The sequence below is a fragment of the Brumicola blandensis genome, assembly GCF_031846165.1.
GTDB lineage: Bacteria > Pseudomonadota > Gammaproteobacteria > Enterobacterales > Alteromonadaceae > Glaciecola > Glaciecola blandensis.
Map to the genome: position 1 here is coordinate 1 of NZ_JAVRIE010000005.1, position 57,671 is coordinate 57,671.

General features: G+C 42.7%; 41 protein-coding genes and 2 pseudogenes (1 of these 43 running past the window's edge). 27 read left to right on the forward strand and 16 right to left on the reverse strand.

What is annotated here, in order from left to right; genetic code table 11:
• Positions 1-1,462, forward strand: a 1,462-nt coding sequence (locus RM544_RS12330; protein WP_311362107.1) for a S8 family serine peptidase, incomplete at its 5' end; no start/stop codon positions are given.
• A 49-nt stretch (positions 1,463-1,511) separates the two neighbouring features.
• On the opposite strand, the gene RM544_RS12335 is transcribed toward RM544_RS12330, so the two are convergent.
• The 4 genes from RM544_RS12335 to RM544_RS12350 form a co-directional block, all read right to left on the reverse strand.
• Positions 1,512-2,450 (reverse strand): hypothetical protein, encoded by a 939-nt coding sequence (locus tag RM544_RS12335; RefSeq protein ID WP_311362108.1) that lies wholly within the window; start codon positions 2,448-2,450, stop codon positions 1,512-1,514.
• A 226-nt stretch (positions 2,451-2,676) separates the two neighbouring features.
• On the reverse strand, positions 2,677-5,238 hold the full coding sequence (locus tag RM544_RS12340; RefSeq protein ID WP_311362109.1) for a DUF5666 domain-containing protein: 2,562 nt from the start codon (positions 5,236-5,238) through the stop codon (positions 2,677-2,679).
• A 236-nt stretch (positions 5,239-5,474) separates the two neighbouring features.
• Positions 5,475-6,308, reverse strand: coding sequence for a LytR/AlgR family response regulator transcription factor (locus tag RM544_RS12345; protein WP_311362110.1), 834 nt, complete (start codon positions 6,306-6,308; stop codon positions 5,475-5,477).
• A complete protein-coding gene (locus tag RM544_RS12350; protein ID WP_311362111.1) occupies positions 6,301-7,419 on the reverse strand; it encodes a sensor histidine kinase in 1,119 nt (372 codons plus the stop codon). Before RM544_RS12350 ends, RM544_RS12345 begins: the two co-directional genes overlap by 8 nt.
• A gap of 193 nt (positions 7,420-7,612) precedes the next feature.
• On the opposite strand from RM544_RS12350, the gene RM544_RS12355 reads away from it, so the two are divergent.
• Positions 7,613-8,794 (forward strand): serine hydrolase domain-containing protein, encoded by a 1,182-nt coding sequence (locus tag RM544_RS12355; protein ID WP_311362112.1) that lies wholly within the window; start codon positions 7,613-7,615, stop codon positions 8,792-8,794.
• Positions 8,795-8,863: 69 nt separating this feature from the next.
• Here RM544_RS12355 and RM544_RS12360 read toward each other — a convergent pair whose 3' ends face one another.
• Together RM544_RS12360 and RM544_RS12365 are read right to left on the reverse strand one after the other, a co-directional pair.
• The gene (locus RM544_RS12360) at positions 8,864-9,658 is read right to left on the reverse strand and encodes a M15 family peptidase (RefSeq protein ID WP_311362113.1); all 795 of its coding nucleotides are present in this window, start codon (positions 9,656-9,658) and stop codon (positions 8,864-8,866) included.
• Between the two features lie 312 nt (positions 9,659-9,970).
• Positions 9,971-12,934, reverse strand: coding sequence for a TonB-dependent receptor (locus tag RM544_RS12365; protein WP_311362114.1), 2,964 nt, complete (start codon positions 12,932-12,934; stop codon positions 9,971-9,973).
• A gap of 698 nt (positions 12,935-13,632) precedes the next feature.
• On the opposite strand from RM544_RS12365, the gene RM544_RS12370 reads away from it, so the two are divergent.
• The 3 genes from RM544_RS12370 (at position 13,633) to RM544_RS12380 (ending at position 18,030) form a co-directional block, all read left to right on the forward strand.
• Complete coding sequence (locus RM544_RS12370; RefSeq protein ID WP_311362357.1) at positions 13,633-15,507, forward strand: alkaline phosphatase PhoX; 1,875 nt, start codon at positions 13,633-13,635, stop codon at positions 15,505-15,507.
• 185 nt (positions 15,508-15,692) lie between these two features.
• Positions 15,693-17,303 (forward strand): hypothetical protein, encoded by a 1,611-nt coding sequence (locus RM544_RS12375; protein WP_311362358.1) that lies wholly within the window; start codon positions 15,693-15,695, stop codon positions 17,301-17,303.
• Position 17,304: 1 nt separating this feature from the next.
• A complete protein-coding gene (locus RM544_RS12380) occupies positions 17,305-18,030 on the forward strand; it encodes a hypothetical protein (RefSeq protein WP_311362115.1) in 726 nt (241 codons plus the stop codon).
• 13 nt (positions 18,031-18,043) lie between these two features.
• On the opposite strand, the gene RM544_RS12385 is transcribed toward RM544_RS12380, so the two are convergent.
• Complete coding sequence (locus RM544_RS12385; protein ID WP_311362116.1) at positions 18,044-18,895, reverse strand: sterol desaturase family protein; 852 nt, start codon at positions 18,893-18,895, stop codon at positions 18,044-18,046.
• Between the two features lie 176 nt (positions 18,896-19,071).
• Here RM544_RS12385 and RM544_RS12390 point away from each other — a divergent pair, with 176 nt between their 5' ends.
• Positions 19,072-19,836 carry an exodeoxyribonuclease III gene (locus tag RM544_RS12390; protein ID WP_311362117.1) on the forward strand — a complete coding sequence of 255 codons (765 nt, stop codon included), beginning with the start codon at positions 19,072-19,074 and terminating at the stop codon, positions 19,834-19,836.
• A gap of 4 nt (positions 19,837-19,840) precedes the next feature.
• Here the strand turns inward: RM544_RS12390 and RM544_RS12395 are convergent, their stop codons facing one another.
• Entirely contained in the window at positions 19,841-20,782 is a 942-nt protein-coding gene (locus RM544_RS12395; RefSeq protein ID WP_311362118.1) for a response regulator, read from the reverse strand.
• 306 nt (positions 20,783-21,088) lie between these two features.
• Between RM544_RS12395 and speA the strand changes: the two genes are divergently transcribed.
• Positions 21,089-23,014 (forward strand): biosynthetic arginine decarboxylase, encoded by a 1,926-nt coding sequence (gene speA, locus RM544_RS12400; protein WP_311362119.1) that lies wholly within the window; start codon positions 21,089-21,091, stop codon positions 23,012-23,014.
• A gap of 252 nt (positions 23,015-23,266) precedes the next feature.
• Here the strand turns inward: speA and RM544_RS12405 are convergent, their stop codons facing one another.
• On the reverse strand, positions 23,267-24,403 hold the full coding sequence (locus RM544_RS12405) for a serine hydrolase domain-containing protein (RefSeq protein ID WP_311362120.1): 1,137 nt from the start codon (positions 24,401-24,403) through the stop codon (positions 23,267-23,269).
• Between the two features lie 130 nt (positions 24,404-24,533).
• On the opposite strand from RM544_RS12405, the gene RM544_RS12410 reads away from it, so the two are divergent.
• The 3 genes from RM544_RS12410 to RM544_RS12420 are packed head-to-tail and all read left to right on the forward strand — an operon-like array spanning position 24,534 to position 27,420.
• Complete coding sequence (locus tag RM544_RS12410; RefSeq protein ID WP_311362121.1) at positions 24,534-26,036, forward strand: Ada metal-binding domain-containing protein; 1,503 nt, start codon at positions 24,534-24,536, stop codon at positions 26,034-26,036.
• 6 nt (positions 26,037-26,042) lie between these two features.
• A complete protein-coding gene (locus tag RM544_RS12415) occupies positions 26,043-26,561 on the forward strand; it encodes a methylated-DNA--[protein]-cysteine S-methyltransferase (RefSeq protein ID WP_311362122.1) in 519 nt (172 codons plus the stop codon).
• A complete protein-coding gene (locus RM544_RS12420; protein ID WP_311362123.1) occupies positions 26,539-27,420 on the forward strand; it encodes a DMT family transporter in 882 nt (293 codons plus the stop codon). Before RM544_RS12415 ends, RM544_RS12420 begins: the two co-directional genes overlap by 23 nt.
• Here the strand turns inward: RM544_RS12420 and RM544_RS12425 are convergent.
• On the reverse strand, positions 27,417-28,877 hold the full coding sequence (locus RM544_RS12425; protein WP_311362124.1) for a diguanylate cyclase: 1,461 nt from the start codon (positions 28,875-28,877) through the stop codon (positions 27,417-27,419). The two genes, RM544_RS12420 and RM544_RS12425, sit on opposite strands and share 4 nt — an antisense overlap.
• Positions 28,878-29,000: 123 nt before the next feature.
• Between RM544_RS12425 and glmU the strand changes: the two genes are divergently transcribed.
• From glmU to RM544_RS12505, 14 genes and pseudogenes are all read left to right on the forward strand, one after another.
• The gene (gene glmU, locus RM544_RS12430; protein WP_311362125.1) at positions 29,001-30,359 is read left to right on the forward strand and encodes a bifunctional UDP-N-acetylglucosamine diphosphorylase/glucosamine-1-phosphate N-acetyltransferase GlmU; all 1,359 of its coding nucleotides are present in this window, start codon (positions 29,001-29,003) and stop codon (positions 30,357-30,359) included.
• A gap of 124 nt (positions 30,360-30,483) precedes the next feature.
• The gene (locus tag RM544_RS12435) at positions 30,484-30,792 is read left to right on the forward strand and encodes an ArsR/SmtB family transcription factor (protein WP_311362126.1); all 309 of its coding nucleotides are present in this window, start codon (positions 30,484-30,486) and stop codon (positions 30,790-30,792) included.
• A gap of 48 nt (positions 30,793-30,840) precedes the next feature.
• Positions 30,841-31,356, forward strand: a complete 516-nt coding sequence (locus RM544_RS12440) for a rhodanese-like domain-containing protein (protein WP_311362127.1) — start codon at positions 30,841-30,843, stop codon at positions 31,354-31,356.
• Positions 31,357-31,472: 116 nt separating this feature from the next.
• A complete protein-coding gene (locus tag RM544_RS12445) occupies positions 31,473-32,246 on the forward strand; it encodes a DeoR/GlpR family DNA-binding transcription regulator (protein ID WP_311362128.1) in 774 nt (257 codons plus the stop codon).
• A 42-nt stretch (positions 32,247-32,288) separates the two neighbouring features.
• Complete coding sequence (gene glmS, locus RM544_RS12450) at positions 32,289-34,121, forward strand: glutamine--fructose-6-phosphate transaminase (isomerizing) (RefSeq protein ID WP_311362129.1); 1,833 nt, start codon at positions 32,289-32,291, stop codon at positions 34,119-34,121.
• Positions 34,122-34,262: 141 nt separating this feature from the next.
• On the forward strand, positions 34,263-35,087 hold the full coding sequence (locus RM544_RS12455; protein WP_311362130.1) for a TnsA endonuclease C-terminal domain-containing protein: 825 nt from the start codon (positions 34,263-34,265) through the stop codon (positions 35,085-35,087).
• Positions 35,074-37,149 (forward strand): TnsB C-terminal domain-containing protein, encoded by a 2,076-nt coding sequence (locus RM544_RS12460; protein WP_311362131.1) that lies wholly within the window; start codon positions 35,074-35,076, stop codon positions 37,147-37,149. The genes RM544_RS12455 and RM544_RS12460 overlap by 14 nt, the downstream gene beginning before the upstream one ends.
• Positions 37,149-38,807 (forward strand): AAA family ATPase, encoded by a 1,659-nt coding sequence (locus RM544_RS12465; protein ID WP_311362132.1) that lies wholly within the window; start codon positions 37,149-37,151, stop codon positions 38,805-38,807. The genes RM544_RS12460 and RM544_RS12465 overlap by 1 nt, the downstream gene beginning before the upstream one ends.
• On the forward strand, positions 38,807-40,321 hold the full coding sequence (locus RM544_RS12470) for a TnsD family Tn7-like transposition protein (protein ID WP_311362133.1): 1,515 nt from the start codon (positions 38,807-38,809) through the stop codon (positions 40,319-40,321). Before RM544_RS12465 ends, RM544_RS12470 begins: the two co-directional genes overlap by 1 nt.
• A complete protein-coding gene (locus tag RM544_RS12475) occupies positions 40,299-41,894 on the forward strand; it encodes a Tn7-like element transposition protein TnsE (RefSeq protein ID WP_311362134.1) in 1,596 nt (531 codons plus the stop codon). The genes RM544_RS12470 and RM544_RS12475 overlap by 23 nt, the downstream gene beginning before the upstream one ends.
• Positions 41,895-42,160: 266 nt before the next feature.
• Positions 42,161-43,678, forward strand: a pseudogene (locus tag RM544_RS17675) (transposase).
• A gap of 301 nt (positions 43,679-43,979) precedes the next feature.
• Positions 43,980-44,630, forward strand: coding sequence for a DUF3313 family protein (locus RM544_RS12495; protein WP_311362138.1), 651 nt, complete (start codon positions 43,980-43,982; stop codon positions 44,628-44,630).
• A 32-nt stretch (positions 44,631-44,662) separates the two neighbouring features.
• The gene (locus RM544_RS12500) at positions 44,663-45,676 is read left to right on the forward strand and encodes a phospholipase A (RefSeq protein WP_311362139.1); all 1,014 of its coding nucleotides are present in this window, start codon (positions 44,663-44,665) and stop codon (positions 45,674-45,676) included.
• Between the two features lie 170 nt (positions 45,677-45,846).
• A complete protein-coding gene (locus tag RM544_RS12505) occupies positions 45,847-46,299 on the forward strand; it encodes a nuclear transport factor 2 family protein (RefSeq protein ID WP_311362140.1) in 453 nt (150 codons plus the stop codon).
• Positions 46,300-46,435: 136 nt separating this feature from the next.
• Here RM544_RS12505 and RM544_RS12510 read toward each other — a convergent pair whose 3' ends face one another.
• Genes RM544_RS12510 through RM544_RS12530 form a run of 5 tightly spaced genes read right to left on the reverse strand, consistent with a single transcriptional unit; the run spans position 46,436 to position 53,638 of the window.
• Positions 46,436-47,845 (reverse strand): efflux transporter outer membrane subunit, encoded by a 1,410-nt coding sequence (locus RM544_RS12510; protein WP_311362141.1) that lies wholly within the window; start codon positions 47,843-47,845, stop codon positions 46,436-46,438.
• A gap of 2 nt (positions 47,846-47,847) precedes the next feature.
• Positions 47,848-50,898: an efflux RND transporter permease subunit gene (locus tag RM544_RS12515; protein ID WP_311362142.1), complete on the reverse strand. Its 3,051-nt coding sequence runs from the start codon at positions 50,896-50,898 to the stop codon at positions 47,848-47,850.
• A gap of 18 nt (positions 50,899-50,916) precedes the next feature.
• Positions 50,917-51,978: an efflux RND transporter periplasmic adaptor subunit gene (locus tag RM544_RS12520; RefSeq protein WP_311362143.1), complete on the reverse strand. Its 1,062-nt coding sequence runs from the start codon at positions 51,976-51,978 to the stop codon at positions 50,917-50,919.
• A gap of 33 nt (positions 51,979-52,011) precedes the next feature.
• Positions 52,012-53,211 (reverse strand): sodium/glutamate symporter, encoded by a 1,200-nt coding sequence (gltS, locus tag RM544_RS12525; RefSeq protein ID WP_311362144.1) that lies wholly within the window; start codon positions 53,209-53,211, stop codon positions 52,012-52,014.
• A 1-nt stretch (position 53,212) separates the two neighbouring features.
• The gene (locus RM544_RS12530) at positions 53,213-53,638 is read right to left on the reverse strand and encodes an ion channel (protein ID WP_311362145.1); all 426 of its coding nucleotides are present in this window, start codon (positions 53,636-53,638) and stop codon (positions 53,213-53,215) included.
• A gap of 230 nt (positions 53,639-53,868) precedes the next feature.
• Between RM544_RS12530 and RM544_RS12535 the strand changes: the two genes are divergently transcribed.
• Both RM544_RS12535 and RM544_RS12540 read left to right on the forward strand, forming a co-directional pair.
• Complete coding sequence (locus RM544_RS12535) at positions 53,869-54,450, forward strand: TetR/AcrR family transcriptional regulator (RefSeq protein WP_311362146.1); 582 nt, start codon at positions 53,869-53,871, stop codon at positions 54,448-54,450.
• Positions 54,447-55,664, forward strand: coding sequence for a patatin-like phospholipase family protein (locus RM544_RS12540; RefSeq protein ID WP_311362147.1), 1,218 nt, complete (start codon positions 54,447-54,449; stop codon positions 55,662-55,664). The genes RM544_RS12535 and RM544_RS12540 overlap by 4 nt, the downstream gene beginning before the upstream one ends.
• 112 nt (positions 55,665-55,776) lie before the next feature.
• Here RM544_RS12540 and RM544_RS12545 read toward each other — a convergent pair.
• Positions 55,777-56,532 (reverse strand): annotated as a pseudogene (locus tag RM544_RS12545) (AMP-binding protein); the annotation flags it as partial.
• A 694-nt stretch (positions 56,533-57,226) separates the two neighbouring features.
• Between RM544_RS12545 and RM544_RS12550 the strand changes: the two are divergent.
• Positions 57,227-57,671, forward strand: the 5' portion of a protein-coding gene (locus RM544_RS12550) for a recombinase family protein (protein ID WP_311362148.1). It continues 113 nt past the right edge of the window; 445 of the gene's 558 nt are visible here — the first part of the coding sequence; the start codon lies at positions 57,227-57,229; its stop codon lies beyond the right edge, outside the window.

The window sequence follows — 57,671 nt, forward strand, 5'->3', positions numbered from 1 at the left end:
AGAAGATGATGTTGAAGACGACGTAGAAGATGATGTTGAAGACGACGTGGAAGATGATGTTGAAGACGACGTAGAAGATGATGTTGAGGACGACGTAGAAGATGATGTTGAAGACGACGTGGAAGATGATGTTGAAGACGACGTTGAAGATGATGTTGAGGACGACGTTGAAGATGATGCTGAAGACGACGTAGAAGATGATGTTGAAGATGACACAGAAGACAATATCGAGGATGATGCAGAAGACGATATTGAGGATGATGTAGAAGATGATGTTCAGCTAGATAGTTTGCTTGAAAGACGTTTAGAGAATATTGATACCTTCGAGCAACATGCTAGTCGAGGGTTAGAAGTGGCTATCGACCAATTAACCGATATGAATAATCAAAAGATCTTCAGCGACGACTGGTTGATTTTGAGCGAACCTGATGAACAAGACTCCCTGATTGCTAAGGGCTATTCGGTTATTAGTACGCAGTATTTATCAAGCTTAAATAAAGATTTGATACGCGTAGAAGCGCCAATTACTTTTAAAAGCGATGTCGACAGCGAAAAATTACTATTGAGTCTAAATGACGCGCAAATAGCGGCAGATTTAAATCATATCTATCAGCTTTCGGCTCAAAGCACTCAAGCCTATAATAATGAGCTCTTACCGCAAAAATTGATGGCGATTCATTCTCCTGCCATCAGACAACGAGTCGGTATCATTGACACTCAGTTGCAACCGACCCATCCGTCATTGCAAGCGGTTAATATTGCAAGTAAAGACTTTTCAGAAAATACGCCCATATCAAGTAGTTCACATGGTAATTCCGTGGCGAGTATTCTCGTAGGAAATAGCACAGACTATGCTGGTTTATTGAAGAACGTTGATGTCTTTGCCGCGTCGGTGTTCTTTGATGACGGTGTTAATGGTCAGATCACAACAACAGAGAGTTTAATCAAAGCCTTAGACTGGCTTGTATCTGAAGATGTAAAAGTGATTAATATGAGTTTGGCTGGACCACCAAATAACATCCTGTCTGCTGCTATTGATAAGTTTTGCCAACAGGGGGTGATTATTGTAGCGGCTGTAGGAAATAATGGTCCTCACGCAAAACCTTTATTCCCAGCTTCTTACGATTGCGTTATTGGTGTTACGGCGATCTCTCAAAACAACCAAGTCTATCGTAGAGCTGGTAGAGGCGAGCAAGTTGATTTTGCTTCCTATGGTGTAAATGTGCGTGCAGCGGATTTCGATAACGGGTATTCGAATGTAACTGGAACCTCTTTTGCCACTCCGTTTGTCACTGCGCAGATAGTCAGTCTCTTGCCTGCGGAACCTCTTAATGCTGCCTCACAACAAACGTTAATAGAGCAATTGATTACCTTTACCGTTGATCTTGGTGAGCCAGGAAAAGATGATATTTATGGCTTTGGAGCACTTATACAAGCCAATGATGTTGCTCTGCAAAACTAAAGACAGTTAAGCGGGGATACCAGAGGCAACAGTTAAACTCTGCGCTTATTTAGAATTCGTATGAAATGCCGCTCATCACTTCTGCACCACTAAATTCGGCTGCAGACAAGTTTGAGTTATTCTTAACATAAGCCACTTCTGTATTCCAAAAAAGATTCTCGATGAGCTCTACCTCATTCAAAACCCTGAATGCCTGTCTTTTGTCCACACGCATAGCGCCTATAGTTGGGTTCAATACACTGTCAAATTCTCTGCTACGGTATCGAGCATCAAGTGTTAAACGAGAATCAAAGTCAATGAGCTGATATCGTCTTTTATAAGCCAGTCTGATTTGGTAACTGTTAAAATCAAATACAGTATTGAAAGCATCTTCTTTTCTCACTTTTACTGAGCTGATGAAATATTCACGCAATCCACTTTTAAAAAAATAGTAGTCAACGCTATATTCATTGCTCTGAGCATCACGAGCGGGATTGTTCACTAAATCCTTATCAATACTGGTATATGCTAGACGCATAAAATTCTGTTTATTTACAAAAAATGAAACGGCTGGCGATACTTGGGTCAGAACCATAAAGTCATTGCCGCCAAGCTTTGCATCTGCTTTTCTGTAGTCTAGGTTAAAGCTTAGCTTGTCATATTTGAATTTATATCCTAGCGTTGAAAGGGTAGTTTGTAGGTCGAAATTAGTCGCTTCGGAGTAGCTTTTATCACTATACGATATGGCCGCTGAGAGACTATGATTAGCATCAAATGTGTAGTCTAGATCAAACTTTGTTTTGAACGTGAAAAAGGAATCGTTGTTTGAAGTGCTTAAATCAATCTCTTCCACCACAACGCTGTTATCACCGCCCACGAGTGCTTCTAATTGCCCATCAAAAGAGAATCCATGCTTTTCCTCACTGGCAACAAGCTTTGTGCCGTCAATCAAAAATAATGTCATGCCAAGTAACAAGGTTAAAGATGATATAGAGATCTTTGGGGCCATACTATTTGCTCCTTTGCGAGATAAATGGCACTTCGGTTTCACTTAAGTAGTGCATCCCAAAAACTCTTACGGCAGCTAGAAAATGCATTGGGATCACTCATCATAAGGTTTCTTCGATAAGTACACAAGATTGAAGTTTTGGTCTGTGTTTTATCTTTTTTTAGTCCTGAAAATAGGAAAAACCCCAGTCGGTCAAAGTGTCGACTGGGGTTGTTTTCGTTACGAATTAATCATCAGAGAATTCGATTTTTTCAGCCATGAAAATATTGTTTTCATTGATGAAACCTTCTATCTCGACTTCAGCTCCAGCGACAATATCTTCAACAGTGCCATCTTCGAATATTGTGAATCTATCGTGGCGGACCGTGATGTTGCCAAGGGTAAATTGATTGTCACTTAATATTTGACCAATCGAGCCCTCTAAGTCGTCGCTTTCAGTCTCTCCAATCTCTATTTCATCGGCTATTAGTTTTTGCTCATCGTTAAAGCGTCCTTCGACCTCAACGTAAAGCCCAACTTCAAGACGATCGCTATTTCCATTTTCGAAAACGGTGTTATCGGTTATCACTATTGTCACGCCAGCAACAACCAACTCGCCATTATCTAATAACTCGGTAATAACGCCTTCGATATCAACGTCACTTTGCTGGTCGTTATCGTCAAATTCAATTTCAGTAGCAAAAAGCTGTCCATTTGCATTTATTGTTGCTTGAACTTCTACAAGAGCGCCTTGAAGTAAATTCGCAGCAGAACCATTTGAAAACAGGGTGCTTTCGTCAAACATAATTTCTTGGTCGTTGATAACTATCATACCGTTTGCAGCATCAGCGTCTAAGATGCCTTTAATTTCGATATCATAATCGTCATTGTCGTCCATATCTTCAATTTTGACTCGAGTTGCTAAAATGTCACCATTTTCCGCTTCTCTTCCATAAATTTCTACACGAACGCCATTTGCCAACATTGAATCAGCCATCGCTCTGAAAATTGTTCTCTCATTGGTGGTAACCAAGCGTCCATTTACGGTGAAAGATTCGATAGATATAAAGTCAGTGATAATACCTTCAAACTCTACATTCCCAGACTCATCATCGCCATTGTCACCATTTGAGCTACTTGTTTCTATTTCAGTTGCAAGCACGCTTCCATCTGCTTGCATGATGCCTTCGACTTCAATCCAATCACCAACCACAAGCTGAGCGAAGAATGTGTCAGAGGATACATCAGAATCACCTAATTCAAATTCGGTAAACTGACCTGTTGTAACGGTTACGCCTTGTAACTGCAGCGTAGTACCATCGATAGCGACAACGCTTCCTTTGAGTTTTACTTCTCCACTGTCATTGTCGCTTTCGCCAGCCGCTTCTTCTCGCTCTAGTTTTTTCACTACCAGCATATCTCCGCTAGGAAAAGCTTCAACTTCCAGTAAGTCCCCAACATTGAGTTGGTCCAATCTAAAGCGTCTTATGTCTAAGTCAGAATCATCTTTTAGCTGACTGTACTCATCTACAACAAACTCGGTGTCTAAAATTGTAATGGTGCTGGTGTCAAGATTGACAGCTTGCAACAATCCTTCAATCTCAATTTCGCCTTCTCTATCAAAGCGTATGCGGTCAGCTGAAATGCCGTTGTCTGTTCTAACACCTTTTACCTTTACTCTTGCTCCAATAGCAAGCTCAGCGCTTGTGCCTGCTACAAAGTTTGTACTTTGACTCCAATTGACAAGTCTTCCGCCAAGGCTGAAGCCGTTCTCGAATACATCAGTAATAACACCATCAAGCTCTATTAGCTCAGAATCACTATCATCGTTGCTATCGTCCATTTCGACTTTATCAGCGAGAAGAACACCATCAACGGTTCCTTGGTTTGATTCTACCTTTACAAAAAGGCCATTAGCGAGTTCAGATTCAACTTCTGCTTGAGAGTAGTCAACTACGACACTTCCTATCGCGAAGGTTTGTGCGGTTTGATCAAGGCTCGAGAGTTCACCTTTTAGTTTGAAGGAGTCTTGACCATTTTCCAATTCAACATAGGTTGCAAGCCAAGAATCGTCGCCATTTTGGATAGCATTAATTTCGACAACATCACCAACTTGCAAGCTAACTAAAGTAGTGTTCTCAAATCTAGTTTGAGAATTGAGCTGATATACCTGACCAAATACGGTAAGTTGATTGTCTGCCAGAGAAATAGCGTCCAACGGGCCTTCCACTTTGGAATAGTGGCTAATATTACTAGCGCTGCTAATAGAGCGATCGTACGTTTGGCGACCTTTCACAGAAATCAGCATTCCTACTTTAAGATCATCTTCGCTTGCATCGCTCGAATCATCCGTCTCTACTGAAACATCGTCAGTAGAATAGCGAACTCCGTTTACATAAACGCTACCAAAGTTAGAAATAACACCTTGGCTTGTTACATCGGTCATATATACAAGCTCTTGAACAGCAGTATTGTTAGCACTAACATTTAGTGTGAATGTTGCGGGCATGACATCGAACTCGATGTTGTCAATCAATACTGGGTTAGTGGTGACGGTATAAGACCCAGGTGTTAAATCCGATAAGAGGGTTGTTCCGTCAATACTGCTGGAAAAACCATTTGGCCCTGATATAGAGATTGTTGACGTAGTGCCATCTGGTAATCCGACGATATTAAGAGAAAGCTCACCGTTTGCCGGCGAAGGCTCAGAATCTGGAATTTCTTCAGTCGAACTACCAGAACCCCCACACGCATATAACAATGAGGAGGCAAACATTGCGCCGATCATGTATTTGTTTTGAATTTTCATCTTGTAATCCTTATAAACTTTTCATGTGAAAACAATAAGAATGCTCGTTACTACGTGGTGCAATTCTATTGAATAAGCATCATGTCTAAATTAGTCATAGTTGAGCACTTTTATAAGCGTCTACATCACTAACGTTCCATAATCTTATTTATTCCATTTTTTTTAATTTAATTTTTATAAGGAAGTGCAAAGTCCCCTCAAGTGCTTAAAGGGCTTAATATTTAGGTCGATTTACCTTAGCTCGAGCCTCGCTCATCGATAATGTTTTGAATGGCTGAATTATAATTGCGACTAACTTTCAGTTTAATATTGTCGCCAAGATCAACAATACTCTGGTTATTGCGCAAAGTTTCGATGCGCTTAATTCGATGAATATTAACTACTGTCGATTTGTGGATGCGCTGGAAAATTCGTTCATCGAGTTGGCTAGTTAATTTCTTCATCGTAATGCGCACTATGTAGTTTTCACTTGAGGTGTGCACACACATATAATCGCCCGCAGCATCTATCCAATTGATATCATGCATTGGCACAAATACGCGTTGGTTGTCAGAATTTTTGATCACTAGTTCTTGCTTTAAAGCGCTAGGCAATGGGCCGTCAGTGGCAAGCCACTCCTCTAACTCAGAAATGGGTAGGCCGGATGTTTTGCCTAATGCTCGCATGAGTTTGAACTTTTCTTCTTCACGTTCATGAGGTGAAAGACGCTCTTTAATGCGCTCGATGGTTTGTTGGAGTCTGCCGAGATTCGCGGGCTTGAGAATATAATCAATTGCATTCAGTTCAAATGCATCCACGGCATACTCGCTGTGAGCGCTGACAAACACCACAAGCGGCATAACATCCGCCTGAATAGCCTGAACCACTTCTAGGCCATTAATTCCTGGAAGTTGTAAGTCAATGAATAGCACATCAGGTTCTAATTCTTGGCACAGCGCAATGGCTGCGTCACCGTCTTGCGCTTCACCGATGACGTTTATTTCAGGAATTTTCTGCAGGCGCAGCTTCAAGCCCTCAATGGCGAGTGGTTCGTCATCTACAATGACTGCGCTTATCAAATTCTCACTCATTAGTATCACCAACGACAAATGGCATGCTTAAACTGACTTTGGTACCAGTATTGGCCATTTCATTAATGCTGACATTGCACTTCGTATTGAACATAGTATTTAGTCGCTCTTGCGTGTTTTTTAAACCTATACCGAATCCCTTTGATATATCTAATTTATTTTCTGGACCATCATCAACAACTTCAATTATCAATGTGCCTTTTTTTTTCTTGGCACTGACCACAATGTTGCCTGGTGACTTTCGACCCTCGACGCCAAACTTTATTGCGTTTTCAACAATGGGCTGTAGAAACAAGCCAGGTACTTTGGCTTTTCTGGTTTCAGCATCAATGTTGAAAATAACGTTTAAACGACTCTCAAAGCGCACTTTTTCTATTGATAAATAAAGCTCAAGTAACTCTAGTTCTTCTTGTAGAGTACTCTTCTGATCACTCTTTGAGATCAATGAGTAACGGAAAAAGGAACAAAGTTTGTCCAACATTTCGTTTGCTTTATCGTTTTCATTCTTATAGATCAAAGTTGAAAGGGCATTTAGCGTGTTGAACATAAAGTGAGGATTTAATTGATAGCGGAGCATTTCCAATTGGGCCTCTTTTGCCGAGGTTTGCGCTCGCAATAGCATTTCATGCTCGTTCTGTAGTCGGTTGTTGTACAACATAATGAAAAAGATAGCGGTAAACACATACATAGTCGCTACGGAAAATAATAACCAACCACCAAATTCAAGCATATCAAGCTGCTCGTACCATACTTGGTTGTGAATAATTGATTTGTAAGAAGCTAGCTTGATGACGTTGAATACGCAGCCCAGTATTGCAGCTAACGCAAAGCTAAAGAATAAAGTCAGTCGTAAAGGTAAATGGACTATTTTTCTGAGCATAAGCCACTGAACACTTGATAATGCAAAGCCGCTGACGGTTTCAATAGCTAAGTTGATAAGTTGCCCACTGAAGTTGAAATTTTCCTGTTCAAACTGAGGATGAATAATGGCTAAAAACACCACAGCACAATATCCTAACCAAGCACCAATCTGGAGTGTCCAGAACTGCTTGTTAGGCTGCGAGTAGTGCAGAGAATCGGCGGGTAGTGTACTGTGTTCTGCAATTTGCATGATATCGTCTATTTCCAATCTCAGAGTTGTTTTGACCTTGCTCGATAGGCTGTTAGATACTACGACATAAATTCTCGCTTTCCAAACGCTTGTCTTCGTTCATGGCTACTTAGGCTGGCAAGTCAGTTGACGCGCTATGCGACTAGAGGTGATACTTCTTAGTAGATTCGCATCATCAACATTGGAAAATATAATGAAAAAATGGATTGGCGGTATCTTTTTGATACTCGTGTTGGCGCTTGGCGGTGTTTGGCTTAGCCTTGATAAAGACACGAAAAACTTACTGATGAATCTACCCAGTGACCAAAACGTCATGTTTTGGAGCGTACCTCAGCGCGATGCAGGTTTCAGGGCTATCGATAAACTGCCGATTTTGGCATACAACACAATCGAAAAAGGTGAAGTGGTGAGTGAGCTAGCCGTCGGCGATCAGATGCCAATGAGCTCACAAAGTATAGATGCCTATATGCAGCAACAACGTACGGCTGGTATTGTGATTTTACACAAAGGCAAAATCAGATTGGAGCGTTATGGACTTGGCTTCAGTAAGGAAGGCAAGTGGACAAGTTTTTCTGTTGCAAAGTCATTTACCTCTACCTTGGTCGGGGCAGCCATTAAAGATGGATTCATCAACAGCATCAACGATAAGGTGACAGACTATATTCCTAGCATGCTTGGTAGTGCATATGATGATGTCACTGTGGAGCAATTGTTAACGATGACATCTGGCGTGCAATGGAATGAGGATTACAGCGATCCCAATTCTGATGTTTCTCGCTTTAACTTTCACGTACCGCCTGAGGGCGTTGATGTTAGTGCAAGTTATCTCAGGCAGTTACCAAGAGCCACTGAACCGGGAACACAATGGTTGTATAGCACTGGCGAAACTAATTTAATTGGATTGCTGGTTAGCCAAGCAACAGGCAAGCAACTGTCTCAATATTTATCAGAAAAGGTCTGGCAGCATATTGGTAGCGAACAAGATGCTACTTGGGTGCTAAATGGAACAGGGCATGAAATCAGCGGTTGCTGCATTCAGGCCAGTACTCGAGATTTTGCACGTTTTGGCCAATTCATCATGCAAGGTGCAGTAGTCAACGGCGAGAGTATTGTGCCTGATGACTGGTTCGACTTTGCTGTGACCAAACAAGCTGATACGGGGTCTTCTAATTCGGGCTATGGCTATCAATGGTGGACGAATAATGACGGTAGTTTTGAAGGTAAGGGGATATTTGGACAAGGTATTTTTATTGATCCTAATCGCGAATTAATCATTGCAACTAACGGAAATTGGCCGAAAGCCGTCGGAAGCGAGTGGACGACCAAGCGTGCCGCATTTTATCGTAGTGTACAAGCAGCGATAGATGGCGAGTAGTATTCGCATTATTGCGAATACGCTACCATTCCACTGATACTTACCCTCGCTAGTTTGTCATTCGGCACTCTAGCGCAAGCGAGCGAATTGCACGTGCATCCAATCGCGGTCCTGCTCCCGGCCTAAAGAGACCGCACCTTCTTCTTCCCAGCAATTCCACCAAAAATCATATTCAGGTGCAGCAAGTGTCGCTTTTTGCTTATTCCAACGCAGTTGATTGTTTGAAGGATCCCAATCTATAGATGTGCCCCAAGCATGCGTTGACCATTTGCTCCCCCCACGCATCTTTCTGACATTTAACGCTCCACCCCAGAGATCTAGCCGCAGTCTTTGAATTTCTTCTAATCCATAGTGGGTGAGTACTTTCTGAAGCACTCTTTCAATTGCTGGCGCTACTTTTTCGTGGCAGGTGAATCGATTCACTATTTTATTAGTTTGCCATGCAAGTTTTAGAGGGTAGGGTGAGTTTGCTTTGCCCTGATTGGTCCCTACTTCACCATAAAAAGCATTCATCGCTGCTTCATTTTGAAGTGGCCATTGCCCTTCACTACTGCCAGTGAATTCATCTTGGCGCCAAGGCTCGGGCAAGCGGCCGTGTTCTCGCTTATAAGAAAGATCAGCATATGCACTTTCGGTTTGAGGACCCCATTTTCCGTCAATGGCACCTGCGTCGATGTTTTCCATTGTGGCAACATATTGAATGAGCCCCACAATCTTTCGTTTTGTATTCCACTCGGTGGGTAAAACAGTGACTCTGTGTAAGGCTGCTTTTGTATTTTTTCCAGCGATACCATCAACGCCAATGTTGGCATGGAAAAGCCGGTTAAGTTCTGATTGAGCCAATTTTATTATATTGCTATTCATCATATTTCCTTTTTTATTGAAAACCATATGATGCATAACTGCTAAAGCTAGTGCCCTTGTAGAAGACATGCTGCCAGCTTCAATACGCTGCATATTGTGTGTTATTTGTACACACCAGCAGAGTAGACTGAAAGCGCTAGTAACGCAATAAGTGGTGGCTTTTAGGTTTCTGCCTGCGCAGAAATGACAAGAAATGCCTGGGATGACAAGAAATGCCTGGGATGACAAGAAATGTCTGGGATGACAAGAAAGAGACGGGCATAAAAAAAGGATGCTATTGGCATCCTTTCTAGGTGTTTCTTGAGGTTCTACTTAGAAACGATAGCTAGCACCAAGTGTGATACGTCGGTCTGTTAGACCTTGGTAGCACAGTAATGCACCTTCATTTACACAGTATTGTGTTACATCAGACTCTGTTAAGTTAACAGCTTCGATGCCCACGTTTAATTGCTCATTTACGTCATAGCTTACACTAGCATTCAACTGGCCTCTGTCGTCTTGAACCACTGGGAAACCCCAAGGGAAACTAGACGTACTACCGAAGTCTGTTGAGCGATAAGCTTCACGCCACGTGTAACGCATACGCGCTGACAAGCCATATTTCTCGTAGTATACAGTGAAGTTATAAGCATTTTCAGACAAGTCGATTAAGCCTTGTACAGCAGTTACATCTATATCAGCAACGCCAGTAGAAAGTGCAAAAACACCGTCAGCTCGGCTGGTTGCAGAGTTTTCTGCTGACCCGCCAGAGAATTCTTGCTTCGTGTAGTTAGCTAGGACACCAAAACCTGATGCCCAACCTAGTTCATCTTCGAATCCAGCTAAGTCATATTGAACTGCGATTTCAATACCTTTCTGAGTGGTTTCACCAGAATCGTTGATCTTCGTTGAAGTAGGTACACAAACACCTACACCACCATCAGCACCAAATACGTTTACGTCAGCAATTGGGTTGAATATACCGCCAGCTTCACATGGCGCTGTAGTATCGCGGAAACCGGTGACTGGATCTTCAAACGGACTGACTTCTTGGTTAACAAATAAGTCTTTACGTTTCTTATGGAAGATACCCACACTGAGCACGCTTGCTTCGGCGAAATACCATTCAGCAGACAAATCGAAAGAAGTCACTTCTTCAGGCAACAAACCAGGGTTACCGATAGCCACTGGAGGGTTTGGACTGGTTGAGAAGGTCACTGACGTAGATAGGTCATCGAAATCAGGACGACGAATGTCTTTGCCCCAACCTGCTCTGATAACAACATCATTCTCTAAATCAGCTACCAAGTTAATACGTGGTAAGAAGAAATCGTAGCTACCTTCAGTCACAACTTGTGAAACCAATTCGTTACCAGCATCATCTTCAGTAATTGAGTTACCTAGTGAGCTAACATCAGTTTCTAAATAACGGACACCGAAGTTACCGCGGAAAATGCCGTGTTCAAAGTTTGCTTGTGCATATAATGCGCTGGTTTCTTCTTCTATGTCGAAGAAGCCTGATGAACTTGAGGTCGGTGCATTAATACTGCGCGTTCCGCCAATTTGGTTAATTGCATTTTGTAATGTCGCTAGAACGCCATCTGGATTAGATGCAACTTGCTCAGGGTCGATGAGCAAGAAGTCACGCACAAACAATTCACGTCCGTCTGCTTCGTTAAAGTTGTTTGGGCCTGCAACTAATAGGTCTGCGAATAAATTACCACGTGGGCTGTCAGACAGACTTCTTAGACCAACACTTGAGCTAATTTGGTCACGTAAGCTATTCGTTTTGCTATAACGGTAACCCACATCTACAGAAGTAATCGCATTTTCTAAGTAGTAAGTAAAATCTACACGAAACGCGTCTTCACTGTTCTCTGCTACGTTTCTACCAATGTTAACGTCACGTAAAACAACGTTTGCTGGGTCAAGAAGTTGAGCACTTGATGGACCAAATGGTGCATCTGAAGCAACACCAAAGGTTAACGCGCCGCCAGACAAATCATAAATGAATGGTGTGCTGTTATCATTCGCGCCACCTGGATCAAGTGGTGCATTAGGGTTAATGAAGTTCAGTGTTGTATTGAAACTAGGCGTAGTAGTGTCAGAGCTAGAAGATGAAATTTCCGCACTCACTTTATAAGTATCACGCTCATATTCACCACCTAATCTGAAAATTTCACTTTTGGTGATACGTGAGTTTGTATCGCTTGAGAAACGCAAGTTAGGATCATCATCATCAGTACCAAGGTCAACAGGAATAACGCCACTTAATGCAGCCTCTATAGAACCTAGGTTTGTACCGCCTAATGAACCAAAGTTAATTGTTTCAAATTCATCTGGCACAGCAAAGTTACGCAAACTGCTCACGCCAGAAGCTTGAATTCTTGAACTCTCTTGTAGTCTTTCTTGATCGTTGATCACTGCGTCAAAGAAGAACTTCAGTTCATCACTTGGCGCCCATTCGATAGTACCGGCAAGGTTAACTGTTTCATATTCAAAGTTATCATAATCTTGTACGAAGAACTGAATAGGTAAGAAGTTGAAAGACTGTGCACTTGCAACGCCACTATCAGATGCAATAGAGTTATCGCGGTCAGCTCGTGGACGGAAAGCGGTAACGTCTTGTTCTATGTAACTGGCACTAATAACGATGCCTACATCACCGTTGTCTGTTTCCCAGTTATCACCGAAAGTACCAGAAAGTCTAGGAGTAAATGTGCTATCAGTGGTCAGGCTACTATTTTCACCCTGCACTCTAAATGATGCCAATGTGCCATCAAGCTCTAGTGGACGAATTGTTCTTAGGTTGATAGTACCACCAACAGAACCTTCGATTGTTTTAGCCGATGGCGCTTTAGTCACTTCAACAGCAGAAATAATGGAGGCAGATACATCTTCGAAGTTAATACCACTACGACCTGAACCTGAACCTACAGTAGAAACACCATTAATCTCTGTTCTGTTTGCGTTAGTACCTCGAATTTGTACGCCAGTTCCCACACCGGCGGTTCTGGTAATCTGAACACCAGTGACGTTTTCAAGTACCTCTGCCAAGTTCTGGTCAGGTAGTTTACCAATATCTTCCGCTTGGATAATTTCAACTAAGTTGTTTTTATCACGCTTTTCAGCCAGAGCACTCGAAAGTGAGCTGCGGATACCAGTGATTTCAATCACCTCTACGTCGGTTGCCGCCTCTTTCTCTTCTTCTTGAGCGTGAGCAGCCATTGTCATGCTCATATTGATTGCACCGGCTGATAACAGCGCTAAGGTGACCTTTGATAGTTTATGTCCCATATGTCCTTCCCGTGTGTGTGTTGTTGCTTGCTTAAAAGTGTTGCTAAAAATACTTGCTGTTTACCATCTATGCTTTATTGGTAAGTTGGCTTCGCCCGTTCTGAGTTCTTGCCATTATTACTCTTGTGAGTGATTTATTATTACATGGAGTTTACGATATATTTACAATTTAAAACATAAAGGTCAACCTTTTGGTAATATGTTGTGGTAATTAATTTGTTAGATGTTTGTATTACCAATATGAAAGGTTTCTTTAATTATATGATTAATACGCCTAAAGTCTAATTTTTATCAAAGTGAATAGTACGAGGTTTTGCCCATTCCACCTTGCCTCTCTCCCTATTGTTTGCCTGCATTTCAGTATAATTATTAAGCGATTAAAAAATTTTTTTCGCTTATTTTTGTCGGTGCTTTTTGTAATTCTTGAAATTGGTTAACCAAAGTGAGTCTGTTTGATTCTTTTTTCATAAAACTTATTTTTTTGAATGGGTGTTTAAAAAATGAACGTTTTATGACGATTTGATGATTGGCGTGTAAAGAAACATTCATTTTTTTGAAAGCTTAACGTCACGGATTTGTCACAAGCCCCTCCCAAACTAAAAAAGCCAAATATGGCATCTCGAAACCGCCGAGTCGCGTCGGCTTTCAATCAGGCAAAACAAGAATGTTTCGCCATACTCAAAAAACTGGGAACGACAATGAGAAACAAACAGCAAACAACACTCAAATTCACGGCACTCGCACTGGCAGTGTCTCTAGGCTTATCAGGTTGTTTTTTAGAGGGTGACGACGGCGCTGATGGCATTAATGGTGCCGATGGTGCACAAGGTCCGGAAGGCGCAGAGGGTCCTGCAGGTGGTCAAGGTCCAACGGGTGATCAAGGTCCTTCTGGCGAAAGTTCAGGTGTCTTAACACGCATTGCAACAGTACCAGACGGTGCGGAAGTTACGGGAATCTTCCTAACGGACGAAGGCGACCTATTTTTCAATGTTCAGCATCCTTCTGGCGCAAATACTGCGACAACAGATCTGAGTCCATCGCCAATTAACACAGGGACTGTTGGGGTACTAGCGGGTGTCAATTTTAACAATTTACCTGCTACCTTGATTGACTCACCTGTTCCAACGAGTCAGGAAGAAAGAGAAACGGTAATGAGTGCCTATGGCCAGTATCAAGTGTTAGGCCAAACAGGTGATACCTTTGATGGTATGTTGCCAGCAGGTCTAGGACACATCTACACTTTAGACAATGAAACCTTAATTCTTGAAAATGACATGCCTGATTTCAATGGTTTTGTTTCAACTGGTGATGGTGAAGGCTACTTATTCTCCAACTGGGAAGAACTGCCAGGGGGAATGAGCCGAATGAAAGTCCAAAAAGATGACAGGGGTATTTGGACTGTTAGTGAAGCAATGATGCTAGATTTTTCTTCAGTATGGGGTACTGCTGCTAATTGCTTCGGGTCAATGACACCTTGGAATACGCCTTTAACATCAGAAGAGTGGGTAGTTGATTCAAGCGTTAACAGCACCACTGATGCAGATTGGAACGATCCAGATGAAGTCGCAAATAATAGCCGCTTAGGGCGTATGTGGGCAATGACCGCGCCGGACGCACCAAATCCTTATAACTATGGTTATATTGCGGAAGTGACCGATGCTGTTTCGGCTGCACCTGTTATTGTAAAACATTTTGCCATGGGCCGTTATGAGCATGAAAATGCTACTGTTATGCCAGATGGAAAGACGGTATATCTGTCGCAAGATGACACTGGAGGTGTATTCTTCAAATTCGTCGCAGACACGGCAGAAGATCTATCAGCAGGCACTTTATACGGTGCAAAATTAGTTCAAGACGTTGGTCAAAATGATCCTGCAACAACGGGCTTTGACGTGACATGGGTTGAGATTGCGTCAGGCGACAACACCACCATTCAAGCTTGGATCAATGAGTATAACGGTATCGGAACTGATGACTTCGTCGAGGGCCAAAGTTCATATATTACTTTAGCAGATGTTCAGGCGTGGGTTGATGGTGACGCAACATATCCGACAGAAGCTGATGGTGGTAGCGCTGTTACTGCAGGTGATCCGATGGATGATCGAGTGGCATTCCTAGAATCACGTGCCGCCGCTAAATTAAAAGGTGCGACAGCAGAGTGGAGAAAGCTTGAGGGTATCAGCATTAACCACGACCGAGCAAAAGAAGCTGTTGAGGGTGTTGACTTAATTGCGGACGAAATAGTCACCGATGCATATCTGTATATTGGTATTGCTGATATTGATAATACAATGACCGACGATGAAGGTGATATGCAGTTGTCTGCGCGAGTGAAAGATTGTGGCGGTGTTTATCGCGCTCGTTTAGGCGAAGGCTACAACATCAGTCGTATTGAACCGGTGGTAATGGGTTCTACCTATCGTTCTAGTCTAACGGGAGCAGAACGTTGTGACGTTAATAACCTCTCTCAGCCTGACAACGTGATAGTCATGAAAGACGGTCGTATCTTGATTGGTGAAGATGGTTTCCAAGAGAACAATACCCTTTGGATGTATCAACCAGCCGCTGATTAAGCTAAATACAAACTTAAGAATTGGATTGGTAGCTGAGCACTTTTATCTTGCTTTCGGTTTAGAAAGCCTTGTTAAAAGTTGCTCAGCAATACAGCCAAGACTGAAATTACTAACACAAGTACGTATTGAGATCCTTTATGACTATCACCTATTCCGCTTCGAAAACGCTAAGTTATTTATTCATTATGGTGCTTTGCCTTAGCGCTTGTTCAAACGAATCTCCCAGTATTACCTATCCATATGCAGAGGGAGATGACATTCCAGCCTTAGCTTATATAGAGCACGATGAAATTTATAACCCAGAAGCGGTTATCCCTCCTCAATGTTATACCAAAACAGAAGGGGTCAATAACCCTTGCTACGCTTGTCATCAAAGCTATGACAGAAGTGAGGAACGCCCGAATCAAATGGGGGATGGTACCTTGCAAGGCAACTATGAATTCTCCGAGGTGGGCCTGAAAAATAGTTGGAAGAACTTATTTATAGATAGGCGAACTTTGATCAAGGACATCCCAGACCACCAAATCGACGCTTGGGTAGCACAAGATAATTACCAAGTGGCCTTGGAGCAATCAACAGCAGTCTTGCCACAAAATATGCATTTGGCTAATTTAGCGGAGCCGGCGCTTGCGTTTTCAGATAGAGGGCTTGCTAACGATGGCAGCAACTGGGTAGCTTACAATTATAAACCTTTTCCAAGTACCTTTTGGCCAACGAATGGCTCATTTGGTGACGCTATGATCCGACTACCGGATATTTTTCGCCAAGTAAACGGTAAAGAAAACGAAGATATTTACTTTTTAAATCTTGCGGCAGTAGAGATGGCGATTAAAGACCTAGCAAGTATCCCTATTTTTCCGTTTGATGAGCAGCTATATGGTGTTGATGTCGATGGCGATGGCCATTTATCAAAACACCTGACTCGTCTGAAGCGACCGACTCACTATTTTGGTGATGCGAAGCACCTTAAGCTAAGCCACATGCTGTATCCAGAAGGCAGTGAATTTTTACACACCGTTCGCTACTTGGCTGAAAATGAAAACGGTGAACTTGTTCCGTCTGCTCGCATGAAAGAAGTGCGCTATATGCAGAAGCATTTATTCAGGACTCGAGAGAGTTTAGCGTCAGCCTATTATGCTGAAGCTAAAGACAAGCATTTCGAAAAGTTACCACAGACTCGATATTTAGGGGAGCGCGGCATCGATAACGGATTTGGCTGGACAATTAATGCTTTCATTGAGAATGAGGACGGTGAACTACGACCACAACATGAGCAAGAACTCGCTTATTGTAACGGTTGTCATAAATCAGTGGGGGCGACCTTTGACCAAACATTTTCATTTGCGCGTAAAGCACCGGGTTCGAAAGGCTGGGGTTACATCAATCTGAAAAAACTAAAGGATACTCCCAATATTGGCGAAACCGTTGGCGAGTACCTTACTTACATGTCTCGTGTAGGTGGTGGCGATGAGTTTAGACAGAACACTGAAATGCTATCGATTTGGTTCGATGAAAATGGCGACCTAGATAATCATAAAGTTGCACACACTGACAATCTATATGAGTTGATTGTGCCTTCACAAAGTCGCGCAAGAGATTTGAATAAAGCCTATTTTACGATCGTAAAAGAGCAAAGCTATTTATTTGGTCGTGATGCGACATTGACTAAAGCAAGCAATGTCTTAGAAAATATCGACGCTGAACAACCACCTTTACTTGATGAGCATCAATTTCAGTGGGATATGCGATTGGACTGGCATGTGGACAGCGATGTGACGTTGGCGAAGGAAGACTAACATGGATGTTTCATTAATAGATTTTAGCTTTGCTTGCCTGTTAATGGGGATTGGCATCGGAACGGATGTGGCACTTGCAACGCTGGCTAGAGCAAATCAACTCAAATCGATGCGAACTATTTTGGTATGGGTCATTGGCGTGTCACTCACCCACACACTGTTTCCAATGTTGGGTTATCTGATGACGTACTTTTCTGTACAAGTCTTGCCTTTTTTAACGCCAATTGTTGGTATTATTGCGGCAACATGTATTTTCTGGTTTTTGCACAATGAGTTACGCTCACTTAGTGGTGATGGCAATGCTAGTGATAACTCGGGGGACAATCAGCGTTTACTGATGTCTTTAGGCTTGATTCTGGCTGTGAGTTGGGATGCATTATGGTCGGGTCCAGCGAAGTCTGCACAAGTTATCGGTTGGCCAGAGCTACTTGTCTGGGTGTCTTTTATCTTAGTGGGAGTTGCCGTTTCGTTATTAGCGATTTCGAGTGTGGTTTTTTCTCGGGTGCTTGAACCGATCATGTTGAAAAGCCAAAAAATACATCTTAGCTTGTTATGGCTGCAATACTCCGTAATTGCTTACTTTGGTTATTTAGCAATATTGCGATACACCTTCAACATCAATCTACCTTGGTTCATGATCATGTTGTTGTCGCTTGTAAGCATTGGTTTGCTGTTGAGCAAATATCACTGCATGGCTCAAAACGATGAAATAGAAACGAGTGTGTGACCAGCGTTATTCATCATTGTGGCGACTGCGCATCCTGCTCTAGTTGTTTTTGGGCTTTGCGCTTTTTCTGCAATGCCGAGGGAACGAGCGGCCAAAATAGCTGTTCTTGCCACTGCGCTTTAAGCATTCCTTTTACGCCATAGCGCTCAGGGTAACGTCGCGTGATCTTTGCAGTACCAAAAATGACATCCCATAGAAATAACAAATTGCCGTAATTTCCCTTGTATGTGGTCACCCCATCTTCGTCATTGTAACCATGATGTGCACTATGGGTTGATGGGGTAGATATCAGACGCTCAACTACCCACATAAACTTACTGGTATATTTGTTTTCATATAATGGTCTATCCCATTTCCATTCTGAGTGTGCGCCAATAATCACGGTCAATTTAACTACTAAGTAAAAGGCATAAACCCAGCCTAGACCTAAATAAATAAGTGCGCCTGAGAACCACAGCGAAGGCATCATCGCGTAATAGAAAAAGTTATTGCGGAAAACGATACGAACACTCATGTATTTGGCATTGTGGTGAGCGCGATGAAGGTTATACAACCACATGAATGTATGGCTAGCGCGATGCCACCAATATTGCATCAAATCATCAAAGATGAGCAGCAACAGTATTTGCAAGAAAATCGAGGTGTCTGCAAGCGCTCCTTCATATTGAGGAAATGCCAAGCTCATCAAAAAAGCAGCGCTGAATAAGGCAAAAGGTTGAGAAACAGCAAATAGAAGTACCGTACTTATTGCCTCAACAATACTATCCGAGCTCTCTTCCGTCTTTTTATTAAATAACCCACCATTGATGGCTTCTTTCAAGGCAAAGAGAATAAATACAGCAAGAATGACAATTTGGTAATTCATTTTGTGCACGGACTTTGTTAACAGAAAATTAATATAGCAAGGAGATAATACAAAGTACAAACATCACGACAAAATGCTTGCTAAACGTTAGAATAAGTAGCATCAAAGAACCACGCGATGGACACTTTTCACAGCGCGTGAAATACATCGAAATAAAATAAATAATAGGAATCAAAATGCGAGTAGTATCTTGGAACGTAAACGGTATCAGAGCAGTATTGAAGAAAGATTTTGCCACTTCCTTTAAGCACTTGAATGCCGACGTTATGTGCTTTCAAGAAACTAAGGCGCAATGTGATCAGGTAGCTGAAGCGATAGGCGATATAGAGGGTTTTCACCTTTTATCTCATTCCGCCGTGAAAAAAGGCTACTCTGGCACTGCTATTCTCAGTCGTGTAGAGCCTGTGTCGGTGAAATACGGGATTGATATCGAGGAGCATGACCAAGAGGGGCGAGTTATTGCTGCAGAGTTTGAGCACTTCTTCGTGGTCACTGTTTATACGCCAAATTCAGGCAACACATTAAAACGCTTACCTTATCGACAAGAGTGGGATGCTGCTTTCCTATCCTATATAAAAGGCTTGGAAGAAACTAAACCCGTGTTGGTGTGTGGCGATCTTAATGTTGCTCATAAAGACATTGACTTAGCAAGACCAAAGCCGAACTACAATAAAAGCGCCGGTTACACACAGGCTGAAATCGATGCGATTGATAATTTTGTCGACGCAGGTTTCACAGACACCTTCCGCTTCCATCATCCTGAAGAAGTTAAATACAGCTGGTGGAGCTATCGAGCGGGTGCTCGCGAACGCAACGTGGGCTGGAGAATAGACTACTTCCTAGCGTCTAAAGACATGATGCCAATGGTACAAGATGCGCACATTCATAATGACGTTTTTGGCTCGGACCATTGCCCAGTTTCGGTAGATTTATCTGTATAGTCAATTACTGGTCTATTCCAATCACACCGTTAACCGGATAGATTTTACCAGCACCTAGTTGATGAGATTCAAATAAACGATTATCGACCGAACTAAACAGCTCTTCAGGCGATCCCCCGCCTGCTGGAGCAGCAACAGCATAGCTGACTGTGCAGCCAAGATGACTATTGGCTATCTGCTCATTTTTGAATAAATCTTCAATTTGTTTAGCCTTCATTGCCGCCCCATCGTGCCCACAATCTGAGAGCAATATAGCGAATTCGTTGTTTCCTAAAGTGGCAACTAAATCACCTGGACGATTACCAGCTGTAGACAGCGTAGTCGCGACGGCACTCAATACAGCGAAGTAATGATCATTGCCTTGCATCTCTTGAATATTCTGTATCTTTTCTACACGCACAATGAGCAAAGTCATGTGGTGCCAATAACGAGCGCATCTTGCCCATTCAATTCCTAGTACCTCTTTGAACTTAGCTTCGTTCGGAAGATGTGTCAGCGGATCAATGAATATTAAGGATTCTAGCTTTTTAGTTTTGCGATATAGCGCGATATGCCGATGAAGCCGCGCTATCAATTCAGTCATCATAGGAGGCTTGGTAACAAAATCTGCACCACCGAGTTCGAACGCCTGTGATTTTACTGAGGGACCGGTTAATGAGGACACAAATATAACAGGTACGTCTTGGATAAATTGGGTTTCTTTGATTCTGTTACATAGATTAAGGCCATCTTCATTTGGCATCATGATATCGAGAATAATTGCGTCAGGCAAAGGAGCGCTATTTAGCATTTCCCATGCAGTACGAGCATTCGGCGCGAAAGAGACGTCGAAGTGTTTACCTAAGCCGTTGAAGTACAACTTCAGTTCCATTTCATTGTCGTCAATGACAAGAACTCGCTTTGTTGAATTTTCCATATCGCTATCTACTTGCAGTGCGCTACCCATATCGATTGTCCTCGTTTACCCAAACGTGAAATGACGACAGTAGTATATTTTCTTCTCAAACAACTCAATACTGTGCGCAAAGACGAAGGGCATTTAAGTGCCAGATCAAGCATGTTACTCTGTTTAACTGCTAAATAAATTTAACATTGGTATAACATTAGCACTGAAACTGCTCAACTACTATACAGTTTTTTTTATTTACACAGCGAAATTGTTAGTCAGGAAGCTAAACTTGATTATAATACGCCGCCCCCGAATGTGGGTGGGCGAATTTTTTATTTGAAGCGTGAGTAATAGGGTGCGGATATGACAGAAAATAAGGTCGAGTGGTCAATTGACGATGCTGAGCGCACTTATGGTGTCTCAAGCTGGGGTGGCGGTTATTTTAGTATCGGTGAAAATGGCAATGTAAAGGTATCTCCGGATCCTAAAAATCCAAACGTACGCATCGATTTTAAGTCGGTGATTGATGAGATTTCACAGGAAGGCATCCAGTTTCCTGTGGTAGTGCGTTTTCACGATATTCTTCGTTCTCAGGTCATTGGTATTAATGAAGCCTTCAATCAAGTGATTGCAGATGCCGGTTATCAAGGCCAATACAATGGTGTGTACCCGATAAAAGTAAATCAAATGCGTGAAGTGGTTGAAGAGATCGTTGACGCAGGGGCACCATACAACTACGGCCTTGAAGCTGGTTCTAAATCTGAGTTACTCGCTGTATTGGCGTTAAATACTAATCTCGACTCTCTCACGATACTCAATGGCTATAAAGACGAAGAATTCATTCGTTTGTCTTTGCTTGGCAGAAAACTCGGTCGCAAAGTGGTCGTTGTCATTGAGAAGTATTCTGAACTGCTGATGTTGGTCAAAGTATCTAAAGAATTAAATATTGAGCCGATCATTGGTCTGCGTTCAAAAATGACCGCCTTGGGTCGCGGAAAGTGGCAAGGCTCCAGCGGCGATCGCGCAAAATTCGGTTTAACAGTACCTGAAATCATTAACTCTGCGCGCTTCCTCGAACAGGAAGGCATGGCCCACACGCTTAAACTTCTGCATTTCCATATTGGTAGTCAGCTCCCTGATATCCGTGCAATTAAAGACGCGGTAAACGAAGGTGCACGAATTTATTCAGAGCTACACAAAATGGGGTTCGCGCTAGAGTATGTTGATGTAGGTGGCGGTTTAGGCATCGATTATGACGGCAGTAAATCAACTAACGATTCTTCTCGTAACTACAGCTTAGCCGAATACGTTGCCGATGTTGTTTACGGCATGAAAGAAGTGTGTGACTTAGAAGGTGTTCCTCATCCTAACTTAGTGACTGAAAGCGGCCGAGCCATTACCGCGCATCACAGTTGCGTGATCACAGAGATTGTTGGTGAAATTAAAGCTGATGGCGCGAGGCTCGACACCACGGAGGTGGAAAATGAGCATGTACTATTAAAAAACATGCGTGAACTCTATTTGAGCTTAGACGGTGCCAGAAACCTACAAGAGATATACAACGATGCGTCTGAGTGGAAAGAACAGGCTGTATCAGCGTTTAAACTACGTGTTATTTCTTTAGAAGAATTGGGTAAAATTGAAACCATTTACTGGCAAATTTTACGCTGGGTTCAAGTTCAATATCGTGATGTGGAATTTGTTCCTGAAGGTTTGCAGCATCTCGACTTTTCACTTTCTTCACAATATTTGTGTAACTTCTCTATATTCCAATCTGCTGCAGATACTTGGGCAATCGACCAATTACTGCCGGTGGTACCATTAACTGGCATGGATAAAGCACCTGATATCAATTGCTCACTAGTCGATATTACTTGCGATAGCGATGGCAAAATTGATCAGTTTATTGTTGACCGCAATCTACAAAACATCATGCCTATTCGCCAACTTGAGAAAAATGAGAAAGCCCATTTAGGTTTATTTCTAACAGGCGCTTATCAAGACGTTATGGGCGATATGCACAATTTGTTCGGGCGACTAAATGAAGTGCATATTTTTAGCTTCGATGATGATCCTGAAGACTTCTATATAGAGGAAGTCGTGAAAGGTTCGTCTGTAGAAAATGTCTTATCTATTATGCAGTACCATCCGAGTGCGATGGCAATGGATGTGAAGCGCCAGATAGATAAGCAAGTAGCGAACGGTCAAATTCCACCGCGCGAAGGTGTGAAATGGACTGATTTCTACGAAAATTGCTTAGAAGGGTATACCTACCTTAAAACAAGCTAAACTCAAACCAAAAGCAGGGCAAGGGCCTTGCTGTTCCCAAGTGAATATCAGCCTCTTTCGTTGAATGGAACGAAAGAAGGAATAGTGAAGCGCTCTCCTCTTAAAAAGCGTCACTCGGCAGGACGCCGAGTGTCGAGCGTGCCATGGATGGCCTTGAAGCGACTTTTTAAGGGGAGAGCGCTTTGCTAGTTCTTCGTCTTAATTCAACAAGTGTACAACCACAGCAAGGCCCTTGCCCTGCTTTAGGTTTGATTAGTTTGCGTTGTTTTTTGCGCGGTAGGCCTTTATTTGACCTTTCCAGAAATCAGCGGTGATTTCATTAATGAGGTTAGATTCTGCGTTCATCAGCATGGCATAGCCCACACCTAGCTCAGGCGAAAATGCTACGTCAGCGCGGTATCCTTGCACCCAGCCGCCATGATAAATAATCTCAATGTCATCCACATTATAAACACGCCAACCCAGAGCGTAATGGGCGTCTTTAATGACTTTTCGCCATTCACGACGATACATCTCACGTTTGGTTTTCACACGTGGAGTGGTGATCGCCGTCACGAGGTCTTGGTTAATGATTTTAGGGTATTCAACTAGCATGGCTTTTAGCCAAATCTCCATGTCGGCTGCGCTCGCATTGATGCCAGCAGCAGGGTTATATTTATAGTAGTTATCTTTCACCTTTACGCTTACCCAGCGATTCTTATCTATTGCTGCGTGTGGCTTTGCCCATTTTTTAGATGCCATTAAGGCTTCCATACCCACACTGGCAGTTGGCATTTTTAGCGGCTTGATCAGGTTATTTGTAATTTCGTCTGCAAAGCTGGTTTCTTTGCCTCGATAGTATTCTTCAAGCACGCCAAAAAAGGTGTTTTGGTAGGTGTAACACACGCCTGGTTTACATAAGGAGTCGAGTTTTTCCAAATGTTGTAAAACGCGCGGTAATTTGTAGTTGGCTTCAATGAGGTTGTCGTAAGCGTTTGGTATAAAACCAGTTGACTGACCGATAAGGTGCTCTAAAAGAATCGGGGTATCAGCGTAGTTATCGAATTGATAGTCGGGTAATAAGTCTTGAAGGCTGTTTTCCCACGTGAATTTATTTTCTTCAATTTCTTTTGCTACGAAAGCAGCAGTAAACGTTTTAGATACAGACGCTAAACGAAAGACGGTCTCTTTATCAATTGGGGTACCGTGACGATCTGTTTTGCCATAGAAGGTAAATGTGCTCTCTTGGTCTCTCTCAACCATGACAAAGGCGAAGCCAGGCAACTTTTTTTGCTTAGCTTGAGCCTTTATTTCTTGGGTGTACTTGGCTACCCACTCGCTCTGCGCAGCGGGTGCTACGAACGAAATTGCTAACAGAGTAAAGGCCAAGGATTGCTTTAATAGAGACAAATTAACTACTTATTTTTATTATTTTCCAGGCCGTATTATCCTCCATATGCCCTGGTAAGTTCAAGCCATGTTCGTTCTTTGTGCAGATGCATTGATGATGTCGTTGTTCTTTTCCTTATTCGAATAATTAATGAGCAGTTCCGAAAATGACGTGTTTTTGATCTTAGACGCGCTACACTCTGCTCATTGCAATTTAGCGGTATTATTTATGTACATGCAAAACCTGAGTATTGAACAAATTAGAAAAGCGCGTGAAGCTCGTGATCCACGCTTTGATGGTTTGTTTTTTATAGGGGTGAAAACAACAGGCATTTTTTGTCGTCCGATTTGCAAAGCGAGAGCGCCGCTCGAAAAGAATGTGGAATACTATGATACTGCTATAAATGCTATTAAACATGGCTTTCGACCTTGTTTAATGTGCCGTCCAGACAGTGCGCCAGGTTCATTTGCTTGGAAAGGCGTCGAAACGACTGTGGAACGAGGCGCGCGTTTATTGGCTGAAAATTTGGATTTAAGTATTGCCGATATCGCAGAAAAGTTGGGAATATCGACTCGATATTTTAATCAGCTTTTCAATGAGCATTTGCAGGTGGCACCCAAAAAATATCAGGTTTATCACCGCCTGTTGTTTGCTAAACAACTGCTGCATGAGTCAACTCTTCCTATCGAAGAGGTTGCTCTAGCGAGCGGTTTCAATGCTGCAAAGCCAATGCAAAGTCATTTGAAACAACATACGGGTTTGTCACCAAGCCAAATTCGCAAAGCCAAATCATTCAGTAAACATAATGACGGCGAGACAATCACGGTGCTGTTGAGCTATAGACCGCCTTACAATTGGGCGTATGTTCGAGACTTCTTCGATATAAGAGCATTGCAAAGCAATGAAATAGTGACGCAAAATAGTATTAGTAAAGCCTTAGAGATTGCTGGCAAAGCAGTGCGTTTTTGCGCGGTGCATGAAGGAGAACATAATCGCTTTAGGGTTTACTTTGATCTATCTGATATTTCTGTACTAAAGGCCAGCATTCGAATGGTTAGGAAGATGTTAGATTTAGATTCTGATGCTACTTTTATTCAACAAGGCATTAAACAATCGGGAGTGCCTGAAGGCTTGTTGACTCATGGCATTCGTTTACCAAGTATCATTAATCGCTTCGAAGCAGGCTGCCGTGCCATTATTGGTCAACAGGTAACAGTAAAAGCAGCCATAGGACAACTTAATTTATTACAACACAATTTATTGGGCGAATTTGAGAATAGTAATGGTAAGGAAAGCGATGCTTACAAAGCTTTACGTCCATTTGTGAGTCCAGAACAGGTAGCGAATGCCGATTTATCGTTCTTAAAAATGCCGAATGCACGCAAAGCGACATTGAAAGCATTTGCACACTTTATGTGTCAGCACTTCGACGCGGATATTAAAGAATGGCTGAACATTAAAGGTATCGGTCCTTGGACGGTAAATTATGTTGCTATGCGAAACTCAGACTTTCCCGATATCTTTTTAGATACTGATTTGATTATAAAGAATCGTATAAAAGCCTTAGCGCAAAGAGGTGTCGAAATTAACTCGATGGCTGCTGCTCCGTGGCGCAGTTATTTGACGCTAAGTTTATGGAATATGGAGTTATAGGGACCAATGAATACACAATTAGAAAGTAGTAAATACCCACAATACGACCATTTGTATAAAAGCGTTGTGACCAGCCCCGCGGGTTCGCTGACCATCTTTGCTGATGAAATCGCTGTCAAAGCTATCGATTTTAGCGACACACACCCAGCTGAAAATGAAAATAGTGTTTCTAGGCTTGCAGCTCAGCAGCTAAAAGAATACATTGCCGGTGAAAGAACTGAGTTTTCACTTCCTCTCGCGCCTGACGGAACCGATTTTCAAAAAGCGGTTTGGGCGAGTTTGCTTGAAGTAAAATTTGGCGATACAGCAAGCTACTTGGATATAGCGAAATCGATAGGGAACGTGAAGGCTTGCAGAGCAGTCGGCGCAGCAAATGGTAAAAACCCCATCCCTATCGTAATCCCTTGTCATCGAATTATTGGCTCCAATGGCAAATTAACAGGCTATGCGGGTGGCTTGCAGCGTAAAACATATTTGTTAGCACTAGAATCTAAGGGTGACATTGAAGACTTCTCACTTACTTGAATTATTGTTATTGGGTGCCATTTGGGGAGCGTCTTTCATGCTGATGAAAGCGACCGTGCCTTCCTTTGGTGTGTTCGCGCTGGTAGAATTACGAGCAAGTTTAGCTGCCCTATTTTTGTTGCCGGTGGTTTATTTTACAAAGCAATTTGCTGATTTAACTGCAAACTGGGCTAAGTTGTTGTTTGTCGGTGCAGTGAATACCGCAATTCCTTTTTGCTTATTTTCCTATACAAGCGTTCATTTAGACGCAGGTTTAACCGCCATATTGAATGCAACGGCACCTATGTTTGGTGCCATTATCGCGTTCTTTTATTTACAAGATCGTATTGGCTTGCATGGTGTTATCGGCATTTTCCTTGGATTTTTAGGCGTTGTTGTTATCAGCCAAGACAATCAATCCACTACCCCCGTGACGTTGATTCCAGTTTTGTCTGCGCTGGTTGCGACATGTTGCTACGGTATTGCTGCGTGTTATATGAAAAAACATTTGAGTGGTGTTAAGCCGTTTGCCATCGCCGCTGGAAGCCAAGTTTTTGCTGCTTTACTTCTCATGCCATTGGCAGTTTACACCTGGCCAAGCGTTAGTCCTGATCTCACCACATGGGGAGCTGCCCTCATCTTAGCCGTTCTTTGTACTGGCGTTGCATACATCATGTACTTTGATTTGATTGCTAAAGTTGGCGCTTCTCAAGCAATGACTGTGGGTTATTTAGTACCAGTATTTGGCATATTTTGGGGCATGGTTGTACTGGGCGAAACACTGTCTGCGTATGCGATTACGGGAGGTAGCATGATAATACTTGGCGTGATGATCACGACAGGGATCGTCAGGCGACGCCGGAAGATCCCTTCGCTTTAAAAGTCGATTGGTGGTGCAGTGGTTTTTGCCGTATCAATGTTGTCGAGAGCGGGTTTGAGTCTCAATATTGCAGATACAAAGTTGTCGTCATTTTCTAACTTCACTTTACACGTAGAAAACTTCAACATCGCCTGCTGTTTTTCACACTCTGATTGAATGGTCGCTAGACCATGTCTCACATTTTCCATAAATAGTGAGGCTTTGTCGGCATTGGTGTTTTGGAGCAATATCAACCATTGGCTCTCATTCACCTTTCCTAAATAGCCTTCGGTACTGAATTTATCCAGTGACTCAATTAAAAATTCAGATACTTTGGTGCCGACACTACTGAGTGCAGGTATACATTCTGCGGTAAGTGGTTTTTGGTATAAATCGTTTAACTGAATTAGTGCTATATAGGCATCATCAGAATAGGACTTCGCGTCGATAATATATTTGATTGTTTCATCCGATGGCATTTTACAGTAAGGCAATACAATGGCATCGCTCTGCAGATCCTTGCGGAAATAGAAAAGTAAATTGTAGATAATTAAAAACAGTATGAAGATCACGGCCAAAACCGAGATGACTGAAAAAATGAAGCCTCGGCTGATTTCGGTTTGTTGTTCTTCGAGAGGTGACATCAACAGTAGCGTCCAATCGAACAAGTCCAGGTTTACTTGTGCAATAAGCACATCTTCTTCATTTATGGTAATAAGCTGGTTATTGATATCTATCGGTCGAGTTGTGGTTTCATCTATTGGTTCTGAACTCTCAGCTAGAAGCGCTTGATACCAGCTTAAATCTTGTAGTTTATTGAATTTGGACTGACTCGCATTTAAAGCAGGAGCGGAAGAAAGCATGATCGTGCCTTCAGGGTCGACAAAAATAAAATCGTGGCCGTATTTGGCTTTATGTTGTTTGAATACGTCAATGAATTTTTCAAGGCTTTGCGCGACACCAAAGAAGCCAAGAAACTCACCTTTTTCGCTAAATATTTTGATATCTATAAAAAAGTGCGTGTCTTCCCATTTACCAATGTCACCAACTGAAAGCTCAGGTCTGTCTCGATATTTAAAATACCAACTTACCTCACCCTCGACCAACTCTAAGGTAGTGCCATCTGAGTTGAATTGTTTCTTTTGTTTCTCTAGGGCAACAAAAAAACCCATGTCGAATTCACGTTCTAGGCGACTCAGGGTTGAAAATATTTGGGTTTCATTTACGTTTTCAGAAACTGCCGAATCTCTCACAATATTGATAAGTTCTTGCGATTGGCTAAGTGTCTCGGCAACATGAAGTGGCTCTATTACTTGCTCTACAACTAAACGTACTGCAGGTGAGAGAGACGCCTGGTGAGCTCTGCTTTGCTCAGCCACTATTTTGGTCATACTGAAGTGCACAAGGGTAATGATTGATATCACGACCACGGCGAAAAGAATAAGAATACTGCGATGTAGCGTACGAAAAATGTTCATTTTTTCAAAGTAAAAAACGTCCTGTAAATTTAGCGCGCATGATAGCTTAATATTTAAACAAGGTCTACTGACAAGGTGTGCCCACTCAGTTACACTACTGCGCAAATCAAAAAGGAATGTTACATGTCACTATCCGTTATTATCCTAGCTGCCGGTAAGGGTACTAGAATGAAATCTTCGCTCCCTAAGGTCTTGCATAAAATTGCAGGGAAACCAATGGTTGAGCACATCATCGATACAGCAAAAGAGCTCGATTGCCAAAGCCTTAACTTAGTTTATGGTCACGGTGCTGACCTATTAAAAACGGCGCTTGATCACCACCAAGTAAATTGGTGCTTACAGGCTGAACAATTGGGTACAGGTCACGCTGTTCAACAAGCAGTTGAACACATAAAGGATGATGAAGATGTGATGATCTTAGTGGGTGACGCACCACTAATCAGTGCAGATACTCTGCGTCGCTTGGTTGATGCAAAAGCTTCTGCAGATCTAGCACTGCTTACAGTACATCTTGATGATCCGACCGGAATGGGCCGTATCGTTCGTGACGGTGACAATATCAAAGCGATTGTTGAACACAAAGATGCAAGTGACGCACAACGAGAAATAAAAGAAATTAATACAGGCATGATGTTGATGGCTGGTAGCGATTTAAAACGCTGGTTAGGCGCCCTATCCAACGACAATGCGCAAGGTGAATACTATTTAACTGACGTTATTGAAATGGCAGCTAATGAAGGGCTGACTATTCGAGCTGCACACCCAGTATGGGAAAGAGAAGTAGAAGGTGTAAATAACCGTGTTCAGCTATCATCTTTAGAATGCGCTTATCAATTACGCAATGCTGAAGCATTAATGATGGAAGGTGTCAGCCTCGCTGACCCACACCGCATTGATGTGCGAGGCTCACTGACGGTTGGACAAGATGTGACAATAGACATCAACGCCGTTTTCGAAGGCAATGTCACTATTGGAAATAATGTATCCATCGGGCCAAATTGTGTTTTGAAAAACTGCACAATTGGCGACGGTTCAGTGATTGAAGCATTTTCATTAATTGAAGACGCAACGGTTGCAAATAGCTGCACTATTGGCCCTTACGCTCGCCTACGACCTGGTGCAGACCTACATAATGGCGCCAAAGTAGGAAACTTCTGTGAAGTGAAAAAATCAGTCATCGGAGAAGGTTCAAAGGTCAATCATTTGACCTATATCGGCGATGCTGAAATTGGCAAAGGTGTGAACGTAGGGGCGGGTACGATTACTTGCAACTACGACGGTGTCAACAAATTCAAGACGATCATTAGTGACGGTGTGTTTGTTGGTAGTAATAGCTCGCTGGTAGCGCCAGTGTCTATTGGCACGAATGCAACTGTCGGCGCCGGTTCTGTGGTTACTAAAGATGTAAATTCAGAAGAACTGGCTATTGCTCGTGGTAAGCAGCGCTCGATTGCTGGTTGGGAACGACCTAAGAAAAAATAAACCTACCCTAGTCAACCTAGCTATATGAGGCCAGTAGAATTCATTTTACTGGCCTTTTTTGATCTTTACGTTCACTAAACACTACCTTTGATATATATTAGGTTTATCTAATATAAGGTTGTGTATGCTAAACGAATCTCAAAACACAAAATTAGCCGAAAATGCTAAGCAAGCGGAACAGTTCTTGAAACTGCTCGCCAATCAATATCGACTTCAAATTTTATGTTCATTAGTAGCAGGGGAGCGCAGCGTCGGTGAGCTAGAATCCCTTCTGAATATTTCGCAATCAGCTTTATCACAACACTTGGCGAAGCTTCGCGAATCCGAAGTAGTCGCAACTGAGAAAAAGGGTCAGATGGTTTACTATCGACTCGCAAGTATTGAAGCCAATGCAATTCTATCAACCTTGTACTTGATATATTGTAAAGATTAGATATTAGGTGTGCCTAATGTCTTTGTCAGTAAACAAACTGGGGTAACTATGAAGTTCCAAAATATCGATGCACTACAAGTTAAACGCTGGCTAGACAGTGAAGATGCTATTTTAATTGACGTGCGCGAGCCAGCCGAGTTCTCCACTAATCATATACAAGGAGCCACTTTATTACCCTTGGGTAAGATTACATCGAGTGATTTACCGCAAACTGAGCAGAAAGTGGTTATATATTGCCAAAAAGGGGCACGGGGAAATTCTGCTTGCGTTAAAGTGACGGATCAAGATGAGTCTGTCACCGTCTATAATTTAATGGGTGGTATTGAAGCATGGCAAAATGCAGGCTTTGATACTCAAATTGGCGAAAGTTCAACTTTACCCCTAGACAGGCAAGTACAACTGACTATCGGCGGTTTTGTTTTGTTGGGAAGTATAGCAACGTTCGCTATCGACTCTGCATTCATTGTAATTCCGGCACTTTTGGGTGCAGGTCTTCTGTTCTCTGGCGCGACTGGCAAGTGCAATCTTGCAATGATCATGGCCAAACTGCCTTGGAATAAATAGGTCAAAGCCAATACCCCCTCCACTCCTTTTTATCTTCAAGGGTTTTGGCTGCGAATTTGCAAATCGAAAGAAAATAACTATAATGCCTTTCGATTTGAAATTTAAGGCCTTGCGTTTTGCAAAAAAGAAACACTCAACAGCGTCGTCGTGCGATCATTGAACGCCTTAATGAGCGCGGCGAAGTAGCAGTTGATGAATTAGCAAAATACTTTTCTACGTCAGAAGTTACGGTTCGTAAGGACTTAGCTGAACTAGAGAACAACGGTTTGTTGTTGCGGAAGTTTGGCGGCGCAGTTTTACTGCCTGCTGAGTCTTCAGAGCTTTCAAATGAAAACCTTTCGAGTCGAAAGAAAGCAATTGCTGCTTTAGCGGCAAGCTTGATCAAAGATCATAATCGCATCATCGTTGATGGTGGTAGCACAACCTCAGCACTTCTCCCTCATATTCTGAAAAAACTAGGCTTGGTCGTTATGACTAATTCTTTACATGTAGCTAATGCCTTGCTTGAAGCAGAGAATGAACCTCAAGTATTGATGACTGGCGGTACATGGGATGCGCAGTCGCATTCTTTTCAAGGCCAGATGGCGGAAAACATGCTTAAAGCCTACAATTTTGATCAAGCTTTTGTTGGTGCAGCGGGAATAGACGTCGAGCGCGGCACAACGACATTCAATGAACTGGTTTCACTTAGCAGAACAATGGCCGATGTAAGTACGTCGCTCATTATACTGGCCGAGTCAGAGAAACTTGAGCGCAAGATACCGAATATAGAGTTGCCTTGGAAAAGTATTTCAGTGTTAGTGACTGATAGTTCAATTCCCCCTGAGGCAAAAAAACGAATAGAGGCGCATGGCGTTACCGTTATGTGCGCAAAGGTTTCAGCAGAGTAATACTGAAACCAAATAGAATTTAAGACAGATTAGGACAAAATTATGTGTGGAATTGTTGGCGCGATTGCCGAAAGAAACGTGGTAGAAATTTTATTGGAAGGCCTGAGACGCCTCGAATACCGTGGATACGACTCGGCAGGTGTTGCATTGCTCGATGGTGATGGGAATCTGCGCAGAGAGCGTCAGGTTGGTAAAGTAAAAGCGCTCAGTGACGCAATTGCAAGCAACCCAATAAAAGGCTCTACCGGTATTGCTCACACGCGCTGGGCAACACATGGTGGTGTAAACCAAAAGAATGCGCATCCACATTTCTCCTCTGAGCGCATTGCCGTTGTACATAACGGTATTATCGAAAACTATGAAGCCTTGCGCAGTGAACTTCAGGCGAAAGGTTATACTTTCGGCTCTGATACAGATACCGAGACGATTGCTCATACCGTGCACGAAGAAGTGAAAAAAGGAAAAGATCTACTCCAAGCCGTTCAAGACTCGGTGAAGCTTTTCCATGGTGCTTACGGCACAGTGATCATGGATAAAGAAGACGCCGAGCGTGTGGTCGTTGCTCGTTCAGGTAGCCCGCTTGTGATTGGTTTGGGCATTGGTGAAAACTTTATTGCGTCTGATCAAATGGCGCTATTGCCAGTGACGCGTCGTTTCATTTTCCTAGAAGAAGGTGATGTTGCTGAGATAACACGAACGTCGGTTTCTATTTACGATGAAAACGGTGACAGTGTTGAACGTGAAGTCTTTGATTCAGAATTAGAGCATGACGCTGGCGACAAAGGTGGATATCGCCACTACATGCTAAAAGAAATTCATGAGCAACCAACGGTTGTGCGCAATACCTTGCAAGACCGCTTAGGTGAAACCGATATCGTAAGTGGTATTTTTGGTGCTGGCTCAGAGGATATTCTAAAAGATATTCAACATGTTCAGATTATCGCTTGTGGTACGAGTTATCACTCTGGCATGACGGCGCGTTATTGGCTTGAGCAGTATGCCAATGTTTCATGTAACGTCGAAATTGCATCTGAGTTTAGATACCGCAAATCAGTGGTGCACCCGAACAGCTTGCTAGTGACTATTTCACAGTCGGGTGAAACGGCCGATACGCTGGCTGCACTTCGCCTTGCTAAAGAACAAGGCTATATGTCTAGCTTGACCATTTGTAATGTCCCTGGCTCGTCATTGGTCAGAGAATCTGACATGTCTTTCATGACGCTAGCGGGTGCTGAAATTGGTGTGGCGTCAACTAAGGCATTTACAACTCAGTTGACGGGTTTCCTAATGCTGACATTGGCTTTAGGCCGATACAACAACATGTGCCCAGAAGATAAAAAAGCCATTATCGATGGTTTGCATAGTCTGCCAAGTAAGCTTGAAGAGACTTTGACCCTGACTGCTGGAATTGAAACCTTAGCTGAAGAATTTGCTGATAAAAATCACAGCTTGTTTTTAGGTCGCGGCGACCAGTATCCGATCGCAATGGAAGGTGCTCTTAAGCTAAAAGAAATTTCATACATTCACGCGGAAGCTTATGCTTCAGGCGAGCTGAAACATGGCCCACTAGCGTTAATTGATGATGAAATGCCTGTTATTGTCGTAGCGCCAAACAATGAGTTATTAGAGAAATTAAAATCAAACGTAGAAGAAGTGCGCGCTCGTGGCGGCATCATGTATGTATTTGCAGATAAAGATGCACATTTCGCAAGTGACGAGACTATGCGCGTCATCAACGTACCGCATTGTGAATCGCCTATAGCACCGATTATTTATACTATCCCACTACAGTTATTATCTTACTATGTGGCGGTAATTAAAGGGACAGATGTCGACCAGCCTAGAAACTTGGCGAAGTCGGTTACAGTAGAGTAGAGAGACCTACTTTAAAAAGTAAACATGTGGATGAGTAATAAAGTTGTTTACATAGTAATAAAGTAGATAACTGAGTAATAGAGTTGTTTACTAAAACCATCTGAGCTAATCTGAATTCAGACTAGCTCAGATGGTTTTTTTATGGCCAAAAAGAGATATTGGAATACTGAAGCTAAAAATGCTCGCTGGATTAAGCAACGGCGCGGGCAAGGTGTAGGTTCTGAATATAAACCCTGGCTTAGTGTAAGAGATGTTCCATCCGAAGGTCGGTCTCATCGTGTTTTTGGCCATCTAACCCAACGAACCCATCATCTTCTATCTGATTTAGAGCTAGCAACTTTTCTGCTATTGCAATGGAGAACGTCAACGCTCGATATCAGAGAACAATTTCCTTTAGATATTACGATTACAAAGCAACTTTGTAACGAAACAGGAATACTGCACCCTGCCATTAATGGCGTACCACAATTTATGAGTACAGACTTTGTTGTTAACTCTAAAGAAAAAGACAAGGCGTTATTTGCCGTACAGGTTAAAGACAGCTCAGCGCTTAGGGATGCGAGAACTGTAGAGAAGCTAGAAATTGAGCGCCGTTTTTGGCGAAAAAAGAACACTCCTTGGTATCTCGTGACTGAAAAAGAAATACCAGCCGTAGTCTTCAAGAACATTGAATGGCTTTATAGTCTTCAAAGCCAGGAATTGAGCTTAGATGATGAATCACAATACTTTAATTTCTATTCAAAGCAAATTGCTGAAAACTTTCAACTAACAGTCATTGATATCTGCAAAAAAATAGACATCGCTTACCGTCTTGAATTGGGGGAAAGTTTGTTTCAGTTGCGCCTTTTGCTTGCACGACGGTATTTCCATTTTGATATTTCCATTCCTTACAGCAAGCTTCGTTGCAGTGATTTGCTGTCAGAATCTTTTGATACGGTAGTAGAGGTATTGCATGTATCAGGTTAATGAAGTTCTTTGCCTTGATGATGAGTTATTCAGAGTTCTCAAAATAGCTGGGAAAGATATTGTATGGATTGCCCTGGATGACAAAAACGCCTTTCCTTCCCTCGAATCTCTAGATTCTTTAGAGCAGTTGGTTCTCGATGAAAAGCTAATACGGGAAAGAGATCCCTTTGCTTATTTACAACAGGAAGCGCCCGAACCGGGCTCAAAAGCAGCAGCAATTCGCGATAGAAACTTCAAAATGCTGCAACCTTTAATCGAAGAGCCACTTTTTTACATACCAAAGATACGTTCGAAAGTATTCAAGTCGATACTTGAAGTAGAAGACATTTCTAAACCCTACCTGTACCGCATTGCAAGGCAATATTGGAAGCGCGGCCAGATACCAAATGCACTCTTGCCTGATTATCCTAATTCAGGAGGAAAAGGTAAACGCCGTCAGGCAAAAGACAAAAAACTGGGTCGACCAAGAGTTCATATGGAAGGTGTGGGGGCGATCATCGATGAAGCAACCGAAAAGCTTTTCCGCATTGTAATCGATAAGTACTTGTTAAAAGAGAACGAATTTTCACTCCCCTTTGCGCATCGTCGATTAAAACGATTATATGACCAACTCTTTCCAAACACCCCTGAATCAGAAAAGCCGACCAAATGGCAGTTGAAGTACTTCTACGATCGGGAATACGGTTTTGAAGAAAAAATAATTAAGAAAACGCCCACTCAACACTATAAAAAAGATATCAGACCATTAACCAGCACAGCGACCATGCAAGCCTTTGGCCCAGGGGCGCGCTATGAAATAGACGCAACCATCGCAGATATTATCCTGGTTGATGATAATGACCGAACACAGCCAGCGGGTAGACCAATCTTATATATTGTCATTGATGTTTTTTCCCGTTTTGTAGTTGGTTGGTATATAGGCTTTGAAAATCCATCCTATGTAGCGGCGATTCAGTCTCTTCATGTTGCTATGACAGATAAGAGCGATCTATTTTCTTCGCTAGGAATTGAGTGCTGCGAAATGGACTGGCCTTCATCAGGTCTACCTGAATCAATTCTTGCTGATCGAGGTGAACTGTTAGGGCATCAGATTGAGGGGCTTGAAGAAGCTTTTTTCGTGAGAATTGAAAACACACCTCCTTATCGCGGAGATGCCAAGGGAATTGTAGAAAGGAATTTTCGTTCTTTGCAGGCAGAGTTTAAACCATATGCTCCAGGCGTTGTTTCAGGAACGACCGTAAAAAAACGCGGAGGTAAAAACTATTGGCTGGATGGAAAGCTAACAATTTCGGAGTTCACTGAAATTCTTATTTCCTCGATTATCATGCACAACTTTGTCGACCCTATGGAAAAGTATGATCGAAGTGAAGACATGCCTACAGATCTACCAAATGTCCCAATTCATTTATGGAAGTGGGGCTTACAAAACCGCACAGGTCGGCTCAGAAAAGGCGATGAGGAAAACCTTCGAGTTGCACTCTTACCTAGAGAGCATGCGACAACCTCAGAAAAGGGCGTGTGTTTATTTGGTTTGTATTACTCTTCTCCAGAAGTGCTGTCGTCAGGCTGGTTACATCGGACAAAATCTTCTAACAGGCCTGAGAAAGTGGTAGTTGCATATGACCCTAATGTTGCTGATAAAATTTACCTTTTATATAAACCAAATAGCCGAGATTATTGGGTGTGCAAACTCACTGACTTGTCACGAGAGTACCGAAACTGCTCCTTTTGGCAGGTTTGGCGCAAGCAAGATGAACAGAAAAAAGAACTTTCCAAACAGAGACTAGCTGCTGACAAAACGAGAGCTGCCCACGAAGAGCGAATAGAAAATATAATTAGTTCGGCAGTCAAAGATACACCAAGGTCTTCCAAAACCAACACGGAGAGAATGGCCGGAGTAAGTAAAGCTCGTGCAGCCCAGTTAGAAACCGAGAGAACCCACAGAAGGGCTTCAACAACTTCTTCAACGCCGTCAGCTAAGATTATCAGTCTGCGCGAGAGTTCCGACGATGATGAATATCCTGATTATGAAGACGAACTATTCGATGGTGGGGATGACTAGTGAATCTTCCAAAAAATTACGTAGTTGCTGAATACAATGACACGGGTGTACCGCAATACGGCGATAATCCATTTATCGAGGCGCTACCGCCAATACTCTCGGTCAAACAAGCTGGTACAAACTTAAAAGGAAGAATTCTTTACAAGCCCTCGGACAGAAATGCCGATGCCAAAGCTAGAATGCATATGGTGGTTTCTCTGCTGGATGATTACTTTCAACCCTTGTCGCAGCATGTCCTTTTAGAGGAGCGTATCAGCATGATGATACGCAGAGGATATGTCGGTAGAAATTTAAATGATGGCTCATTGAATAGAAAACTGCAGGAGGGTTATGAGCTAATTAAATCTGATGGAACGCAGCCAGTAAATTTTGCTACTGAAAAAACTACTGCCCGGAGTATGTCACTGATTGGTATATCCGGAAGCGGTAAAAGCAGCTCCTTAAATCGAATACTAGAAACTTACCCTCAAGTTATTTTTCACGAGGCACGCAATTTTATTCAAACTACATACCTCAAAATCGAATGCCCAAGCAATGGTGATCTGGAAAGCCTATGCCTTAATTTTTTCAGCGGTGTGGATAACATTCTTGGGTCTGATTATGAGAGGCGGTACGCGAAGCAGCGTTTGTCTTTGCCGAAAATGTTAGCCTTGATGCGTCAAACAGCTAACAACCGGGCTATAGGTGTTTTAGTTATTGATGAAATCCAACGCTTGAGTCAAGTGCGGTCGGGTGGCAAAGAACACATGTTGGAGTTTTTTGTAGAACTGGTGAATCAGGTCGGTATTCCAGTAGTGCTTGTGGGTACGCCAAAAGCACGACCGATCCTCGAACTTGAGATGCAATCCGGTCGACGGAGTTCGGGGATAGGATCTATTTATTGGGAAACTATTCCGCAGAAGATAGATAAGGCAGGCAAAGGTCTAGTTGATAATCCAAATTGGATTCGGTTTACCAATGATTTGTGGAAATACCAGTGGCTGAAACATGCGGATGATCCTCTCACTAACGAAATTAGAGATTGCTGGTTCGACCTTTCACAGGGAGTACTCGATATCGTCGTCAAGCTGTTTGTACTCTCTCAGCTTCGAGCTATTGCGAATAAAAAAGAAAGAATAACCGAAGGGATAATGAAGTCAGTTTATGAGCAGGAACTTAAGCCAGTCCAGCCGATGCTTGATGCGCTTCGTTCTGGAAATGCTGAGCTAATCGTAAAATATTCAGACCTGCGTGGCTTGGATATCGAAAAGCGCCTTATAGAAATCGGAAACCAGATTATCGCCTCGCGTCAAAAAGAGGAACAGGGCCTCTTTGGCGGTAATAATGAAGCTCTTCATTTGTATAATTTGATGCTTCAACTCGATGAAAATTATGATGAAAAGCTCTTGGTACCTTTGGTAAATAAGGTATTTAAACAGTACCCAAACGCTCAGTTTAAAGAAATGCTCCCTATTCTGATTAAATGGTATTCAGAATGCGAACAGGATGAGCCTCCTATCGCTCAGAAGTCTATGAAGAGAAAAGATTGGTGTGACTTGGAAAGCGAAGACTTGCGCTATCTATTCGATCTTTGCGATACAGAGAATAAAGATCTTCATGAAACCTTGGACAGAAGGGGGATGTTTTTTAACTTGGAAGACTGGGCAGCAGGTTTTTAATGCTTGGATTTCCTACCCCTTACCCTAATGAGCTGTTGTATAGCGTCATTGCTAGGACTGGGGTCCATGAAGGAGAGACATCACCGAAACAGCTATTAAACTCGGTGTTTGCAAATAAAAAAGTTATTGCCACGGTAGATTTGCCCAGCCATGTCGGGCGTATTGCTGATCAGTATCCAAAATCGTTGAGCTTATCTGCATTGGATCTAATAGAAAAGCATACTCTTTGGCCGATCTATGCCCCTTTTCTGCCGAATGACCGAAGGAAGTCGGTTGAAGAATGGATGTGTGATAGATCGCAAGGAGCTGCGCATTTAGCGTCTGGAATCGTAGCATCGAGAGTTCTCGCTAAGAGGGTAATGCTGATGTGCCACTGCTGTCTTCAGCAGCATGAGCAAGAATATGGTGAAGCCTTTTGGGATAGGCGATGGCAAGTCCCCGTAGTCGATTGTTGTCCTATTCATGGGGCGCTATCTGAGACCGATATAAGGAAAAATGGTGAGCATCGACATGCCTATGTTTCGGTCTTACAAAGCAAAATTGTTGGTAGTCATCCAGAAACAGAATCAAGCAAGCGCTTTAGTGAATTGGTTTATCAGTTATTTGATTCGTTCGTAAAAAGCTCGCCTAGTTATCAACAATGGACATCCTTTTATCGTAATTTGGCGTTTGCAAATAACTTTCGAAACGGTAAGCGAATCGATCATCAGCTCATACGAAGCCAATTCATTTCGTATTGGGGTAAAGACTGGTTGAAAAAGAAGAACCTGCTCCCCTCCACAAGTGATACCTCGTGGTTAAGAAGTATTTGTCGAAAGCACCGTAAGGCGTTTAGTTTTGCAGAACATATAACGGCCATACGATCCTTATCTCAAGGCCAAATGTCGACAGTACAGGCGCTCGAGAGAGCTTTAAATATAAATGAGAGGTGCGAAAAAAAGAAGGCAAAGATAATAGCCGAAATTAACACGCTGACGGTAGATCAGAATAAATGGCTGTCACTCGTGCTTGAATATGGGCCAAAGAGTGCAAGAAATGCACAGCCTGCACTATATGCTCGCCTGTATAGAAACAACCATGACTGGTTAGTCAATGTAGATAAAAAACATAAGTTGCCTCCGGTGAGTGTGAATCGCCGTGTCGAGTGGTCTGCACGTGATAGTGTGGCTGCCAGAGCATTACTCGACTTTGTTCGGAGGGTAGAGAATGACTTGTCTGTGCCTCGGTTAACACAGACATTTTTGGTACATCAATTAAATAATAGCGCGACAATAGAGAAGAATTTATGCCGTTTGCCGCGCTGTACCGCCATTTTAAAAAGATACACTGAATCTGTTGATGAGTATCAGATAAGGCGTCTGACTCGAGCCTATATCTCATTTATCGAAAGCAATACGATGATAAAAGAATGGGTATTGCTTAGAAAGTCAGGCTTGAGTGAAGTGCGCATGTCAAAAGTTGTAAAAGAGTTCTTAGGGGAGATTGTCAGGGATGGCAAACAATGCAAAATATAAGCACATTGAAGATGACTCGAAAATAAGTGCAATTGGTTCGTTATTTCGAGGCGTTAATAATAAGTTGTGGGCGATAAATCTCGACTTTTCGAACAAACCTTCCAAGAGTGTTCAATTCAGCGCCGCGCCCATTCTTGTTCGACGGAGAATATTAAACTCGACGAGTGGTAATAAAAAGTTGGGTTTACACCGTCACCTGACGATTGAAAATGCACATCATTGGCAGTTAGCTAAACTCGACGACTGCCCTGCATATAACAAAGCTCCCAGAGGACGAGACCACGCTCAGTTTTGCTTTGTCGCGGATGCTGCTGACAGGAAGATTTATATTCCTCAGCTAGAATTGGCCAGAGTACTTTTCTTTCATGACCCCTTCTTAGCTAGATTAAGTTTGCAGCATAACGCTTTGGCCGAGGACTTCTTTATAGACTTAAACAATGATAGGCAAACCATTTATGTCCGTGAAGGAGCAGAGTATCCAGTACATTATTTCAACGGAGATGATAACAGGCGCTTTCTGAGCTGGGTTTTAATGGACTCAGATGCACGGCAGTCGTTTGAAAGCATCAGTGCCAGTTTATTGCTTAATCAAATCCGAAAGGGAAATTACGATCACTGGGATTTTTCCTTTACTCCTCCTTCATTAGGTGGAGTAGAGCTAGAAATGACAGGTTGGGATGACCGTGATTCCGGAACGTTTTTCGTGTGGGAAATTCATGGAATCAAGGAGCTACCCTCTGAGGTCAAAGGTGAAGTCGACTTTGTGCACCCAAAATATGAACGTAAGGTAGGAGGCAAGCCAGTAAAAGGTAACGGTTCTAAAGGAGAGGCCCCAGAGCAATATGAGTTGAATGATGATGAGCTGTCGGATACCGATAAAGCCACTATGGCGCTAATCTCTGATTCGGTTAAAACCAGTTTTAAGACGCCATTTATTACCAACCGAGTTCCTAAGAAGCTTAAGCCCGTCAACAATATAATCGGTAACGGCGATAAAGAAGTGCTAGATAAGAACCTAAGTGCCAACGAAAAGGAAGAAACGGGTGATCTTCCTGGTGGTGCTTGGAACAACTTAGATGACCAGACAGATGATACTCATCTATATTTGTCGAAGTTCAAGTCATTCTCAGACGCCATAAAATGTTTGGAAACACATCACCAATGCAGAATCGTCACTCGTGAAATTTTCAAGCTACCAAAGCGAGACAACAGCAGAAAAGACCTGCATATGTTGGAAGATACGCATAACCCAAGATGTATGAATTTAATAGAGGTAGAGTATAAAGGTAGTCCAATAACGTTACTTGAGATAGATACTTCCGACGGTGCAGCAAAACTCTCGACAATGATGTTAAGAATAGGTTTCAGTGGATGGTTGTCAGATAATATGAGTCGAATATTACAGGGGATCATGAAAAAGTCGTTGGGTTGGCCAACTAACATATTTATGGAAAAATTTGATCAATCCGATTTTTCCGGTATCCACCACCCTAAATCAAAACACTCAGGTCGCATAAAGCCAGAAGAGATACCTCCATGGGCTCAGAGGTTTGTCAATTGGATGTCTAGGTAAGTAGATTGGTAAAAACCTATTACTCAGAAAGGCCATTTGCATTCTAAGTTTGTAATCAGTATCTCTACCAAGCAATAATAAGACTCAGTTGGTTGGAAACTGGAGTTTAAGAGTCGGCATTGTACGAGCGGACCTTGGCGCAATAGTTGCGAGCGACAGACAAGAGGCGAGATCTGTTTTAAACCAGGCACTCAAAGCCAGCCAAATTTCGGCAACAAGTCCAGTAGCGAAGTATTCAAGATTTCTGCAAACTATGCAAAAAATTACTGGTACGGGCGCCATTGCTAGTATCTCCCACTCATTCCTATCGACGTCACCGTCCCGAGCAGACATTACTGTATCAACTTGTTGAGCGACAGTACCCAGAATTTAAAGAAATGCTGTCACATCAAGGTAAATCATTGCCATATCATGTTGAAAAGGAATTTGATGAATTTCTTAAGTGCGGTCGCCTTGAACACGGATTTTTGCGCGTAGTATGCGATGACTGCAAGCATCAGAAACTGGTCGCTTTTAGTTGTAAAAGAGAGGTTTCTGCCCAAGCTGTGGCGCTAGACGTATGGCAGAGAGTGCGAAACTGTTGGTGGATGATGTTTTACAAGGTTATCCTGTTAGTTTACCTATCCCTCTGCGTTTATTACTCGCTAGGTATCCAAAAGAACTCAGCAAAGTGATGCAAATCATTCACCGCGCTATCTCAACGGATATCATAAACCGCGCAGGTTATCTAAAAAAACAAGCTAAGACAGGGGCTGTGACTTATATTCAACGATTTGGTAGTGCACTGAATCTCAACATCCACTTCCATATGCTATTTCTCGAAGGCGTCATCACACAAACGCAAGGTCAACCCGAATTCAATCAAGTCAAAGCTCCCAGCCATAGTGATATGGAGCGGGTAGTTAACACCGTCAGTCATCGCATCGCAAAATATCTAGAAAAAGCAGGACTGATCCAACGCGACATAGACAACACCTTTCTAAACTTACCGATTGATGATGAAGATAGTTTGCCGCAACTTCAAGCATCATCGGTCAACTACCGTATTGCCGTAAGCAAGGATGCTGGTAAAAAAGTATTCAGTCTACAAACATTGCCAGCCAAAGATTACGACAACTATGGACACCTAGCAAAAATAGCTGGATTTAGCCTACATGCAGCCACTTCGTGTCGAGGGAATATTCGCAGACGCAGATCAAGCAGACAAACTAGAGAGGCTTTGTCGCTATATCGCAAGGCCAGCGGTGAGTGAAAAACGCTTAAGCCTGACAACCACTGGCAACGTCAGGTATGAACTTAAGACACCCTATACAGACGGAACTACACATGTATTTTTTTCACCGATTGATTTCATAAGTAAACTGGCAGCCTTGGTGCCACCGCCTAGACTCAACCTTACTCGGTTTTATGGGGTGTTTGCGCCAAACAGCAATTTACGTGCGGAGGTCACGGCCTCACAACGTGGTAAGAACAGCCCTCGTTTAGCAGAACATCTGAAAGATTCAGATAAACCCTACCACGCCCGCAGCATGTCGTGGGCGCAAAGACTTAAACGCGTGTTCAACATCGACATTACCGAGTGTGAGTCTTGTGAAAAGACCAACGTCAAAATTATCGCTTGTATTACCGACCCAGCGACCATTTACAAAATAATAATGCATTTAGACAAATTAGACTCTCTGATTACCGCCAATACTTGTCGAGCCCCGTCGGTTTTCGAACCCGTACAAACCTCAGTGATTGACGACTACACCATCCAACGAGATTTTGACTTTGGTGCATAAGTTACAAAACATGCGAAAGCTTGAGCATGCAATATGTTGAGGCAAGAACTTCCACAAATCTCATTTCGAATTTCAGTACTACAGTTCAGTTCACTTACTTATCTTGACGACAACTCATTTCATATTTTCTTCAAAACACCTATCTTAGTTTTGCTCTTGGTAATAAGGCCCATTTAAAAAAATTCTATGATCATTTGAAGTCTGATACAGTAAACTGAACGTTGGTTCATTTACCCTGACTTAAGGCGCTTTAAACGATAAGCCATATGATTCAATCGATACAATCTATAGGAAATGCAAAATGAAAATATTTAATAGCATAGGTCGCAGTTTCACAGTCGCGGCAATGAGCCTTGCATTTGTTAGTGGTTGTGCTCAAGTTAGCAATCAAGTTGATTCTGCGCAATTAAGTGTGGATGTGGATGGCATGGTATTGCAACCTGAATATTTACCAACCTTAGTCTACGTTAGACCTGATGCCCCCACGCTTGAAAATTACACGCAGTTTATGATGATGCCGATCGCAATTAATGACGCTAATCCGAATATCAAAGCGGTTTCAGTTGAGGACTTAACTGAAATGCAACAATATTTTGAAAATGTAATGGCGACAGAATTAAACAAAAGCGGCTATCAATTGGTGACCGAAGCGTCTAAAGAAACCATGATTATTGCCTTTATCATTACTGATATGAAAATTCCTACCGCAGCAACAAACGTTTCAATGTTAGTGGTTCCAGGATTATCCACAAGTGTAGGGGAAGTTACCGTAGAAGCGATACTCTCAGACTCCATGAGCAATCAAGTTAATGCCGTTGTGCTTGAGGGGAGCAGAGGTAGTTATATGTTTAATGGGAACCCATTATCGACGACCAGTGATGTCAAAGCTGCATTTGATAATTGGGCTGTTGGATTCACAAACGCCCTGAATATCGCTCACGGTAAAAAGTGAACTGAGTTACTAGAAAGTAGGAAAATTTTCTGATGAATAAACATACCGTACTGTTGTCGATAGCATGCTTTTCGCTTTTATCTGTTTCTGCTAACGCCGCAGAGAACAATTTTAATACCTGTGTCACCGAAAAAGCCCTCAATGGAGCTGAAACGTTAACGCTTAAGCAGATTCGGGAGCAATGCACGCAGGCGATTGAAACGAAGAATGTAGAGGTAAAGCCGAAGTCAAACGATGGTTTAGTCACTAAGCGATTGGAAGAGGAAAGATCAACACAGTTTTCAAGTTGGGTTATTACGCCACATAGACCCAATTATGTTTTACCCGTTATTACAAGTAGTGGTATTAATAAAGAAGCGTATCGTACTTTAGACGGCAATGAAGATAATCTTGAAGACAATGAAGCTAAGTTCCAACTCAGCTTAAAGGTGCCACTGAATACTGGCGATATGCTGGTAGAAGGTGATGGTTTGTATGTGGGCTTCACATTGCAAGCATGGTGGCAAATCTACGCTAGCGGCATATCAAAACCATTTAGAGAAACAAATTATCAGCCAGAGCTTTTTTATTTAGCGCCAACTTCATGGCAGCCATTTGGCGGTAATACTGCTGTTATGTTAGGTATTGAACATCAATCAAATGGTAGAGCACAGGACTTATCTCGAAGTTGGAATCGAGTCTACGCCAACTTTATTTATGAAAAAAACGATTTTGCACTTTCGTTTAGGCCTTGGTACCGCTTATCTGAAGACGAAAAAGAGTTTGAGTTTGATCCCAATGGAGACGACAACCCAGATATTAAAGACTATATGGGTAATTTCGAATTGGGGATGGTATATAAATATAACGATCTAGAGTTTGGCTTTCTTGGCCGACAGAACTTCTCAACCAGTCGAGGAGCAGCTGAATTATCACTCAGCTTTCCCCTTTACGGAAAATTGCGAGGATACGCAACCGCGTTCAATGGCTATGGTGAGAGTCTAATCGATTACAACCATCATCAAACCAGAGTCGGGGTTGGGATATCACTAAACAATGTTCTCTAGATTGGATGAATACTAGATAGGTTAACTATTTGGGCGCTCGCGTACCGCTCAACTTTATGATCAATCTGCATCAGTCCTTACTTAATGAACACTAGTTATTATGAGCCGATTAAATGGCTATTGTGATGCTTACTGCTATATTTAACCCTAAACAATTGAAGACAATCGTTATGAAACGCCATCTTTGCATGTTATCTCTAGTTTTAGTTGTTCAACTCTCTTACGCAGTCGATTCAGATGGCGAAAAGGATTTAATCGTTATACAAGAAACTGCTTGGGCTCAGGCTTTGGTCGCTGGAAATATGAATGCGGTTGATACGCTCATGCACTCAGACTTTCGACTGATCCGTACCTATTCAGACGCTCCTCCAATCGATAAAGCGGCTTACCTTGGGATGACTGGCATGAGTACAACTTCGGTTGAAGTTACGTCTGTTCGCGCTGAGGTTGTTGACAATGTTGCCACTGCTCAAGCGACTTGGTCGCTCGATTGGCAACGTGAAGGTGTGGGTAAATTGCCCCCGCACTACAAGGTTACAGACATATGGATTAAGGAGACTGATGGTATCTGGAGGATTATTTCACGAGTCAGCCAGCTAGCTGATGCGCCGCCAGCAGTTTAAAAATCGACTCCCGAGAGCCGTATATATTTAGATTGAAAGTGACCGCCCGCAATTCGCTCATCGCCTTCGGTTAGAGTACCTCGACAATCATAAAACCTTAGTTCCACATCAGGTGCGAGCTACTACAGTAAAGCGGCTACTGCCAGCTTCCACCAAGCGCTAGGTTTAAATCAACAAATTGACTCAATTGAGCACGATCGATCGATAATACGTTGCGTCTAGCGCTAAACACTCTTTGTTGAATTTGCAGAACATCCAACAATGCTATTTCGCCTTCATCAAATTGCAAATTTGCAATTCTAAGTGCATTTTCCGCTTCGCTTAGTGATCGCTTAAGTGCAACTTGACGTTGACTCAAAATCGACCCCTGATCGAGTGCAGTTTCAACATCTGCAAAAGCCTCTAGCGCAGTTTGTGCATAGCTCGCTATAGCTGCTGTTTGATCCGCTGTTGCCGAATCCACGGCAGCGTCTAGACGCCCGCCGTCAATCAAAGGAGCAGCAATACTGCCTAGTGCTTGCCATGCAAGGTTCGCAGGGTTCAGCAAGCGGCTTAGGTCATTCGACGAGCCGCCTATATTTGAAGACAATGATAAGCTGGGAAGTTTTGCGGCTTTGGCTTGATCTAAGCTGTTAAATGCAGCTGCGACTTGTCTCTCTGCAGCAATAAGGTCTGGTCTACGTTCTAGCAACTCAGAAGGCAAACCAACCGGTACACTGGTCGGGGCACTAGGTAAGGATTTTGCCACCGATAGCTCAGCGCTGGGATATCGACCAAGTAACAGTTCTAGAGCACGTGTTGCATCGCGTTGTGCGCCCCGCGCGGTTATTAATGCGTCATCAGCACTGGCTAGCTCAGCGTTGGAAAGTGATACGTCTTGTTGTGAAGCAACGCCATTATTGAACTGAACACCAACAATTTTAGTGGTTTGTTCGATTGCATCGTAAGTTTGTTGCGCGATAGCTAGCTGTTGTTGTGCCTCAATGGCAACAAAGTAAGCTCTGGCAACGCCTGCAGCTAAAGAATACTGAGAGAAAACATACTCTGCTTCTGCTGCGGCTAGACTTTCTTGGGCAGCCAGTGTTCCGGCTTCAATTTTGCCCCATAAATCGACTTCCCAGCTTGCTTGTAATGCTGCATTAAAACCGCCACGCGAGCGACTTTCCAACGCCCCTCCATCAGATGCGCCGGCGCTTAAGCCTAATTGAGGTGATAGCGCTGAAGCGGCTTGATCAGCCAAAGCTCTCGAGGCGTTTACGCTTGCCGCTGCGGCTTGCAAATTCAAATTATTTTGTAGTGCTTCATTTACCAATCGAGTCAATAAGTCGTCATTTAATTGTGCTAACCAACCGGCTTCGACTGTACCAAGTCGCTGCTGTATACCAGTCCACTGAGCAGGAAGTTCGCCTACTTTCTGAGTCACAGCAGTTTTAGCCGCCGCGGAGTTGTCTTGACCAGTGCTTCCGCACCCGGCTAGCGCTAACGATGTTAGGCCTAAAATCACCGCAGTTCTGATGGCTTTTTTGTTGTTATTCAATTGCAGCATAATTAGGCCTCTCTTTCGTCATTTTTGATTTTGAAGAACACTGCATATAGGGCAGGTACTACTACTAAGGTCAATATGGTCGCGAAAGTTAACCCAAAAACGAGTACAACGGCCATAGACTTAAAGAAGGCGTCTGCAAATAGTGGAATGACACCTAACACAGTTGTCAACGCTCCCATCATCACAGGGCGTACTCTGCTCGCGGCTGAATCGACTACAGCATCGAATCGTGCTTTCCCTTCCGCTATTTCTACATCCATTTGGTCAACAAGCACGATCGCATTTTTAATTAATAATCCTGATAGGGACAATAAGCCTAAGATGGCCATAAACTCCATAGGTGTGCCAGTCACAACTAAACCGAATACCACACCAATAAGCGCGAGTGGCACAACTAACCAAATCACCAAGGGTTGCCTCAGTGCGTTGAATAAAATCACCACGGTCAATACCATTGCCAACAAGCCTAGAGGCAAAGTACTCGCTAAATCTTCGTTCGCTTCTGAGCTGTCACCTTGCTCGCCCCCCCAACTCAGTGTGTACCCAGGTGGTAACTCCATCGCTTCGATTTGAGGCTTGAGACGTAAAAACAAATCAGACGCTAAGTCACCGGCAATAGGGTCTGCCTGTGCTTTGATTCGCCACACTCGGTCTTCTCGTTTTAGCAGTGAGTCGCGCCATATAGTGTTGATACTTTCAACAACTTGATTAACCGGGACTGCAGCACCCGTCGCCGGTGAGATGATTTGAACTTGTCCGATTGAATTAGGATCAACCCTCTCTGACTCAGGTGCCCGTGCAATAATTGGGATCATTGAATCACCTTCTCGATAGACACCGACAGATGTTCCAGAGAAATTTTGTTGTAAACCTTTGGACAAATCTTCGCGGGAAATACCTAAGCGACGCCCTTGAGCGGAAGAGTACACCGGCTCAATAATGCTTACCGGTTGTCGCCAATCATCTTTAATCGAAATGGTTCGCCCGTCCGCGCGCATTATTGCTTTTGCTTCGTCCGCTAATCGGCGCAGTACTTTAGGGTCCGAACCGCTAAATTCCGCTTCTATTTTTGAACCGCCACCTGGGCCTAATTGGAACTGCCAGACTTTAGCTTGAGCATCGGGGTAATTGCTGTCTAGGGAAGCTTGAATAACCGGTACTAACCCTGCAATCGCCTCATAACTTTCAACCTTTAATAAGAATTGGCCATAAGAAGAGTTATTACTCTCAGGACTGTAAACCAGCATAAACCGATTCGCACCCTGACCGATAAGAGTTTGTACTGCCTCAATACCGTCTAGCTCTCGCAAAGTATCCTCTATTTGCAACATATCGGATTTTGTCTGAGAGATGTCGGTACCTTCAGGTAACCAATAGTCAACCACGATTTGCGGTGTTGTTGACGCAGGGAAAAACCCTGACTTCACAAACTGGAAACCCCACACGGCTGTCAAAAATAACGCGATTGTGACACCGATGGGCAACCAACGTTTTGCCAGCATTACACGCATAAATGACTTATATTTCGCCATTAATTTGCCTTCAGCGGCTAATTTAGATCCTGGCGGCGCTTGTTTAAATAGCAAGTCACCAAGGAAAGGCACAACCGTTATAGCAAAAATCCAGCTGTACATTAACGAAATCATTACCACCCAAAATAAGTGCCCTGTGTATTCGGCCGTTTGTCCCGGAGCCAAACCGATAGGCGCGAATGCGATGATGCCAACTAAGGTGCCGCCTAGCAGAGGCCATATGGAGCGTTCAATAATTTTCTTGGTAACCGCATGCTTGTCTTCGCCTTTTTGCGTGCCAACCAATATTCCTTCGGTCACAACGATTGCATTATCTACCAGCATGCCTAATGCTATGATCAAAGCACCTAACGAAATCCGGTGCATGGGAATGTCGATTAAATACATGGTGCCAAGTGTGGCAGCGATAGTAATGAGCAATACTGCACCTATAATCAGTGCAGACTTCAGCCCCATGAAGAAAAACAGCGTTACAAGCACGATTGCCAAAGCGGCTGCAACATTCAGAGCAAAGTTAAGAACAGCCTCATCGGTTATTTTACCTTGATGATAATACTCATGAATTTCGATACCAATCGGTCTTTGATTTTCTACTTCAAGCAGTTTTTGGTCTATTGCATTGCCCATTGCAACAACATTCGCACCTGTAACGTTTGAGATACCAAAACCGATTGCCGGTTTTCCGTTGTATCGAATTTCATCACTTAACGGCGTAACATACTCGCGCTTAACGGTTGCAACATCGCGCAGGTAAACAAGGGTTCCACTATCAGTAGACACCACCGTGTTCTTGATATCTTCTACAGAGTCAATTGAGCCTGAAGGTTGGATGATCAGACGCCGATTCCCCGCTTTTAAATTACCCGCCGAGGTGACAGCATTTTGTTGGCTTAAGTCTTGGACAATATTATTGACGGATAACCCTAAGATAGCCGCGCGTTCTCTTGATATCTCGACATAAATTGCTTCCCGCTGCAATCCAGATAAAGACACTTTGGCAACGCCATCAACCGCAAGCACATTTGTGCGTAATTGTTTAGCATACTCTTCTAACTCTTTATAAGAATAGCCATCGCCAGTCAGTAAAAAATAAACACCGTAAACGTCACCGAAGTCGTCATTAACGATCGATTCATAGGCATTCGACGGCAAGCTTGATTGGGCATCCTGAATCTTATTTCTTAGTTTCGACCAAATAGACTGTAAAGAGGCTTTGGTGGGAGAAAATTCATATTTGATGTTGACATTTATACGAGATAGCCCAGCTGACGAGGTCGATACAATGGAGTCAACTTCTTGTAACTGTTGGATAGCTGTTTCTAATGGTTCAGTGATCTCATTTGCTACCTCTTCGGGTGTAGCACCCGGATACTGAGTAATAACAACTGCGGTTCGAATCGTGAATTCGGGGTCCTCGAAACGAGGCATGTTTTCATAAGCAAACCAGCCACCATATAAGGAGGCAAGTATGACTATCATGGTGATCAAGCGATTTTTTATCGCAAAGATGCCTAAGTTCATGTCTATTTCCCTATTCGGTTATTGGTTCAGAGGTCTAATTTTAAGACCTTCATTAAGGTATGAAGCACCCGCACCAACAATTACATCACCGGCATTTAAACCTGACTCGACGACAAGTGATTCGCCCACACCAGCTCCGACGGAAATTTCTCTTTTTGAAACCCGCATAGTTTCTTGGTCAACAACCCACACAAATTGACCGTTGCTATCGGTAACAATTGCATTTAGAGGAACCGAAATTTGTCCAGCGTTCGCAGCATCACCCGCAAAAACTAATCTTGATTTTATCGTGCCTGACATACCCGGCAATATGACTAATGACTCGGGTGGTGAAAATCCAAATCGCACATCAAAGGTTTGTGATTTTTCGTCAGCGATAGCGGAAGCTGACACCATTTGAGCTGGTATTGCCACATCTGGTGCTGCGTCTAATGTGATAATCGTTTCGATAGGTTCAATTTGCTTTGAGCGTGATACTAGGCTGGCGGGAATTTTCACCAGCGCCTCGGCCGCGCCTTCAGTTTGAATGGTCACTATCGCCGTGCTTGGGCTAACTGTTTCCAACTCTTCGGCTTGTTTTAGTGCAATCACACCATCAAAAGGAGAAGTCAGGACGGTATCTTCTAACGCCTTGTTTGCTGAATCTAATTGTGCACTCGCAACGTTAAGCGCAGTCAAGCGCTGATCATAGACGCTACGAGAAATGGCATTTTCAACAATCAAGCGCTCAGCGCGATCAAATTCAAGTTTTGCTGAATCAAATTGTGTTTGCGCTGTTTCTACACTATTGCGAAAATCTCTTTGCACGAGTGTTGCTATAACCTCACCTTTTTTGATCTCTTGCCCGGCGCGAACATTCAGGGTTTCAATTTGGCCGGAAACTTGAAATGTCAGCTTTTTTGACGTTAACGCTTCGACTACCGCGGGGAAATTAAATAGTTTCTCGTTGCTTGATGCTTGTATTTCTATCAATTTCGCCGGCCTAACGATCTCTTTAGTTTCGACTTCAACTTCTTTTGAGCATGCGCTGAGTAGTAATCCGCTAAATGCTACTATCAATACACTTTTATTTGAGACCATATTCAGGTTCCTTTTAAAACTTTAATTATTGCACTATAAGGCTAGCGCAAATTGAATGATGAACGCATTGGTAACATCAACAAAAAATGCGGCCACCAATGGTAATATAATAAATGCTGTCGGCGCGGGGCCATGAGACTTAGTCACGGCGGTCATATTGGCAATTGCTGTAGGGGTTGCGCCTAAGGCAAACCCGCCAAACCCAGCACTCAATACTGCGGCTTGGTAGTTCCTTCCCATCAAAGGAAACAGTACAAACAAAATAAACAACACCGCGCCGATTGTTTGAAACAACAGAATAATCAAAAGCGACCCTGCAAGTTCAGCAATTGTCCATAATTGCATGCTCATCAGTGACATAGTCAAAAATAAGCTCAAAGAAAAATCGGAAACAATCGCGAGTGATCGGGTGCGCGCAGGCCAGTGTAATTTGGGGAGTAAATAAGGAACGGTGTTGGACAAAACAATCCCAGTTAGCAGACAACTCACAAACAGTGGCAGTTTTAGCCCTGCTTGCTCGAGTACAAGGTTCAACACATAGCCGATAATAATACTAATATGCAAAACCAAAATTACAGACATAAAATTTAGATGATTAAAACTTTCTTCATCCGCTTTTTTATATTCGATACCGATAGAGGGTTCCGTATCTCTAGAACCTGATAAATTATGTTTAGCCAATAGAAATTTAGCTATTGGCCCGCCAACTAGACTGGCAACAACTAATCCTAAAGTCGCTGCGGCGACACCAATTTCTAATGCGTTTTCAATTCCACCTTCCTTTATGTCAGGCGCCCAGGCTATCGCAGTGCCGTGTCCACCAATTAAAGATGCTGAGCCCGCGAGTACACCGATAGCATTGGGTAAGTCGAGTAGCATAGCACTGCTAATGCCGATGACATTTTGAATGACAATAAACGATAAGGTCAACACAAGCAGAATAATCAGCGGTTTACCGCCTGATACCAAGTCTGAGAATCGAGCATTTAAGCCAATAGCGGTGAAGAAATACACTAGTAGTTTGTCCCTAGTGCTTAAATCAAACCCAATTTCATTGCCCGTAACAATAAAAAACACACTAATTGCAATCGCTGCAATTAAGCCGCCAGTAACGGGCTCTGGAATATTAAAATCGCGTAGAAAATTGATTTTTTTTGTTAGCCAAGCGCCTATAAAGAAAACCAGAATACCGATGGTGTAGGTTAAAAAGCTGTTTACTGCGATGTTTTCCATATTAGCGACCTTGCTCGGCTGTGGTCCTAACGCCGTTGACCTGAGAATGCCTTATTCGCGACAACGCCTCCACTAAAAAAGCAGTGTTGAGTCCGACCAAAATTAAGCCGTTCACAGCACATAAACTACCTAAGATTCGCCAACTATCTGTTAAAATAAGGTCACCATATCCCAGCGTTGTAAATGTAACGATAGAAAAATAGAGTGCGCTCTCTAGAGTCGTTAGTACATCGAGTTGCAAAAACATCAGCGCCCATACCCAGCAACATACTGTCAGGCCCATTACTAGCCAAATAATAAGTAAACTTAGTGCTAAAATAAATTTAGCGCTAACTTGACCTGATCCAAGCCATGAACCAAATCTAGTTAAGGTAGCAATGCTGACAGCGATAAAAGCCACTTGGATTAACAAAGTGGCTACTATCATAAGGCTACTAAGACTTAATTGGAGTAGCATTTAACATCCAAATTATGTTGGAAAATCAATTGCCTGTTGGTAAAAAATCGATGATATCTAAACAACTGATCCACACGCTAATGCGCGCTAAAGCATTTGAAATTTCTAACACTTAAGCGCCAACTCATTGACTACTTTATTCATTATCAATATAGTGAATGAACGTTCATTCATTGTCAATTATCCATTGCCTATCGTATATGTCTGTTAAGCGCGAACAGCTGCTAGATGCAGCGAACATACTACTGGCCGAAAAAGGTTATCATGGCTTTTCTATGAAAGAGTTGGCACAAACAGCGGAGATTGCCGTAGGCACAACATACTTATACTTCAATGATAAAAAGGATTTAATTCAAAGTTTACATCAAAGGAATTTACACACGTTAGCTGAGAGTATGTTTGACGGCTTTGATGCAACATCCAGTATTTTTGAGCAATACTCATGTATCTGGCGAAATTTTTGGCAGTATAGCCTCAACCACCCGGAGGCAATTTTGGCAAAAAGTCAGTTTGATCATTTACCTTCGATTGTGCAGCTTCGCGAAGAGTTGTTAGCGAAAGAACTTTTTAAAGAAGTAGGTATCATGCTACATGTGGGCGTTGAAAAAGAAATTTTTAAACCTTTACCGATAGACGTCCTTGCTACATTGAGCATTGAAACCTGCGCAAATTTAGCGAGAAAACATATCCTAGGTATAACGAGGATTGAAGGGAAACTACTAGACGATGTCATTCTAGCGTGTTGGAATTCAATCGCATTCAAACCGGAATCTACAAAATGAAACTTAATGTTTGCTCAGTGATTGCACTGGTACTGCTAACTACTTCCTGCGCTGCGCCGATTCGCAGCATTGACAAAGAAACGCTTGTTTCAAACGCAGCTAACTACTCTGATAGCTATAATGCAGAGTTGAAAGAAATAGGTCGCAAAAGCGAATTAAGAATAAAGTCGGAATATGCGCGTTCACTGCGCAATAAAAATACGGAAACCTATGACATATTAGTCTTGTCGGGTGGCGGAGCGTTAGGTGCGTTTGGTGCCGGTTTTTTACAAGGTTGGGGAGAAGTAGAGCAAGAGGGAATCAAGCGACCTAATTTTGATAGTGTCAGTGGTATAAGTACTGGCGCACTTATCGCGCCCTTTGCATTTGTTGGCACTGATGAGGCTTACGAGACTATTGTTGAATTGTATCGTAATCCCGACCCGCAGATGGTTATTGCCAAGCTTTTGGTATCTTTATTGTCAGCGAACAGCGCAGTTTATGATGCGACAAAGCTGCATGAGCAAATTAAAGAAAGCATAAGTCCTGAATTGATTAGCGAAATTGTAAATCGCTCCAAAGATAATAAGACACTCTTAGTAGGTGCAACAAACTTAGATTATGGTTCTATGCGCGTTTGGGATTTAGCGAACTTAGCTGCCAATAATTCAGTGTCAGTAGCCCAAGAACTGATCACCGAAAGACTTATTGCCTCATCAGCTATTCCTGGGGCATTTCCCCCCGTGATGATTGACGATAGCCTTTACGTCGATGGTGGCGCCTCTATGCAAGTCGTTAGTGGAATCGATGACCGCAGCTGGTTGTATGGAGAAAATGAAGATATTGGCTTGGACAATATAGACAATACAAAGCCAATTCAGATAAGAATCTGGATTGTGGTGAACAACAAGTTAGTGATGGATCCTGATGTAACAACCCCAACATGGGACGCAATTGCAACGCGTTCATTGGTTTCACTAATGCGAGGATCAACATTGCAGACCATACAAGATGTTGAAACATTTTCGCAGCTTATAAATAAACGGCCAGATTTCAATGTTGAAATGAATTACGTTGCCATTCCACAAAGCTATGTGATCCCTGAAACCACTAATTTATTTGATAAGCAGAAAATGAGGGGGTTAGTTGAGCTAGGTCGTGAATTAGGCCGTGATCCCTCTAGCTGGAGGCAAAGAGCTTTGCGGCCAGGGGCATCGATATTGGATCTAGATTGATTAGCAAAGCTCATCATGCTGAGAGTAATCTATCTGCCAATGACAATGTGACCAACATAGATCCATAACTACTTTATCCTTTAATTAATTGGAGCAGGCCATGAAAATCTACAGTTGCATCTTCTCTCTGCCAGTAGCCCAACATAACTTGTGGGCCTTTAACCGAGATTTGACCTTCTTCACCGTCAGCAACTAGCTTATCGTTGCTATCAAGCATTTGCACATCGGTGTCCAGCAATGGTGTGCCAACTTGTTCTGCTCCAGGTTGGTTGAAAGTCACTACTGGTGCAGTTTCAGATAAACCGTAACCTTCGGTGATATTACATCCTGTGGTTGCTTTCCAAATATCGACGGCAGCGGAGGTTAATGCTGTACCCCCCGACATGGTTAACTTAAGTGCGGAGAAATCGAGCTTTTTGAACTCAGGATGCTGACCAAGGCCTACAAACAACGTATTGATGCCCGCAAACGCCGTAAACTTAAACGGTTTCAATGCGTTGATGAATGCATCCGGATCCCGCGGGTTGGGGATCAGTATAGTTAAGCAACCTTTGGCGAAAAACGTCATCATGCACACAGTAAATGCATAAATATGATAGAGCGGTAATGGGCAAACTACGATTTCTTTACCTGACTGAAAGCTCTCTCCTAAGCGGTCTAAGGTTTGCACGCGGTTACTGAGGACATTGCCGTGTGACAACGCTGCTCCTTTTGAAACTCCGGTAGTGCCGCCAGTGTATTGCAGCATACATAGGGTATCCAAAGTTACTGGATCACGCTTAAAAGCGGGTAGTGACACTCCTGCAGCGATGGCAGCACTTAAGGAGATTCGACTGTCATGGCTTGGGGCCGTGCTAGAGTCGAGCATTGAAGGGCGCTAGTTAACAACTTTATTACTAGATAATGAGTCCAGCAGAGAGGTTCTAGCGATTAAGTTTACAACTATATTTTATTTGGCGTATTTTGAATGAACGAAAAATCAATAGGTTAGAGATTGAACAGTTAACAACTTTATTACTTTCTTACAAAACAGTAACCAATTATTATATTGAAAATATTCTTTATTATTAGTTGGTTACTTACTTTTCTCTTGATGAAAACCGGTAAACAATAAAATTATCTAATTCTTCATATGGAGACGTACTTTAAGCGTAAACATAATGAAGTATGAATTACGAAAAAAGTAATTTTTTGACATATTACTTTTACACTGATTAAGATGAATAATAATTAGAATGACTAAGAAACGGTCGAAATGGCTTTGTCAGATTTACTTCGACTAGTTCGTAAAGAAAGATCATGATGAAGCCTTGATTCTGATCTAAATACTAGAATTAAGCCTTCATTCTGATCTTATATTTCACTTCTTTATCAGCTTCAAGCAGAACTAGCGACTCAACAGTAACATATAGCTGGTTTTGAATGTTATGAGTAAAGTAAACGGTCGTTAATTTGCGATTATAACCATGACACGATATACGTCTCAATTAGCTTGCCTAAACGTAAAACAATACGTAAATTAATCAACGTAAAATAAACCTACCTTTGTTTTTAGGATTATGATGAAAATAGGCTATGCACGAGTAAGCACGGACGTACAATCTGAAAGCGCTCAATTAGATGCCCTAAAGGCGGCAGGCTGCGAGCGTATATATCAAGAAAAATGCAGTGGTAAATCAAAGCAACGACCAGAGCTTGAGCGTATGATAGACGCGCTACGTGCTAACGATGTTGTAATCGTCCAGCGACTAGATAAGCTTGGCCGGAGTTTAAAAGACTTAATTGAATTACTTGATGGCTTTAAATCTGAACAGGTTCAGTTTATCAGCCTCAATGAGAACATAGACACAACAACGGCTGTGGGTGAGCTAGCGTTTCATATGATCGGTTCGATAGCTCAATTTGAACGCAGATTAATATCTGAACGAACTAAAGCTGGACTTGAAGCGGCGAGAGCTTGGGGTCGTCGGGGCGGTCGAAAAGCTAAGCTAAATAAATTAGATATTA

Excerpts from the sequence above, each read along its gene's own strand:
- RM544_RS12355 (WP_311362112.1), top strand. The coding sequence starts at position 7,613 with ATGAAAAAATGGATTGGCGGTATCTTTTTGATACTCGTGTTGGCGCTT.
- glmU (WP_311362125.1), top strand. The coding sequence starts at position 29,001 with ATGTCACTATCCGTTATTATCCTAGCTGCCGGTAAGGGTACTAGAATG.
- RM544_RS12495 (WP_311362138.1), top strand. The coding sequence starts at position 43,980 with ATGAAAATATTTAATAGCATAGGTCGCAGTTTCACAGTCGCGGCAATG.
- RM544_RS12380 (WP_311362115.1), top strand. The coding sequence starts at position 17,305 with ATGGATGTTTCATTAATAGATTTTAGCTTTGCTTGCCTGTTAATGGGG.
- RM544_RS12540 (WP_311362147.1), top strand. The coding sequence starts at position 54,447 with ATGAAACTTAATGTTTGCTCAGTGATTGCACTGGTACTGCTAACTACT.
- RM544_RS12460 (WP_311362131.1), top strand. The coding sequence starts at position 35,074 with ATGTATCAGGTTAATGAAGTTCTTTGCCTTGATGATGAGTTATTCAGA.
- RM544_RS12395 (WP_311362118.1), bottom strand. The coding sequence starts at position 20,782 with ATGGGTAGCGCACTGCAAGTAGATAGCGATATGGAAAATTCAACAAAG.
- RM544_RS12530 (WP_311362145.1), bottom strand. The coding sequence starts at position 53,638 with ATGATAGTAGCCACTTTGTTAATCCAAGTGGCTTTTATCGCTGTCAGC.
- RM544_RS12360 (WP_311362113.1), bottom strand. The coding sequence starts at position 9,658 with ATGAATAGCAATATAATAAAATTGGCTCAATCAGAACTTAACCGGCTT.
- gltS (WP_311362144.1), bottom strand. The coding sequence starts at position 53,211 with ATGGAAAACATCGCAGTAAACAGCTTTTTAACCTACACCATCGGTATT.
- RM544_RS12415 (WP_311362122.1), top strand. The coding sequence starts at position 26,043 with ATGAATACACAATTAGAAAGTAGTAAATACCCACAATACGACCATTTG.
- RM544_RS12435 (WP_311362126.1), top strand. The coding sequence starts at position 30,484 with ATGCTAAACGAATCTCAAAACACAAAATTAGCCGAAAATGCTAAGCAA.
- RM544_RS12375 (WP_311362358.1), top strand. The coding sequence starts at position 15,693 with ATGGTGCTTTGCCTTAGCGCTTGTTCAAACGAATCTCCCAGTATTACC.
- RM544_RS12470 (WP_311362133.1), top strand. The coding sequence starts at position 38,807 with ATGCTTGGATTTCCTACCCCTTACCCTAATGAGCTGTTGTATAGCGTC.
- RM544_RS12335 (WP_311362108.1), bottom strand. The coding sequence starts at position 2,450 with ATGGCCCCAAAGATCTCTATATCATCTTTAACCTTGTTACTTGGCATG.
- RM544_RS12340 (WP_311362109.1), bottom strand. The coding sequence starts at position 5,238 with ATGAAAATTCAAAACAAATACATGATCGGCGCAATGTTTGCCTCCTCA.
- RM544_RS12345 (WP_311362110.1), bottom strand. The coding sequence starts at position 6,308 with ATGAGTGAGAATTTGATAAGCGCAGTCATTGTAGATGACGAACCACTC.
- RM544_RS12515 (WP_311362142.1), bottom strand. The coding sequence starts at position 50,898 with ATGAACTTAGGCATCTTTGCGATAAAAAATCGCTTGATCACCATGATA.
- RM544_RS12390 (WP_311362117.1), top strand. The coding sequence starts at position 19,072 with ATGCGAGTAGTATCTTGGAACGTAAACGGTATCAGAGCAGTATTGAAG.
- RM544_RS12535 (WP_311362146.1), top strand. The coding sequence starts at position 53,869 with ATGTCTGTTAAGCGCGAACAGCTGCTAGATGCAGCGAACATACTACTG.
- RM544_RS12365 (WP_311362114.1), bottom strand. The coding sequence starts at position 12,934 with ATGGGACATAAACTATCAAAGGTCACCTTAGCGCTGTTATCAGCCGGT.
- RM544_RS12475 (WP_311362134.1), top strand. The coding sequence starts at position 40,299 with ATGGCAAACAATGCAAAATATAAGCACATTGAAGATGACTCGAAAATA.
- RM544_RS12350 (WP_311362111.1), bottom strand. The coding sequence starts at position 7,419 with ATGCAAATTGCAGAACACAGTACACTACCCGCCGATTCTCTGCACTAC.
- RM544_RS12425 (WP_311362124.1), bottom strand. The coding sequence starts at position 28,877 with ATGAACATTTTTCGTACGCTACATCGCAGTATTCTTATTCTTTTCGCC.
- RM544_RS12510 (WP_311362141.1), bottom strand. The coding sequence starts at position 47,845 with ATGCTGCAATTGAATAACAACAAAAAAGCCATCAGAACTGCGGTGATT.
- RM544_RS12440 (WP_311362127.1), top strand. The coding sequence starts at position 30,841 with ATGAAGTTCCAAAATATCGATGCACTACAAGTTAAACGCTGGCTAGAC.
- speA (WP_311362119.1), top strand. The coding sequence starts at position 21,089 with ATGACAGAAAATAAGGTCGAGTGGTCAATTGACGATGCTGAGCGCACT.
- RM544_RS12520 (WP_311362143.1), bottom strand. The coding sequence starts at position 51,978 with ATGGTCTCAAATAAAAGTGTATTGATAGTAGCATTTAGCGGATTACTA.
- RM544_RS12505 (WP_311362140.1), top strand. The coding sequence starts at position 45,847 with ATGAAACGCCATCTTTGCATGTTATCTCTAGTTTTAGTTGTTCAACTC.
- RM544_RS12410 (WP_311362121.1), top strand. The coding sequence starts at position 24,534 with ATGAGCAGTTCCGAAAATGACGTGTTTTTGATCTTAGACGCGCTACAC.
- RM544_RS12500 (WP_311362139.1), top strand. The coding sequence starts at position 44,663 with ATGAATAAACATACCGTACTGTTGTCGATAGCATGCTTTTCGCTTTTA.
- RM544_RS12385 (WP_311362116.1), bottom strand. The coding sequence starts at position 18,895 with ATGAATTACCAAATTGTCATTCTTGCTGTATTTATTCTCTTTGCCTTG.
- RM544_RS12455 (WP_311362130.1), top strand. The coding sequence starts at position 34,263 with ATGGCCAAAAAGAGATATTGGAATACTGAAGCTAAAAATGCTCGCTGG.
- RM544_RS12370 (WP_311362357.1), top strand. The coding sequence starts at position 13,633 with ATGAGAAACAAACAGCAAACAACACTCAAATTCACGGCACTCGCACTG.
- glmS (WP_311362129.1), top strand. The coding sequence starts at position 32,289 with ATGTGTGGAATTGTTGGCGCGATTGCCGAAAGAAACGTGGTAGAAATT.